Annotated in this window: 57 protein-coding genes (1 of these 57 cut by a window edge); 52 read left to right on the top strand and 5 right to left on the bottom strand. The window is 60.6% G+C overall.

The genetic code is table 11. From position 1 onward, the window contains the following. Positions 1–234, bottom strand: partial view of a DMT family transporter gene (locus JFT66_RS02655; RefSeq protein ID WP_034117109.1) — the beginning only. It extends 648 nt beyond the left edge of the window; 234 of the gene's 882 nt are visible here — the first part of the coding sequence; its start codon is at positions 232–234; its stop codon lies off the left edge, out of view. A gap of 99 nt (positions 235–333) precedes the next feature. After that, positions 334–1,083, bottom strand: a complete 750-nt coding sequence (locus JFT66_RS02650) for a helix-turn-helix transcriptional regulator (protein ID WP_034117108.1) — start codon at positions 1,081–1,083, stop codon at positions 334–336. 137 nt (positions 1,084–1,220) lie between these two features. Here JFT66_RS02650 and JFT66_RS02645 point away from each other — a divergent pair, with 137 nt between their 5' ends. Further along, positions 1,221–2,030 (top strand): UDP-2,3-diacylglucosamine diphosphatase, encoded by an 810-nt coding sequence (locus JFT66_RS02645; protein ID WP_034117107.1) that lies wholly within the window; start codon positions 1,221–1,223, stop codon positions 2,028–2,030. A 129-nt stretch (positions 2,031–2,159) separates the two neighbouring features. On the opposite strand, the gene JFT66_RS02640 is transcribed toward JFT66_RS02645, so the two are convergent. The 3 genes from JFT66_RS02640 to phhA form a co-directional block, all read right to left on the bottom strand. Then, positions 2,160–3,356: an amino acid aminotransferase gene (locus tag JFT66_RS02640; RefSeq protein ID WP_034117106.1), complete on the bottom strand. Its 1,197-nt coding sequence runs from the start codon at positions 3,354–3,356 to the stop codon at positions 2,160–2,162. Then, positions 3,356–3,712 carry a 4a-hydroxytetrahydrobiopterin dehydratase gene (locus JFT66_RS02635; RefSeq protein WP_003192995.1) on the bottom strand — a complete coding sequence of 119 codons (357 nt, stop codon included), beginning with the start codon at positions 3,710–3,712 and terminating at the stop codon, positions 3,356–3,358. Before JFT66_RS02635 ends, JFT66_RS02640 begins: the two co-directional genes overlap by 1 nt. 98 nt (positions 3,713–3,810) lie before the next feature. Continuing rightward, positions 3,811–4,602 carry a phenylalanine 4-monooxygenase gene (gene phhA, locus JFT66_RS02630; RefSeq protein ID WP_034117105.1) on the bottom strand — a complete coding sequence of 264 codons (792 nt, stop codon included), beginning with the start codon at positions 4,600–4,602 and terminating at the stop codon, positions 3,811–3,813. 256 nt (positions 4,603–4,858) lie between these two features. Between phhA and JFT66_RS02625 the strand changes: the two genes are divergently transcribed. The 51 genes from JFT66_RS02625 to JFT66_RS02375 all read left to right on the top strand — a co-directional run bounded on the left by JFT66_RS02625 (position 4,859) and on the right by JFT66_RS02375 (position 56,302). Then, on the top strand, positions 4,859–6,421 hold the full coding sequence (locus tag JFT66_RS02625; RefSeq protein WP_034117104.1) for a sigma-54-dependent phenylalanine hydroxylase transcriptional regulator PhhR: 1,563 nt from the start codon (positions 4,859–4,861) through the stop codon (positions 6,419–6,421). A 264-nt stretch (positions 6,422–6,685) separates the two neighbouring features. Further along, positions 6,686–7,426 (top strand): flagellar basal body rod protein FlgF, encoded by a 741-nt coding sequence (locus JFT66_RS02620; RefSeq protein WP_034117103.1) that lies wholly within the window; start codon positions 6,686–6,688, stop codon positions 7,424–7,426. 62 nt (positions 7,427–7,488) lie between these two features. Further along, positions 7,489–8,274, top strand: coding sequence for a flagellar basal-body rod protein FlgG (flgG, locus tag JFT66_RS02615; RefSeq protein WP_153838114.1), 786 nt, complete (start codon positions 7,489–7,491; stop codon positions 8,272–8,274). 51 nt (positions 8,275–8,325) lie between these two features. Continuing rightward, positions 8,326–9,021, top strand: a complete 696-nt coding sequence (gene flgH, locus JFT66_RS02610) for a flagellar basal body L-ring protein FlgH (protein ID WP_005790104.1) — start codon at positions 8,326–8,328, stop codon at positions 9,019–9,021. A gap of 27 nt (positions 9,022–9,048) precedes the next feature. Next, on the top strand, positions 9,049–10,137 hold the full coding sequence (locus JFT66_RS02605; RefSeq protein ID WP_161793246.1) for a flagellar basal body P-ring protein FlgI: 1,089 nt from the start codon (positions 9,049–9,051) through the stop codon (positions 10,135–10,137). A gap of 10 nt (positions 10,138–10,147) precedes the next feature. After that, positions 10,148–11,407, top strand: a complete 1,260-nt coding sequence (gene flgJ, locus JFT66_RS02600; RefSeq protein WP_420875495.1) for a flagellar assembly peptidoglycan hydrolase FlgJ — start codon at positions 10,148–10,150, stop codon at positions 11,405–11,407. A gap of 10 nt (positions 11,408–11,417) precedes the next feature. After that, a complete protein-coding gene (gene flgK, locus JFT66_RS02595; protein WP_198858699.1) occupies positions 11,418–13,463 on the top strand; it encodes a flagellar hook-associated protein FlgK in 2,046 nt (681 codons plus the stop codon). Between the two features lie 14 nt (positions 13,464–13,477). After that, positions 13,478–15,088: a flagellar hook-associated protein 3 gene (locus tag JFT66_RS02590; RefSeq protein ID WP_198858698.1), complete on the top strand. Its 1,611-nt coding sequence runs from the start codon at positions 13,478–13,480 to the stop codon at positions 15,086–15,088. 276 nt (positions 15,089–15,364) lie between these two features. Beyond that, entirely contained in the window at positions 15,365–16,294 is a 930-nt protein-coding gene (locus tag JFT66_RS02585; protein WP_198858697.1) for a ketoacyl-ACP synthase III, read from the top strand. A gap of 265 nt (positions 16,295–16,559) precedes the next feature. Continuing rightward, the gene (locus JFT66_RS02580) at positions 16,560–18,284 is read left to right on the top strand and encodes a flagellin N-terminal helical domain-containing protein (protein WP_198858696.1); all 1,725 of its coding nucleotides are present in this window, start codon (positions 16,560–16,562) and stop codon (positions 18,282–18,284) included. A 77-nt stretch (positions 18,285–18,361) separates the two neighbouring features. Next, on the top strand, positions 18,362–18,709 hold the full coding sequence (locus JFT66_RS02575) for a flagellar protein FlaG (RefSeq protein ID WP_198858695.1): 348 nt from the start codon (positions 18,362–18,364) through the stop codon (positions 18,707–18,709). A gap of 83 nt (positions 18,710–18,792) precedes the next feature. Beyond that, entirely contained in the window at positions 18,793–20,160 is a 1,368-nt protein-coding gene (gene fliD / locus JFT66_RS02570; protein WP_153838108.1) for a flagellar filament capping protein FliD, read from the top strand. A 128-nt stretch (positions 20,161–20,288) separates the two neighbouring features. Further along, entirely contained in the window at positions 20,289–20,678 is a 390-nt protein-coding gene (gene fliS / locus JFT66_RS02565; protein ID WP_153871078.1) for a flagellar export chaperone FliS, read from the top strand. A gap of 25 nt (positions 20,679–20,703) precedes the next feature. After that, on the top strand, positions 20,704–21,000 hold the full coding sequence (locus tag JFT66_RS02560; protein WP_153838106.1) for a flagellar protein FliT: 297 nt from the start codon (positions 20,704–20,706) through the stop codon (positions 20,998–21,000). Positions 21,001–21,169: 169 nt separating this feature from the next. After that, positions 21,170–22,642, top strand: a complete 1,473-nt coding sequence (locus JFT66_RS02555) for a sigma-54 dependent transcriptional regulator (protein WP_034117089.1) — start codon at positions 21,170–21,172, stop codon at positions 22,640–22,642. A gap of 110 nt (positions 22,643–22,752) precedes the next feature. Continuing rightward, entirely contained in the window at positions 22,753–23,964 is a 1,212-nt protein-coding gene (locus JFT66_RS02550; protein WP_233097000.1) for a sensor histidine kinase, read from the top strand. 7 nt (positions 23,965–23,971) lie between these two features. Then, the gene (locus JFT66_RS02545; protein WP_034117088.1) at positions 23,972–25,348 is read left to right on the top strand and encodes a sigma-54-dependent transcriptional regulator; all 1,377 of its coding nucleotides are present in this window, start codon (positions 23,972–23,974) and stop codon (positions 25,346–25,348) included. A gap of 131 nt (positions 25,349–25,479) precedes the next feature. Further along, entirely contained in the window at positions 25,480–25,809 is a 330-nt protein-coding gene (gene fliE, locus JFT66_RS02540) for a flagellar hook-basal body complex protein FliE (RefSeq protein ID WP_034117087.1), read from the top strand. Between the two features lie 16 nt (positions 25,810–25,825). Then, positions 25,826–27,601, top strand: coding sequence for a flagellar basal-body MS-ring/collar protein FliF (gene fliF / locus JFT66_RS02535; protein WP_198858694.1), 1,776 nt, complete (start codon positions 25,826–25,828; stop codon positions 27,599–27,601). Next, the gene (gene fliG / locus JFT66_RS02530) at positions 27,594–28,610 is read left to right on the top strand and encodes a flagellar motor switch protein FliG (protein WP_003192957.1); all 1,017 of its coding nucleotides are present in this window, start codon (positions 27,594–27,596) and stop codon (positions 28,608–28,610) included. The genes fliF and fliG overlap by 8 nt, the downstream gene beginning before the upstream one ends. A gap of 10 nt (positions 28,611–28,620) precedes the next feature. Continuing rightward, on the top strand, positions 28,621–29,385 hold the full coding sequence (gene fliH, locus JFT66_RS02525) for a flagellar assembly protein FliH (RefSeq protein WP_034117085.1): 765 nt from the start codon (positions 28,621–28,623) through the stop codon (positions 29,383–29,385). Then, positions 29,375–30,733, top strand: coding sequence for a flagellar protein export ATPase FliI (gene fliI, locus JFT66_RS02520; protein WP_034117084.1), 1,359 nt, complete (start codon positions 29,375–29,377; stop codon positions 30,731–30,733). The genes fliH and fliI overlap by 11 nt, the downstream gene beginning before the upstream one ends. A gap of 3 nt (positions 30,734–30,736) precedes the next feature. Next, entirely contained in the window at positions 30,737–31,186 is a 450-nt protein-coding gene (gene fliJ, locus JFT66_RS02515) for a flagellar export protein FliJ (protein WP_034117083.1), read from the top strand. Between the two features lie 185 nt (positions 31,187–31,371). Beyond that, positions 31,372–31,677 carry an STAS domain-containing protein gene (locus tag JFT66_RS02510; protein WP_153871075.1) on the top strand — a complete coding sequence of 102 codons (306 nt, stop codon included), beginning with the start codon at positions 31,372–31,374 and terminating at the stop codon, positions 31,675–31,677. Continuing rightward, positions 31,674–33,392, top strand: a complete 1,719-nt coding sequence (locus JFT66_RS02505; RefSeq protein ID WP_198858693.1) for an ATP-binding SpoIIE family protein phosphatase — start codon at positions 31,674–31,676, stop codon at positions 33,390–33,392. Before JFT66_RS02510 ends, JFT66_RS02505 begins: the two co-directional genes overlap by 4 nt. Positions 33,393–33,422: 30 nt before the next feature. Next, a complete protein-coding gene (locus JFT66_RS02500; protein ID WP_034117080.1) occupies positions 33,423–33,767 on the top strand; it encodes an Hpt domain-containing protein in 345 nt (114 codons plus the stop codon). Positions 33,768–33,850: 83 nt separating this feature from the next. Then, positions 33,851–35,164 carry a flagellar hook-length control protein FliK gene (locus JFT66_RS02495; protein WP_198858692.1) on the top strand — a complete coding sequence of 438 codons (1,314 nt, stop codon included), beginning with the start codon at positions 33,851–33,853 and terminating at the stop codon, positions 35,162–35,164. Between the two features lie 211 nt (positions 35,165–35,375). After that, positions 35,376–35,876 (top strand): flagellar basal body-associated protein FliL, encoded by a 501-nt coding sequence (gene fliL, locus JFT66_RS02490; protein WP_034117078.1) that lies wholly within the window; start codon positions 35,376–35,378, stop codon positions 35,874–35,876. A gap of 9 nt (positions 35,877–35,885) precedes the next feature. Then, on the top strand, positions 35,886–36,854 hold the full coding sequence (gene fliM, locus JFT66_RS02485) for a flagellar motor switch protein FliM (RefSeq protein WP_153838100.1): 969 nt from the start codon (positions 35,886–35,888) through the stop codon (positions 36,852–36,854). A gap of 38 nt (positions 36,855–36,892) precedes the next feature. After that, entirely contained in the window at positions 36,893–37,360 is a 468-nt protein-coding gene (fliN, locus tag JFT66_RS02480) for a flagellar motor switch protein FliN (RefSeq protein ID WP_010208756.1), read from the top strand. A gap of 1 nt (position 37,361) precedes the next feature. Further along, entirely contained in the window at positions 37,362–37,802 is a 441-nt protein-coding gene (fliO, locus tag JFT66_RS02475) for a flagellar biosynthetic protein FliO (RefSeq protein ID WP_034117076.1), read from the top strand. Further along, positions 37,802–38,545, top strand: coding sequence for a flagellar type III secretion system pore protein FliP (fliP, locus tag JFT66_RS02470; protein WP_034117075.1), 744 nt, complete (start codon positions 37,802–37,804; stop codon positions 38,543–38,545). The genes fliO and fliP overlap by 1 nt, the downstream gene beginning before the upstream one ends. A 4-nt stretch (positions 38,546–38,549) precedes the next feature. After that, positions 38,550–38,819, top strand: coding sequence for a flagellar biosynthesis protein FliQ (gene fliQ, locus JFT66_RS02465; protein ID WP_003175300.1), 270 nt, complete (start codon positions 38,550–38,552; stop codon positions 38,817–38,819). 4 nt (positions 38,820–38,823) lie between these two features. After that, the gene (gene fliR, locus JFT66_RS02460; RefSeq protein WP_034117074.1) at positions 38,824–39,609 is read left to right on the top strand and encodes a flagellar biosynthetic protein FliR; all 786 of its coding nucleotides are present in this window, start codon (positions 38,824–38,826) and stop codon (positions 39,607–39,609) included. A 3-nt stretch (positions 39,610–39,612) separates the two neighbouring features. After that, the gene (flhB, locus tag JFT66_RS02455; RefSeq protein WP_198858691.1) at positions 39,613–40,749 is read left to right on the top strand and encodes a flagellar biosynthesis protein FlhB; all 1,137 of its coding nucleotides are present in this window, start codon (positions 39,613–39,615) and stop codon (positions 40,747–40,749) included. A gap of 644 nt (positions 40,750–41,393) precedes the next feature. Then, positions 41,394–41,597, top strand: coding sequence for a cold-shock protein (locus JFT66_RS02450; protein WP_034117071.1), 204 nt, complete (start codon positions 41,394–41,396; stop codon positions 41,595–41,597). A 299-nt stretch (positions 41,598–41,896) separates the two neighbouring features. Continuing rightward, entirely contained in the window at positions 41,897–42,097 is a 201-nt protein-coding gene (locus JFT66_RS02445) for a cold-shock protein (RefSeq protein WP_034117070.1), read from the top strand. Positions 42,098–42,235: 138 nt separating this feature from the next. Beyond that, entirely contained in the window at positions 42,236–44,350 is a 2,115-nt protein-coding gene (flhA, locus tag JFT66_RS02440) for a flagellar biosynthesis protein FlhA (RefSeq protein WP_034117069.1), read from the top strand. An 11-nt stretch (positions 44,351–44,361) separates the two neighbouring features. Continuing rightward, positions 44,362–45,678 carry a flagellar biosynthesis protein FlhF gene (gene flhF, locus JFT66_RS02435; RefSeq protein ID WP_034117068.1) on the top strand — a complete coding sequence of 439 codons (1,317 nt, stop codon included), beginning with the start codon at positions 44,362–44,364 and terminating at the stop codon, positions 45,676–45,678. Positions 45,679–45,783: 105 nt separating this feature from the next. After that, complete coding sequence (fleN, locus tag JFT66_RS02430; RefSeq protein ID WP_003192912.1) at positions 45,784–46,617, top strand: flagellar synthesis regulator FleN; 834 nt, start codon at positions 45,784–45,786, stop codon at positions 46,615–46,617. Continuing rightward, a complete protein-coding gene (gene fliA / locus JFT66_RS02425) occupies positions 46,614–47,354 on the top strand; it encodes an RNA polymerase sigma factor FliA (RefSeq protein WP_034117067.1) in 741 nt (246 codons plus the stop codon). Before fleN ends, fliA begins: the two co-directional genes overlap by 4 nt. Positions 47,355–47,521: 167 nt before the next feature. Continuing rightward, the gene (locus JFT66_RS02420; RefSeq protein WP_005790040.1) at positions 47,522–47,896 is read left to right on the top strand and encodes a chemotaxis response regulator CheY; all 375 of its coding nucleotides are present in this window, start codon (positions 47,522–47,524) and stop codon (positions 47,894–47,896) included. Positions 47,897–47,914: 18 nt separating this feature from the next. Continuing rightward, positions 47,915–48,703 (top strand): protein phosphatase CheZ, encoded by a 789-nt coding sequence (locus tag JFT66_RS02415; RefSeq protein WP_034117066.1) that lies wholly within the window; start codon positions 47,915–47,917, stop codon positions 48,701–48,703. 11 nt (positions 48,704–48,714) lie between these two features. Next, the gene (locus tag JFT66_RS02410) at positions 48,715–50,895 is read left to right on the top strand and encodes a chemotaxis protein CheA (RefSeq protein WP_198858690.1); all 2,181 of its coding nucleotides are present in this window, start codon (positions 48,715–48,717) and stop codon (positions 50,893–50,895) included. 48 nt (positions 50,896–50,943) lie between these two features. Then, positions 50,944–52,074: a protein-glutamate methylesterase/protein-glutamine glutaminase gene (locus tag JFT66_RS02405; protein WP_153838096.1), complete on the top strand. Its 1,131-nt coding sequence runs from the start codon at positions 50,944–50,946 to the stop codon at positions 52,072–52,074. Then, entirely contained in the window at positions 52,074–52,814 is a 741-nt protein-coding gene (locus tag JFT66_RS02400) for a flagellar motor protein (protein ID WP_005790033.1), read from the top strand. The genes JFT66_RS02405 and JFT66_RS02400 overlap by 1 nt, the downstream gene beginning before the upstream one ends. Before the next feature lie 16 nt (positions 52,815–52,830). After that, entirely contained in the window at positions 52,831–53,718 is an 888-nt protein-coding gene (motD, locus tag JFT66_RS02395) for a flagellar motor protein MotD (RefSeq protein ID WP_034117062.1), read from the top strand. Positions 53,719–53,769: 51 nt separating this feature from the next. After that, positions 53,770–54,558 carry a ParA family protein gene (locus JFT66_RS02390; RefSeq protein WP_034117060.1) on the top strand — a complete coding sequence of 263 codons (789 nt, stop codon included), beginning with the start codon at positions 53,770–53,772 and terminating at the stop codon, positions 54,556–54,558. Beyond that, positions 54,558–55,346 carry a CheW domain-containing protein gene (locus tag JFT66_RS02385; RefSeq protein WP_198858689.1) on the top strand — a complete coding sequence of 263 codons (789 nt, stop codon included), beginning with the start codon at positions 54,558–54,560 and terminating at the stop codon, positions 55,344–55,346. Before JFT66_RS02390 ends, JFT66_RS02385 begins: the two co-directional genes overlap by 1 nt. 80 nt (positions 55,347–55,426) lie before the next feature. Continuing rightward, the gene (locus JFT66_RS02380; RefSeq protein WP_010564003.1) at positions 55,427–55,909 is read left to right on the top strand and encodes a chemotaxis protein CheW; all 483 of its coding nucleotides are present in this window, start codon (positions 55,427–55,429) and stop codon (positions 55,907–55,909) included. Continuing rightward, on the top strand, positions 55,910–56,302 hold the full coding sequence (locus JFT66_RS02375; protein WP_034117056.1) for a DUF2802 domain-containing protein: 393 nt from the start codon (positions 55,910–55,912) through the stop codon (positions 56,300–56,302). The last annotated feature ends 588 nt before the right edge of the window (positions 56,303–56,890 follow it).

The raw sequence follows: 56,890 nt of genomic DNA, 5'->3' as shown, positions 1-56,890 counted from the left end.
CGCTGCCAGTAACACGCCGCTGACCAGCAGGCGGCGCCAGTCGCGCAGCTCCAGCTTTTTCCACGGCGCATTGCTGGCAAAGCGGGCAAATACCGCCAGGGCAAGCACGGCAAACGCGGCGCGCCCAAACACGATGATGGCAGGGGAGGCGGCTGCCAGCTTGCCGAATACGCCGGTGAGGCCAAACATCAATGCGCCGATATGCAGGGCGCCAAGGGCTGAGCGGGGAGTCATTGTGATCCTTGAACCAACGGGAGTGACAGCCTCGCAGTCTAGAGGGTTGGTTCACGGGCGTCTGTCGCCGGCCTCGCGTTTTTTAGCGCGGGGCTCTTGTCAGTTCGCCCGACGCAGGGCATTGGGCGAGGCGCCAAACTCGCGCAGCATGGCGGCACTGAATGCGCTTTGCGAGGCGTAGCCGACACGTTCGGCAATCTCCCCAATGGCCAGCGGTGTTCCGCGCAAAAGCCCCAGCGCCATGTGCAAGCGACGACTGCGTAGATAATCCATCGGTGTTTGCCCGCATTCCGCCATGAAGCGTGCATGCAGGCGCGCCACGGAAAGCCCGGCAATCCGCGCAAGGTCAGCCACCTGCAACGGGTGCGCAGCATGGCGCTCGATATGCGCGTTGAATGCCGCATAAGGCAGGCGTCGGCCTGGCAGCAGTTGGGCCTGGGGATGATTGAGGCTGGCCAGCAACAGCACCGCCCCTTGCTGGACGATCAGCGGGTCGTCCACTGGGCTGTGCGCCAGCCACTGCACCAGTTGGCTTTGTCGCGGATCCAGCACCAGGCGTGCCGGTTGGTCGAGCAAGCGGCGGCTGGCATCGGCATGCTCGCCCAAGGATTGCAGCACCCAATGCTCGGTCGGCACATCCAGCACCAGGCAGCGGCTGCCATCGCGGCTGCCGCAGGCGTGGTGGGTTGAGAAGGGCAGTACCATTACGCTGCTCTCGCGCACCTGGCTGCCACGGCCATCGACTTCCAGGTCCAGGTGCCCGGACAGGCCGAACACCAACTGCGCATGGTCATGGCTGTGGGCGATGGGCGCTTCGAGGTAGTGGCGTAGCGTGAGGGTCGGGCTCATCGCGGTCTCCAGGGCTGCAGGCCGCCAGTCTACAACGCTTCGCGGGCAACGGGCGCTGTCATCAGACTGACGCACAGCTGTCATGGGCTATTAATCGCCAAGGCGCAAGCTCGCGAAAACAGCGTCGAGGGATGCCCATGACCCGTGCCGAGTTCACCAAGCCCAGCCGCAAGCAAAGAGTGCGTACCCTGTGGATTTCCGATGTGCACCTGGGCACCCGGGATTGCCAGGCCGAGCACTTGTCACAGTTTCTCAAGGGCTACCATGCCGATAAGGTCTACCTGGTGGGCGACATTATCGACGGCTGGAAAATGCGCGGCGGCATGTATTGGCCACAGGCCCACACCAACGTGATCCGTCGCCTGCTGACCATGGCCAAGCGCGGCACCGAAGTCATTTATGTCACCGGCAACCATGATGAGTTTTTAAGGCGCTATTCCAAGCTGATCCTGGGCAATATCCAATTGGTCGACGAGGCGGTGCATGTGACCGCCGATGGTCGGCATTTGTTGGTGATCCATGGCGACCAGTTCGATGTGATTACCCGCTATCACCGTTGGCTGGCATTCCTCGGCGACTCGGCCTACGAATTCACCCTCACGCTTAACCGCTGGCTCAATCATTGGCGTGCGCGCTATGGCTACGGCTACTGGTCACTGTCGGCGTACCTGAAGCACAAGGTGAAAACCGCCGTGAGCTTTATCAGCGATTTCGAAGAAGCGATCGCCCACGAAGTCACCAAGCGTGAACTGCATGGGGTGGTCTGCGGGCATATTCACCATGCCGAGATTCGCAAGGTGGGCGAGGTGGATTACCTCAATTGCGGGGATTGGGTGGAATCGTGCACGGCGCTGATCGAGCACTGGGATGGGAAGATTGAGCTGTATCGGTTGGCGGATGCGCAGGCCAGGGAGGCGCAGCTCAAGGCCGAGATGGTCGCGGGCTAGCAGTCTGGCTGGATCCAAATGTGGGAGCGGGCTTGCTCGCGAATGCTGAGTGTCAGCCACCTAATACATTGACTGATACACCGCATTCGCGAGCAAGCCCGCTCCCACATTTAGTGCCGGCTTCGTCAGTTAGTCGTGGGATACATCGGCAATAGCCTCGGCAAGTAATGCGAGCCGCGTCGCATCAACCCCGGCCACGTTAGCCCGCCCCGAACTGACCATGTACACACTGTGCTTCTCGCGCAGTTGCTTGACCTGGTCGGCACTCAGACCGGTATAGGAAAACATCCCGCGCTGCGCGCCGATATGTGCAAACTTCTCGGCCAAGCCATGGGGTGCCAAGGCTTCCACCAACCCGGAACGCAAGTGTGCGATCCGTGAACGCATGGCCTCGACTTCGCCGCTCCACAGCGCTTTCAGTTCGGTATCACCGAGAATGGTCGCCACCACGGCGGCCCCATGATCCGGCGGCGTCGACCAAAGGTTGCGAGCGATATTCGCCAATTGGCTGCGCACATCGGTGAGCTTTTCGGCATCCGCGGTACACACGATCAACGCGCCAACCCGGTCGCGATACAAACCGAAGTTCTTCGAGCAGGAACTGGTGACCAGCACCTCCGGCAACTCGGCTGCAAACAATCGCACCGCCCAGGCGTCCTGCTCCAGGCCATCGCCAAAGCCTTGGTAGGCAAAGTCGATCAACGGCAGCAACTGGCGTTCACGCACGATCTGCAATACCTGGCGCCAGTCATCCTGGGACAGGTCGAAGCCGGTCGGGTTATGGCAGCAGGCATGCAGCAGCACCACGTCACCCTTGGGGACGGTGGACAGGGTTGCCAGCATCGCCGCTACATCCAGGCGATTGTCGCTGCCCACGTAAGGGTAGTGACTGACCTTCAGCCCTGCCTTGGCGAAGATGGTTTCGTGGATAGGCCAGGTTGGATTGCTCAGCCACACGCCACGGCCGGGCAGGCTCTGGGCGATAAAGTCGGCGCTCAGGCGCAGGGCGCCGGTGCCGCCTGGGGTTTGCGTGGCGCCGGCACGGCGGTCGCGAAGCAAGGCCGAGTCGGCACCAAGCACCAGTTGGCTGATCAACGTGCCGAAGGCTGCGTCGCCATGGCCGCCGATGTAAGTCTTGGTCACCTGGGTATCGACCAGGCGCTGTTCCGCCAGCTTCACCGAGTGGGGGATCGGCGTCAGGCCCTGGTCATCTTTATAGACGCCTACGCCCAGGTCGAACTTGTTCGGGTTGGTATCCTGGGCATACAGGTCCATCAGCCCGAGGATCGGGTCACCGGGCACGCGGCCAATGGCATCGAAATGCATTACTTGCGGCCCTCGGCGGTCTTGGCCACTTCGTCGGTGCGTGCGGCCATGATGAAGTCATTACGGTGCAGGCCCTTGATGGAGTGGCTCCACCAGGTCACGGTGACTTTGCCCCACTCGGTGAGCAGGCCAGGGTGATGGCCTTCGGCTTCGGAGATTTCACCCATGGCGTTGGTGAAGGCCAAGGCGAACTTGAAGTTCTTGAACAGGAAAACCTTTTCCAATTGCATTACGCCGTCGCGCACTTCGATGTTCCAGTCAGGGATCTGCTTGATCAGCACCGGCAGTTCTTCATCGCTGACTTGCGGGGCATCGGCGCGGCAGGCTTCGCAGTGGGCTTGGTTCAAGGTGGTCATGGAAGGTGTCCTGAATTCGAATGTTTGAAGGTCAGTGGCGTTACCCTAAAGCAACGCGGGGCCAGGGAACAGACTCACCTGGCCTTAAAACGTAAGGTTCATGCAGCCTTGGGCTTCGGAGGGAAGAGCGGTGCGTGCAGTCCCAGTTCCATACCGCGCTCGACCATGCCCATGATGTCTTCCTGCGCCACGTCGAACAGGCGCTTGAGCTCGGGCAATACGAAGTACAGCGGTTGCAGGATGTCGATGCGATACGGGGTGCGCATCGCTTCCAGCGGGTCGAAGGCTTGGTGTTTTGGCTCATCCGACAGGCAATACACGCTTTCTTTGGGCGACGACAGAATGCCGCCACCGTAGATGCGCCGCCCTTCGGGCGTGTCTACCAGGCCGAACTCGATGGTCATCCAGTACAGGCGCGCCAGGTACACCCGTTGCTCCTTGGTGGCCGCGAGGCCAAGCTTGCCATAGGTGTGGGTGAATTCTGCGAACCACGGGTTGGTCAGCAGTGGGCAGTGACCAAAAATCTCATGGAAAATATCCGGTTCTTGCAGGTAATCCAGTTCTTCACGGGTACGAATAAACGTCGCCACCGGAAACTGCTTGCTGGCGAGCAATTCAAAAAAAGTCTGGAAGGGGATCAGGGCCGGTACGCGGGCCACTTGCCAGCCGGTGGTTTCGGCCAGCACCTTGTTGATTTCGCCCAACTGGGGGATGCGATCCAGGGGCAGGCCGAGCTTGTCGATGCCGTCCAGGTATTCCTGGCAGGCGCGGCCCTCGATCACTTTGAGTTGACGAGTGATCAGGGTATTCCACACCGCGTGTTCTTCCGGCGGGTAGTGGATAAAACCTTGCGCATCGGGCTCGCGGGCCACGTAGTGCGTCTGCTTCATACGGCTCTCCTGCTAGGCATTCGTTCTTGTTATGTCCTGCGATGCCACTATTCATAACCCGATGTGCGCAGGATTCCATCCACCTGCAACTCAGGTATGTAGGAAAAATTACCGATAATCGTAAAGTATTCGTTACGGATGCATGACTAATCCCGACTGTGGGCTGGGAAAAGCCTACAACCTGTCACATAATCTTGACGACTATCTGCGCCCAACGGCAAAAAAGACGCGGCGCCTCTACTTTTCGAGCCTCTTCATGCGTATCAAAGTGCACTGCCAGAACCGCATCGGCATCCTGCGGGACATCCTCAACCTGTTGGTGGAGTACGGCGTCAACGTCGCCAAGGGTGAGGTCGGCGGCGAGCATGGCAATGCCATCTACCTGTTTTGCCCGAACCTGGTGAACATGCAGTTCCAGGCGCTGCGCCCGCAGTTCGAGGCGATTGCCGGAGTGTTCGGCGTCAAGCGGGTTGGGCTGATGCCCAGCGAGCGGCGGCATATGGAGCTCAATGCGCTGCTCGGCGCCCTGGAGTTTCCGGTGCTGTCCATCGACATGGGTGGTTCTATCGTGGCCGCCAATCGCGCGGCGGCGCAGTTGCTCGGCGTGCGGGTGGATGAGGTGCCGGGAATCCCGCTGTCGCGCTACGCCGAGGATTTCGACTTGCCGGAACTGGTACGCGCCAGCAAGTCGCGGATCAATGGCCTGAGGGTCAAGGTCAAGGGTGACGTATTTCTGGCGGACATCGCGCCGTTGCAATCCTCTGAACACGATGACAGTGAAGCCATGGCTGGCGCCGTGCTCACCCTGCACCGTGCCGACCGCGTCGGCGAGCGTATCTATAACGTGCGCAAGCAAGAGCTGCGCGGTTTCGACAGTATTTTCCAAAGCTCCAAAGTCATGGCCGCCGTGGTCCGTGAAGCGCGGCGCATGGCACCGCTGGATGCGCCTCTATTAATAGAAGGCGAAACCGGCACCGGCAAAGAGTTGCTGGCCCGTGCCTGCCACTTGGCCAGCCCCCGTGGGCAGTCACCGCTGATGGCGCTCAACTGCGCAGGGTTGCCCGAGTCGATGGCCGAGACTGAGCTGTTCGGCTACGGCCCTGGGGCTTTTGAAGGCGCACGTGCAGAAGGCAAGCTCGGCCTGTTGGAGCTGACCGCAGGCGGTACGTTGTTTCTCGATGGCGTGGGGGAAATGAGCGCACGCTTGCAGGTCAAACTGCTGCGCTTTCTGCAGGACGGTTGTTTTCGCCGGGTCGGCAGTGATGAAGAGGTGTACCTGGATGTGCGGGTGATTTGTGCGACACAGGTGGACTTGTCTGAGTTGTGCGCCCGCGGCGAATTCCGCCAGGACCTCTATCACCGCCTGAATGTGCTGTCGTTGCATATCCCGCCGTTGCGCGAATGCCTGGATGGGTTGGCGCCGTTAGTTGAACATTTCCTAGATCAAGCCAGCCGGCAGATAGGTTGCCCGCTGCCAAAGCTGGCACCGGCCGCGATGGATCGCCTCAGCCACTACCACTGGCCGGGCAACGTGCGGCAGTTGGAAAACGTGTTGTTCCAGGCGGTGTCGTTGTGCGAAGGCGGGACGGTCAAGGTTGAACATATTCGTCTGCCGGATTACGGCGTGCGCCAGCCCCTCGGTGATTTTTCGCTGGAGGGCGGGTTAGAGGAGATTGTTGGACGGTTCGAGAAGGCCGTGCTGGAAGCCTTGTATGCCGAGCACCCGAGCAGTCGTCAGTTGGGCAAGCGCCTGCGGGTTTCGCACACGACCATCGCCAACAAGTTGCGCGACCACGAAATCCTCAAGACCGATAAATAATTCGCTGACACTACGCGGTCAAAAAATGTGGGAGGGGCCTTGCTCCCACATTTGATCTTCGTCGTTTTCCAGATCGGTGATTGCCGCCGGCGGCAGTAGTCCGCCGTTTTTTCGACTCGCTCTCACGCCTGAAATCTTCGCACCTCGCCGCAACCCCCCGTAGCGCCTGGGCTTTACCCTCTTTTCAAAAGTTGGTTCGCAAATTGCTTAAGCCTCATCAGTACAGCGGTGGGCGGCAAGCGTCCGTCAGAAAGAGGAAAGAGCGTGGACAAGTACCTTTATGTGGCAATGACCGGCGCCAGCCAGAATGCACTGGCGCAGAAGGCCCATGCCAACAACCTGGCGAACATTTCCACCAACGGTTTCCAACGTGACCTGGAGCAGGCGCGTTCGATGCCGGTGTTCGGTGACAGCTTTCCGGCGCGGGCGTTTGCCATGACCGAACGGCCGGCTACTGACTTTTCCCCCGGTGCCATGATCGAAACCGGCCGTGACCTGGATGTGGCGGTCAGCGGCGACGGCTGGATGGCCGTGCAGACCCCCGATGGCGGCGAAGCCTACGTGCGCAGCGCCAGCATGAATGTAGACGCGCTGGGTGTGCTGCGCGCCGGCAACGGCATGCCGATCATGGGCAACGGTGGGCCGATTGCCGTGCCGCCGCAGCAGAAAATCGAAGTGGGTTCGGACGGCACCATCAGCATCCGCGCCATGGGCGAAGGCCCGCGTGTGATGGCGGAAGTCGACCGTATCAAAATGGTCCAGCCCGACCTCAAGAACATGACCAAGGGCCTGGACGGCACCATCCACACCAAGGATGGCCAGCCGGCCCAGGCCGACGCAAACGTCACCCTGACCTCGGGTTTCCTGCAGGCGAGCAACGTCAATGCCGTGGAAGAAATGACTGCGGTACTGGCGCTGGCCAAGCAGTTCGAGCTGCACATCAAGATGATGAACAGCGCTAAAGAAGACGACCAGGCCATGACTCGCGTCATGCAGATGAGCTGATCCAAGCCCATTAACTAATTTGCAACGTAGCGCCCATCAAGCGGCGCACGAAGGAGAACAGCATGCTTCCGGCTCTATGGGTTGCCAAGACAGGCCTGTCCGCCCAGGACACCAACCTGACCACCATTTCCAACAACCTGGCGAACGTCTCGACCACGGGCTTCAAACGTGATCGCGCCGAGTTCCAGGACTTGCTCTACCAGATCAAGAAGCAGCCAGGCGCCCAGTCGACCCAAGACAGCGAATTGCCATCGGGCCTGCAACTGGGTACCGGTGTGCAGATCGTTGGCACGCAGAAGAACTTCAGTGCCGGTAACCTGCAGCAGACCGGCCAGCCGCTGGACATGGCCATCAACGGCCGCGGTTTCTTCCAGATCCTGCAACCGGACGGCACCACGTCCTATACCCGTGACGGTACTTTCCACCTGGACTCCAATGGCCAGATCGTGACCGCCAATGGTTTCGCCCTGGAGCCCGCGGTGGTTGTTCCGCCTGATGCCAAGACCTTCACCGTCGGCAACGACGGCACCGTGTCCATCACCGTGGCCGGCAACCCGGCGTCGCAAGTGATCGGTAACCTGCAAACCGCCGACTTCATCAATCCGGCCGGCCTGCAGGCCATGGGCAACAACCTGTTCCTGGAAACCGCTTCCAGCGGCGCGCCGCAAATCGGCACCCCGGGCCTGAACGGTTTCGGCACCACCCTGCAAAGCACCCTGGAAACCTCCAACGTCAGCACGGTTGAGGAGATGGTCAACATGATCACCACCCAGCGCGCCTACGAGATGAACTCCAAGGTGATTTCCACCGCCGACCAGATGCTTTCGTTCGTAACGCAGAATCTGTAATCAAGTCTGAGGCGCTCTTGAAGGCGCCTGCAACACCATGAGGTAAGGGTCATGAATCGCTATGTTTCTGTTTTGGCACTGAGTGGGATCGCCGTGCTCGCGGGCTGTGTCGCCCCGACGCCGAAGCCCAATGACCCGTACTACGCGCCGGTATTGCCACGCACGCCGTTGCCGGCGGCGGCCAACAATGGCTCGATCTACCAGGCCGGTTTCGAACAGAACCTGTACAGCGACCGCAAGGCGTTCCGGGTCGGTGACATCATCACCATCACCCTCAACGAGAAGACCCAGGCCAGCAAGAACGCCAACTCGCAGATCGGCAAGAACAGCAAGACCAGCATCGGCCTGACCTCGTTGTTCGGCGGTGGCCTCAATACCAACAACCCTCTGGGTGGCGGGGATCTGAGCCTGGACGCCGGCTACAGCGGCGACCGTGCCACCAACGGCAAGAGTGCGGCGGGGCAGGGCAACAGCCTGACCGGTTCGATCACCGTGACCGTGGCCGACGTGTTGCCCAACGGCATCATCGCCATTCGCGGTGAAAAGTGGATGACCCTCAACACCGGCGACGAGCTGGTGCGCATTGCCGGCATGGTCCGTGCCGATGATATTTCCACCGACAACACCGTGCCTTCGACACGCATTGCCGACGCACGCATCACCTATTCAGGTACGGGTTCGTTTGCCGATGCCAGTCAGCCGGGCTGGTTCGACCGTTTCTTCCTTAGCCCGCTGTTCCCTTTCTAGGTGGCCACTTTGAACTTCAAACAGCTGATGGCGACGGCACTCTTGCTGGCCTTAAGCGCTGTGGCCCAGGCCGAACGCCTGAAGGACATCGCCAGTATTTCCGGCGTGCGCTCCAACCAGTTGATCGGCTATGGCCTGGTGGTGGGGCTCAATGGCACGGGCGACCAGACCACCCAGACGCCGTTCACCCTGCAGACCTTCAATAACATGCTCTCGCAGTTCGGCATCAAGGTGCCGCCAGGCTCGGGCAACGTGCAGTTGAAGAACGTCGCCGCCGTGTCGATCAGCGCCGATTTGCCGCCGTTCGCCAAGCCGGGCCAGGTGGTGGACATCACCGTTTCATCCATGGGTAACTCCAAAAGCCTGCGCGGTGGCACCTTGCTGATGACGCCGCTCAAAGGTATCGACGGCAACGTCTATGCCATCGCCCAGGGCAACCTGGTGGTGGGCGGTTTTGACGCTGAAGGCCGCGACGGTTCGAAGATCACCGTCAACGTGCCATCGGCCGGGCGCATCCCTGGTGGTGCCTCGGTTGAACGCACCGTGCCGAGCGGCTTCAACCAGGGCAACAGCCTGACCCTGAACCTCAACCGCTCCGACTTCACCACCGCCAAGCGCGTGGTCGACAAGATCAACGACATGCTTGGCCCAGGCGTGGCCCAGGCCATCGACGGCGGCTCGATCCGCGTCACCGCACCGTTGGACCCAAGCCAGCGCGTGGACTACCTGTCGATCCTGGAAAACCTTGAGGTCGACCCGGGCCAGGCGGTGGCAAAAGTCATCATCAACTCGCGTACCGGCACCATCGTGATCGGCCAGAACGTCAAGGTCTCGCCGGCAGCGGTGACCCACGGCAGCCTGACGGTGACCATCACCGAAGACCCGATTGTCAGCCAGCCAGGCCCGCTATCCAACGGCCAGACCGCCGTGGTCCCGCGCTCGCGGGTCAATGCCCAGCAAGAAGCCAAGCCGATGTTCAAGTTCGGCCCCGGCACCACCCTGGACGAGATTGTCCGCGCGGTGAACCAGGTGGGCGCAGCGCCCGGCGACTTGATGGCGATCCTCGAAGCTTTGAAACAGGCCGGCGCTTTGCAAGCCGACCTGATCGTGATCTGAGGCCATGGCCATGGATATGCGCAAGAGCGGCATCAGCAGCACGGCGGACTCGGGGTCTTACTCCGACTTGAACCGGCTTAACCAGCTCAAGGTCGGCGCCGACAAAAACAGCGACGCCAATATGCGCAAGGTGGCGCAGGAGTTCGAGTCGCTGTTCTTGAACGAGATGCTCAAGTCCATGCGCTCGGCCACCGACGCCCTGGGCAAGGACAACCCGCTGAACACCCCGGCGGCCAAGCAATACCAGGAAATGTACGACCAGCAACTGGCGGTCTCGATGTCCCGCGAAGGCGGCGGTATCGGCCTTGCCGACGTGCTGATGCGCCAGATGCAGAAGAACAAGCCGGTGGAGGCCCAGGCCGCCACCTTGCAAGGCCCGGCGACGGACGTGCCGTTGAAGAAGGTCGATGTGCCGACCGAAATTGCTGCGGGTACCCAGGCCGAAGGTCCGTTGGGCCGCTCCAACGGCCAGCGCCCATTGTGGGCTTACCGCGTGGCGGTCCCTGAAGGCGCCAGCGCGCACACCAACGACATGGAACTGATGAACCAGCGCCGTATCGCCTTGCCGAGCAAGCTGACTGACCGCTTGCTCGCCGGCATCGTGCCGAGTAACCAGGTGGTCGCTGAAGCCAAAAGCGCCCCCCTGCGCAACAGCGCCGCTGACGATAACGTGATCAACAGCACCGCCCGCAGCTTTGCCGTGCCGAGCGGGCGTATGCAGGTCTATGGCCGCGCCATTGCCCAACCACCGCTGGCACCGGCGAAGAAAGCCTTCAGCTCCCAGGATGAATTTGTCGCCACCATGCTGCCGATGGCCAAGGCGGCCGCCGCGCGTATCGGTATCGACCCCAAGTACCTGGTGGCCCAGGCCGCGCTGGAAACCGGCTGGGGCAAATCGGTGATGCGCGCCGAGGATGGCAGCAGCAGTCACAACCTGTTCGGCATCAAGGCCGGCCAGAGTTGGCAGGGCGGCCAGGCCCGGGCGATCACCAGCGAGTTTCGCGACGGCGCGATGGTCAAGGAAACGGCGCAGTTCCGTTCCTACAGCTCCTACCAGGACAGCTTCCACGACCTCGTGACATTGCTGCAAAGCCATGATCGCTATAAAGAAGTTGTGAAATCAGCCGACAACCCGGAACAGTTTGTACGCGAGTTGCAAAAAGCCGGTTATGCAACCGACCCGGATTACGCCAGCAAGATTTCGCAGATTGCAAAAAACATGAACAGTTACCAGAACTACGCTGCCGCTGGCGCAACCACACATTTATAAGGTCTGAACCATGAGTTTGCTCAGTATCGGGATGTCAGGGCTCAACGCCGCTCAAGGATCGCTGTCGGTCTTGAGTAATAACATCGCCAACGTTAATACCCCAGGGTACTCACGTCAGCAGACCACGCAAAATGCCAGCGCGTCGAATCCCTTCGGCGGTGTGTTCATCGGCACCGGCACCACCCTGGCCGATGTACGCCGGGTGTACAACGAATACCTCGACACTGCCTACCAGAACAGCACGGCATTGAATAACGATGCCAAGGCGTACCTGGACCAGGTGAGCGCGGTCGACAAGGTGCTGTCAGACAAGACCACCGGTTTGTCCTCGGTACTCAGTTCGTTCTTCGCCACCCTGCAGACGGCGGCGTCCAACCCCAGTGACCTGTCGGCCCGCCAACTGCTGGTGACCAACGCCCAGACCCTGAGCAGCCGTTTCAACTCGATTTCGACGCAGTTGACCCAGCAGAAAGAAACCATCAACAACCAACTGAGCAGCATGAGTGAGCAGGTCAATCAATTGACCGCCTCGATTGCCTCGCTCAACAAGCAGATCTCCCAGGTGCAGGGCGCGTCGGGTAATGCGCCGGCCAACCTGCTGGACTCGCGTAACGAGGCCGTACGCTCGCTCAATGAACTGATCGGGGTGACAGCCACCGAGAAAAACGGCCAGTTCAGCGTGACCACCGGCAGCGGCCAGTCCCTGGTAGAGGGCGGGATTTCCAACACGATTTCCGCGGTGCCGAGCAAAACCGATAACAGCCAGTACACCATCCAGTTGAACATGAACGGCACCACCATGGACCTGGGCGGCGTGATCAGTGGCGGCAGCATCGGTGGCCTGTTGCGTTATCGCAGTGATGCCTTGATGCCGGCCATCAACGACCTGGGGCGCATCGCCATCGCCACGGCGGACACCATCAATAGTCAACTGGGCCAAGGCCTGGACCTCAATGGTGACTTCGGCGTTTCGTTGTTCAAAGACATCAACAGTGCCGCCGCCATTGCGTCGCGCAGCCAGGGCGCATCGGGCAACAGCGCCGGGGCAGGCAACCTGAATGTGACGATCAAGGACAGCAGCAAGTTGTCCGCGTTCGACTACACCGTGACCTTCAACGACAAGACCGACCCAAACAAGGTCACCGTGTTGCGCTCGGACGGCAAGGCCATGGGCACCTTTGATATGTCCGCCACGCCGCCGCCGACGATGGATGGCTTTACCCTGGCACTGGATGGCAAGGGCACGATGGCCTATGGCGACAGCTTTAAGGTCAGCCCGACCGCCACCGGAGCCAGCGGGATTGGCGTGGCACTCACCGATGCGAACAAGCTGGCCTTTGCCGGCGCGTTGGCGGGTACCAGCAGCAAGACCAACAGCGGCACGGGCACGTTTACCCAACCGTCCTTGACGGTACCGCTGGATATTAACGGTGGTGCTGACACCGCCCAGTTGCGCGCCGGCATTGAAAACTCGATGCCGGTGAAAATGGTCTTTGGCAAACCGGCCGCCGACGGCACGCAGTCCTATACGATCAGCGACGCCAAGGGCAACCCGATCAGCACCGGCTCGATTATTCCGGGGCAGGGCAACAAAATCACGGTGGACGTGCCCATTCGCGACGCCAGCGGTGCAGCGATCCCCGGCAAGAGCTTCAAGTTCGACACCACCGTCAATGGTTCTCCAGCTGACGGCGACAGCACCACCTTTGCCTTCAACAGCCTCGGCAAGTCCGACGGCCGCAACGCCCAGGAACTGCTGAACCTGCAAACCAAGGCGACCGTCGGCATGGGCGACGGTAACGGCGGCACCAGCCTGGTGGGGGCCAACAGCAAACTGGTCTCGCAAGTGGGGGCCAAGGCCAGCCAGGCCGGGGTCGACACCGCCGCCACCGGCGCCTTGCTGAGCGCCAACAAGGAAGCGCGCAACTCGGTATCCGGGGTCAACCTGGATGATGAAGCGGGCGACATGATCAAGTTCCAGCAGTACTACACCGCGTCGTCGCAGATCATCAAGGCTGCGCAGGAAACTTTCACCACACTGATGAATGCTCTTTAAAGGAGGCTGGGACGATGCGTATTTCTACACAGCAGTATTTCGAGACCAGCTCTGCCAAGTACCAGAGCAACTACTCCAGCGTAGTGAAAGCCCAGGACCAGGCAACTAACGGCATACGCGTGCAAACCGCCGCGGATGATCCAGTAGCGGCGGCGCGGTTGTTGATGCTGCAACAGCAGAAAGACATGCTGGGGCAGTTCAATGGCAATATCGACACCCTGAAAAACTCGCTGACCACCCAGGACGGCGTGCTGGCCAATATCAATATCGCGATTCAGCGGGCCAGTGAGCTGGCGCTGAAGGCGGGTAACGTCGGCATCAGTGACGCTGACCGTAAGTCGACTGCCGCGGAGATCGGCGCCATTGAAGACCAGGTCCTGGGCCTGCTCAATACCAAGGACGCCAGCGGTAATTACATGTTCTCCGGGAGCAAGACCGACACGCCTCCCTACTCTCGTAACAACGATGGCACCTACAGCTACCAGGGTGACGACACGCCGTTGAGCCTGAAGGTGGCAGAGAACCTGTCGGTAGCCATGGGCAATACCGCAAAAAGCATGCTTGAAAGCTCGGCAAATACTGGCCGTACGCAAACGGCGCCGATCCTCGTGCCGCCCGCGGTCGATGATGGAAAGGTCACGCTATCTGCCGGTCTGATTGGGGCCAACACCAGCTATAACAGCAGTTTTTCGGACGGCCAGCCGTATAAGCTGACGTTCACCAGCAGCACTCAATATGTTGTAACGGACAATGCTGGCAAAGACATTACTTCGGAGATCCCGGGCAATGGCACTTTCGACGCCACCAAGGAAGGCGCATCGACCGTCAGTCTGCGCGGGGTCAAGTTCGACATTGGCTTGAACCTGGGTAAAGACGCACTGGGCAAAGACATATTGCCTGGCGCGCCATCGGACGCCATTGTCAAAGATCGGGAATTCAGCCTGTCGGTCAAGCCAGACACCTTCAGCGTGTCGCGCACTCCGAGTAACCCGTCCACTGCACAGCTCAGTGGCGGCACGGTGAGCGACCCGGCGGCATACGCCAGCACGTTTCCCAATTCCGGTGTCATCATCAAGTTCGGTGCGGCCGGCGCCTACGACCTGTATGCGCAGCCTTATACGGCAGACAGCAAATCCATCGGCAGCGGCACCCTGGCAGCCGGCGCAACCTCGATCACGGCGGCAGGCGTGACGTTTGATGTCACCACCGCACCGGCGCCGGCAGCCGGCGACCAGTTCTCGATCGGTGCTACCAGCAACAAGAACGAGAACGTCCTCGACACCCTGAGCCATTTGCGCAAAATCCTGGAAGCGCCGTCAGACGGCAACCCGGCGGCGCAGAAGGAGCTCAAGGATGTGGTGGCCAAGTCCATTGGCAATTTGACCAATGCCTACGGCCAGATCGACCAGGCGCGTGGTTCCCTGGGGGCGCGCCTCAATAGTCTCGACATTCAGTCCAAGGAAAACGTCAGCCTGGACCTGGCCAATACCACGACCATGAATGCCTTGGGTAATGTCGACTTCGCCGAAGCCGCCATCAACCTGAGCTTGCAGCAAACCATGCTGCAAGCGTCGCAACTGGCCTTTGTGAAAATCTCGCAGTTGAGCCTGTTCAACAAGATGTAAACCGCGTTTCGTCAAGCGGCCCACTCTGGAAACAGGGCGGGCCGTTGTCGTTTATGGGGCTAAATTGTTGAAAGGTTTTGCACAAAGCGCGCAAAATTGAGTGACCTGTGAGTCATAAAGCGCATCTTCACTGTATCGTGTGAAAAGGATAAGTCGCCCACAGGTCTTTATCAGGCGGCTTTCAGCGAAATTTTTATGGGGTTATCCCCTTTATTGTCAGCACCCCCGGCTTAGCCCGCGGGGTGTTCTCCAGCTATTTAGTATTGGGAAGCCACAATGATTGGCATAAAAAGCATCGCCAGTTACGTGCCGGCAGACGGGATCGATAACTACGCCCAGGGCGCCAAATTCGCCAAGGATGAAGAGTTCATCATCGGCAAGATCGGTTCGGCGTTTCTGCCACGCAAGGAAGCTGCACAGGAGACCTCCGACCTGTGTGTCGAGGCGGTCAACGCTTTATTTGCCAACAACCCGCAATTGAAGCGCGAATCCATTGACGCGCTGATCGTCGTCACCCAGAACGGCGATGAAGAGGGCTTGCCTCACACCGCAGCCATCGTCCAGGACAAACTGGGCCTGCCCACCCACGTTGCAGCCTTTGATATTTCCCTGGGTTGCTCGGGTTATGTCTACGGCATTTACGCGATGAAAGGCTTCATGGAAGCCGCTGGCCTGAAAAACGGCCTGCTGATCACCGCCGACCCCTATTCGAAGATCGTCGACCCGGAAGACCGCAACACCACCATGCTGTTCGGCGATGCCGCCACCGCCACCTGGATGGGCGAAGACGCACCGTGGTTGCTGGGCAAGTCCAAGTTCGGCACCGACGGCTCTGGCGCACCGCACCTGAAGGTCAGCGACGGCGTGTTCTTCATGAACGGCCGCCAGGTCTTCAACTTTGCCTTGCTCAAGGTGCCGGCGCACTTGCACGAGCTGCTCGCTGAGTCGGACCTCAAGGCCGATGACATCGATGCGTTCTGCATTCACCAGGGCAGCGCGGCCATCGTCGATGCCGTGGCGCGCCGTTTCGAAGATGCCCCGGTGAACAAGTTCATCAAGGACATGGTCGAGACCGGCAACACCGTGTCGTCGAGCATTCCGTTGCTGCTGGAAAAGCACGTAATGGACGCTACCTGGAAGCGGGTGGCAATCAGCGGGTTTGGTGTGGGCCTGTCGTGGGGCTCGGCGATTCTTTATCGCCCGTGATGTTTTAGCCGCTGCATAAAAAAACGCCGATGATCGAACGATCATCGGCGTTTTTTTATTGGCGCCAGAAAAGCCAATGAAACCGGGGTTTTGTGCCTGTGTAAGCCTTTGAAATGCAAGGGGTGGCACGGGGCTACTAAAAAAAATCAAAAAAATCCTCAAGCAACCGGCTACCACGACGATAACTATTACGTAGGTTCTCTAGGCCACACCCGGCGGTCGCCAGGGCCGGAAGCCGCAGTATCCAACCAACGAGGATTTCGTCATGGCATTATCAGTAAACACCAACATCACCTCCCTGGGTGTCCAGAAGAACCTGAACAAAGCTTCCGACGCTCTGAGCCAGTCGATGAACCGTCTGTCCTCCGGCCTGAAAATCAACAGCGCCAAAGACGACGCTGCCGGCATGCAGATCGCCAACCGTCTGAACAACCAGGTCAAAGGCCTGAACGTTGCCATCGCCAACGCCAACAACGGTGTGTCGATCGCCCAGACCGCTGAAGGCGCGATGCAAGAATCCACCAACACCTTGCAGCGTCTGCGTGAACTCGCCCTGCAAGCGTCCAACGGTGATAAAAGCGACGCTGACCGTGTGTCCCTACAGCAAGAATTCACCGCTAAAGTGGGCGAGCTGAACCGTATCGCCAGCACCACCACCTTCGGTGGTCGTAACCTGCTGGACGGCTCTTTCAGCAACGTAGCCTTCCAGATCGGCGCCAACGCCAACGAGACTATCTCGTTCGGTATGACCGATATCAGCTCGACTGCGCTGAAGGGTAACTACAAAGAAGCGGCTGTAGATGGCAAAGCGATGGGCGGCCTGGCTGCCACCGCAACCGGTACCAATATTGGCGGGACCAAAGCCAGCGTGACTGGTATTGTTCCTCCAGCAGGTGGTTCTACTGCTGGCGATAAAATCAGCATTAATGGTACTGAGATTACGCTGACGACTGCTGCTGCTGGTACTGCGGCCGGCGCAGCTGCTGCCACAGAGATCAACAAGCAAACTGCAACGACTGGTGTGACTGCAACTGCGGCTGCCGATGGCAAGATTACCTTGTCGTCTAAGTCTGATTTCACCGTTGATAACGTAGGGGCTGGTACAGCTCTTACAACCATTGGTTTGACTGCCGCACCTGCCGGTTCTCCTGTTGCAGCAGCCGCAATCGATAAAGATACTGTTCTGGGTACTGCCGGCTCCATTACCGTTAATGGTAATGCCGTGGCTTGGGACAACACCAAAAAGATCTCCGAAGTTCTGGACTTGGTTAAAGCGCAGGCAGGTACTGGTGCTACTGCAGAGTTCAAGGACGGTCGTGTTGTTTTGACCTCCGGTGACGGTAAAGACATCAAGCTGGCTAACACCACCAGCGGTTCGCTGTCGCAGTTGGGTCTGTCTGCGGGTACTACCCAGGCTAAGCTGACTGCTGACACTTCCATTGATGTGAACGGCGTTGAAGTCAAGTTCAAAAAGGGCGACACCTCTGACGCGATCGTTTCTTCGATCAACAGCGCCAGCACCGGTGTTCAAGCCAGCAAAAACGCTGACGGCACTCTGAACCTGTTCGCTGACAAAGACATCACCATCAAGGACGGTAGCGCCGGTACTGGCCTGAAGGCTCTGGGTCTGGAAGCTGTTGCCACTGCCGGCACCAAAACCGCCGTCACCATGGAAACCAGCGTTTCCGACCTGAACATCCTGAGTGCCGCTGCTGCGCAGCAGGCTACCCAGGCTCTGGACGATGCCATGCAGCAGATCGACAGCCAGCGTTCGCAGCTGGGTGCCGTACAAAACCGCTTCACCAGCACCGTTGCCAACCTGCAGAGCATTTCGCAGAACTCCTCCGCTGCCAAAGGCCGCGTAGAAGATGCTGACTTCGCTTCTGAAGCGGCCGAGCTGACCAAGCAACAAACCCTGCAACAGGCTTCCACTGCGATCCTGTCCCAGGCCAACCAGCTGCCATCCGCTGTACTGAAGCTGCTTCAGTAATATCGGCTAGCGGTTAAATAACGGGAGGGTGCGTTTAACGACGTGCCCTTCCGTTTTTTCAGTTTGGAGGTGATGACATGGACATGAGCATCAAGCTGAACCCGTCTTACCCCTCAGGCACGGCCCAGGCCAGCGTTGGCGCAGTGGTGACCCAGGCCACGCCTGCGGCCAGCAGTGAGCCGGTCAAGTCTGAGGAGCCCCAGCGCGCGGCGCTGGAAAAGGCCGTCACCGATATGCGTGAATTTGTGCAGGCTTCACAGCGCAACCTGGATTTTTCCATCGATGACTCCACCGGCAAAGTGGTCGTCAAGGTGATCGCCACCGACAGTGGTGAAGTGATTCGACAGATACCATCGGAGGCAGCGCTGAAGTTGGCGCAGAATCTGAGCGATGCCAGCAGCCTGTTGTTTGATAGCAAGGCTTGAGTTGGCACGAAACATGTTTCTGATTGCGGACAGTGCGCACAAGCGCCAAAAAAACGGCCGCTGCAGGACAAGGAGAATAGCAAATGGCTAGTTCAACGATTTCCGGCCCAGGTTCGGGCTACGACACGCAAGCTATCGTCAAGGCGTTGGTGGGGGCCGAGCAAGCGCCCAAACAACAGCAGATCACCAACGAGCAAAAAACGGCCACCGTCCAATTGTCGGCAGTTGGTTCGATCAAGACGGCGCTGGAAGCCTACCAGGCGGCGATCACCAAGTTGAATAACCCCTCCGCGTTCAACGGGCTGGCGGCGACTTCCTCGGAAGAGAAAAACGCCAAAGTCACGTTGGGTGATGGTGCATCCAGCGGCAAATACCTGTTGAAGATCGCTAACCTGGCGACCGCTTCGAAAGTCACCACGGCGGTGAATGTTGATGGCGCATCGGGCAAGGCCAACAGCACGGACGAAGACCAGACGCTGACCATCAATCAGTCGGGCAAAAGCTACGACGTGGTGATCCCAGGTGGCGCAACCTTGCAACAGGTGCGCGAGTCGATCAACACCCAGCTTTCCTCACAGGGTATCAGTGCCAACGTATTGAGCGACTCCACTGGCGCGCGTCTGGTATTGACCTCGACGAATATGGGCGAAGGCACCGACATCACCCTCAGCGGCGATTCGCAACTGGCTACCGGGTATGACAAGGGCAAGGCGCCGACCAATGCCAAGTACTCCATCGATGGCATTGAAATGTCCTCCACTAGCAATAAGATCACTTCGGCGATCAGTGGTGTGACTCTGGACCTGTTGGATACCGTTGACATCACCAAGCCGACCACGATTACCGTGGCCAGCAACACTGACACGTTGAAAACCTCGGTACAGTCCTTCGTCAGTGCGTACAACACGCTGATGACCGCCATCAATACCCAGACCAAAGTTACTGCAACCGGTGACGCGTCGACCACCACCGCAGGTGCCTTGACCGGTGATGCATCGATGCGCCAACTGGTGAACAGCCTGCGCTCCGAACTGGTCAACGGCTCAGGCGCGGGTTCCATGACCAGTCTGGCACAGATGGGCATCACCACCGATCAGAAGACCGGTCTGCTGAGCCTGGACGACAAGACGTGGGACAAGGCTGTGGTCAAGGGCGCAGGCGATATTGCCAAGCTGTTCACCGGCGACACTGGCTTGATCACGCGCATGAACAAGGCGACCAAGAGCTACGTGGGTACCACGGGCACCCTCGCGACCCGAGCCACCGACCTCAACAACAAGCTGACCGACTTGACCAAAGAGACGGCCGATCTGACGCGGCGCATGGATGCATTGCAAAAATCCCTGACGGCCAAGTACACGGCGATGGACACCATGATCGCGCAGATCAACTCCAGTAGCTCCAGCATCATGACCACCCTCAACTCGCTGAACAATCCGAAGTCGAACTGATGGAGGGAGCGCTCACAGGCCCTGCTTCAGGGCCTTGGCGCAGGGTTCTGGATTAAAGTTTTTATCGCCACGGTCGAAAAACTGGTTAAGCAAACCTATTCGATTGTCGCCAGTAACGAGGTAGCAACATGAACCCGATGAGAGCCCTTCGCCAGTACCAGAAGGTCAGTTCCCATGCTCAGGTCTCCGAAGCCAGCCCGCACCGCTTGGTGCAGATGCTGATGGAGGGTGGCCTTGATCGCATGGCGCAGGCCAAGGGCGCATTGGCCCGTGGGGATATTGCCCAGAAAGGGCTAATGCTGGGCAAGGCGATTGAAATCATTTCCGGCCTGCGCGACGGCCTGGAGCCGGAAAAGGCCGAGGACCCGGCGGCAGTGCAACGGTTGGACGCCTTGTATGAATACATGAGCAATCGTTTGGTCGAGGCCAACCAGGTGAACGATGTCGAAATGATCGACGAAGTCGCCCGCCTGCTGATCACCGTCAAGACCGGCTGGGATGCCATCGCTCCACAATAAGGCCGATTGCCTCGAGGTACACATCATGAGCCACGCACTGCAACGCATCGACGAAACCCGCGAAGCCCTTCTCGGCGCGCTGGCGGATCGCAATTGGGAAGCTGTCGGCGAGTTGGACCTGGGTTGCCGCGCGGTGATTGATGAGGTGCTCAGCGAAGTGCCGGTGGACGAGGGCGCATTGCGCGAAAAACTGGAGAGCCTGCTGGTGGTGTATCAGCAGTTGCTTGAGGTGACGACCGGCGAACGCCAGGCGATTTTCGAAGAGATGTCGCAGATCAACCAAGCTAAAAATGCGTCAAAGGTTTACCATCTGTTCGGCTGAATGGGCTCAGTTGGTCCGAACGGCGCGTCATATATTTGACTGTGCCAGCATTTTTGACTTAACTAGTGCTGTTTTCAGATTTCAGACGTCTAGTAGGTAAGAAATCTTACAGACGTCTTGATTGCTCTCATTCCGGGGCAGGAAGTTTTACTAGGGAAGTTGCTATTGCATGTGGCGTGAAACCAAAATTCTGCTGATCGATGACGATAGCGTCCGCCGCCGTGATTTGGCGGTGATTTTAAATTTTCTCGGTGAAGAAAATTTGCCCTGCGGCAGCCACGATTGGCAGCAGGCGGTCAGCTCGTTGGCGTCGAGCCGTGAAGTCATTTGTGTGTTGATCGGGACGGTAAACGCTCCTGGTGCAGTTCTGGGCCTGTTAAAGACACTGTCGACCTGGGATGAGTTCCTTCCGGTGTTGCTGATGGGCGATATTTCTTCTGTGGACCTGCCAGAAGACCAGCGCCGCCGCGTGCTTTCCAATCTGGAAATGCCGCCCAGCTACAGCAAATTGCTCGACTCCCTGCACCGCGCCCAGGTCTATCGCGAGATGTACGACCAGGCCCGCGAGCGCGGCCGTCACCGTGAACCCAACCTGTTTCGCAGCCTCGTCGGTACCAGCCGTGCGATCCAGCACGTGCGCCAGATGATGCAGCAAGTGGCCGACACCGATGCCAGCGTGCTGATCCTCGGCGAGTCGGGCACCGGCAAGGAAGTGGTCGCACGTAACCTGCACTATCACTCCAAGCGTCGCGACGGGCCTTTTGTGCCGGTCAACTGCGGGGCGATCCCGGCAGAGCTGCTGGAAAGCGAGCTGTTCGGCCACGAGAAGGGCGCCTTTACCGGGGCGATCACCAGCCGTGCCGGGCGTTTCGAGCTGGCCAATGGCGGCACGCTGTTCCTTGATGAAATCGGCGACATGCCGTTGCCGATGCAGGTCAAGTTGCTGCGCGTATTGCAGGAGCGCACCTTTGAGCGCGTGGGCAGCAACAAGACCCAGAGCGTGGACGTGCGCATCATTGCCGCCACCCACAAGAACCTCGAAAGCATGATCGAGGTCGGCAGCTTCCGCGAAGACCTGTACTACCGCCTCAACGTATTCCCCATCGAGATGGCCCCGCTGCGCGAGCGCGTGGAAGACATTCCGTTGCTGATGAACGAGCTGATCTCGCGCATGGAGCACGAAAAACGCGGCTCCATTCGCTTCAACTCCGCTGCGATCATGTCGCTGTGCCGCCACGGCTGGCCGGGCAACGTCCGCGAGCTGGCCAATCTGGTAGAGCGCATGGCGATCATGCACCCCTATGGGGTGATCGGCGTGGTCGAGTTGCCGAAGAAATTCCGCTACGTCGACGATGAAGACGAGCAACTGGACAGCTTGCGCAGCGACATGGAAGAGCGCGTGGCGATCAACGGCCATACTCCAGACTTCGGCGCCACTGCCATGTTGCCGCCCGAAGGCCTGGACCTGAAAGACTACCTCGGCAACCTGGAACAAGGGCTGATCCAACAAGCCCTGGACGACGCCCATGGCATCGTCGCCCGCGCCGCCGAGCGCCTGCGTATCCGCCGAACCACCCTGGTGGAGAAGATGCGCAAGTACGGTATGAGCCGCAAAGAAGGGGATGAACAGGCGGAGGATTGACGCCTGTTTTTCAAGCCGCTGATTAATCAGCGGTTTTTTTTCGGCACGGGTATTGCTACAGCCCTCGCAACGTTCCGTTTAACTGACGGTCAGCCAAGCGAGAGAGCATGATGCCCCACGCCGCCCATTTAGCTTCGGCCCCTGCCATCCAGGGGCTGGTGTCGCCTGTAGAACCGCCGACCCGCCAGGGCCTGGAACAAGCTTTCTCACAGTTCAACCAGATGTCGAGCCAACTGACCGATTCCTACAGCCTGCTGGAAGCCCGGGTGTCCGAGCTTAAAGGCGAGCTGGCGGTGGTCAGCGCCCAGCGCATGCAAGAGCTGGCCGAGAAAGAGCGCCTGGCCAACCGTCTGCAAAACCTGCTGGATCTGTTGCCCGGTGGCGTGATCGTCATCGACGACCAGGGCCGCGTGCGCGAAGCCAACCCGGCCGCCTGCGACCTGCTCGGCCTGCCATTGGAGGGCGAGTTGTGGCGCGAAGTCATCATCCGCTGCTTTGCGCCGCGTGAAGACGACGGCCACGAAGTCTCCCTCAAGGACGGGCGTCGCCTGTCCATCGCCACCCGTTCCCTGGACGCTGAGCCGGGCCAACTGGTGCTGCTCAACGACCTGACAGAAACCCGTCACCTGCAAGACCAGTTGGCTCGCCATGAGCGCTTGTCATCGCTGGGGCGGATGGTCGCATCCTTGGCGCATCAGATCCGCACGCCATTGTCGGCGGCGTTGATCTACGCCAGTCATTTGACTGATGAGCAATTGCCCGCCGCCACTCACCAACGCTTTGCCGGGCGCCTCAAGGAGCGCCTGCATGAATTGGAGCACCAGGTGCGCGACATGCTGGTGTTTGCCCGTGGCGAATTGCCGCTGACTGACCGCATCACGCCGGCGGGGTTGATGCAGTCCCTGCAAGCGGCGGCGGCCACCCATGTCCAGGACGCCCACCTGCGTTGGCAGTGTGACAGTCACCACGGCGAGTTGCTGTGCAACCGCGACACGCTTGTCGGCGCGCTGCTCAACCTGATCGAAAATGCCACCCAGGCCAGCGGCCCGGGCGCACGCTTGAAGGTGCACCTCTATACCCGTGAGCAAACCTTGCGCTTGTGCATCAGCGACAGCGGCAGCGGCATCGACCCGCAGGTGCTGCAGCGCCTGGGTGAACCGTTTTTTACCACCAAGACCAACGGTACTGGCCTGGGCCTGACCGTGGTCAAGGCAGTGGCACGGGCCCATCAGGGAGAATTGCAGCTGCGTTCCCGCTTGGGGCGTGGCACGTGTGCATTGATGACCTTGCCGCTGTTTTCCAGCGCGGCAAGCGCGGAGTAAAGGGATTATGACTATCAAGGTTTTATTGGTGGAAGACGATCGCGCCCTGCGTGAAGCATTGGCAGACACGCTGCTGTTGGCGGGCCATGACTATCGGGCGGTCGGCTCTGCCGAGGAGGCCTTGGAGGCAGTCGAGCAGGAAGCCTTCAGCCTGGTGGTCAGCGACGTCAACATGCCCGGCATGGACGGCCATCAGTTGCTCGGCCTGCTGCGCGCACGCCAGCCGCAACTGCCGGTGTTGCTGATGACCGCCCATGGCGCGGTGGAACGGGCGGTGGACGCCATGCGCCAAGGCGCGGCGGATTACCTGGTCAAGCCGTTCGAGCCTAAGGCGTTGATCGAACTCGTCGCCCGGCATGCCCTGGGCGTGATTTCGGCGGCCGAGGGCGATGGCCCGATTGCTTTCGAGCCCGCCAGCGCGCAATTGCTGGAGCTGGCGGCGCGGGTGGCTCGCAGTGATTCGACTGTGCTGATTTCCGGCGAGTCCGGCACCGGTAAAGAAGTGCTGGCGCGCTATATCCACCAGCAATCCAGCCGTGCCAAGCAGCCGTTTATCGCGATCAACTGCGCGGCGATCCCCGACAACATGCTCGAAGCCACCTTGTTCGGCCACGAAAAGGGCTCGTTCACCGGCGCCATCGCGGCTCAGGCCGGCAAGTTCGAACAGGCCGACGGTGGCACCATCCTGCTCGACGAAATCTCGGAAATGCCCCTGGGCCTGCAAGCCAAGTTGCTGCGGGTGTTGCAGGAGCGTGAAGTAGAGCGGGTGGGCGCACGCAAGCCGATCCAGCTGGATATCCGCGTGGTTGCCACCACCAACCGCGACCTGGCCGGCGAAGTGGCGGCGGGGCGCTTCCGTGAAGACCTGTTCTACCGGCTCTCGGTGTTCCCCCTGGCCTGGCGCCCGTTGCGCGAGCGCCCGGCAGATATCCTTCCATTGGCCGAGCGCCTGCTGAACAACCACGTCAAAAAAATGAAGCATGCCCAGGCGCGGCTGTCGGCCGAGGCCCAGGCCTGCCTGGTCAGCTATCCATGGCCCGGTAACGTGCGCGAACTGGACAATGCGATCCAGCGCGCGCTGATTTTGCAGCAGGGTGGTTTGATCCAGCCGCAAGACTTCTGCCTGGCCATGGGCAATGGGGTTGCACCGTTGCCGAGCCTGGCGCCGGCCCCGCTGGTCGCCGAGGCTGAGTCAGCCGGTGCCTTGGGGGATGACCTGCGTCGCCGCGAATTCCAGATGATCATCGACACCCTGCGCGCCGAACGCGGCCGCCGCAAAGAAGCGGCCGAGCGCCTGGGCATCAGCCCGCGCACCTTGCGCTACAAGCTGGCGCAGATGCGCGACGCCGGTATGGATGTGGAAGCGTATCTTTTCGCCACCTAACCGGTAACAAGGTCGACAAGCTTTGTCGCCTTTTCTTACGAGTTGCTACAGAGCTGGCACCCTTGTTGCTACCACCCCTAGTAACCGCTGCGTAGTGTCAAAAAAATGCGGGTCGTCGGAGAGAGAAGGTCATGAGCCAGGGTATTGAGTTCAATCGGTTGATGTTGGATATGCGCTCCATGCAAATGGATGCCATGGCTCAACCGAAATCCGTCGCGTCAGCGCCGGAATTGGGCCAAAGCAGTTTTGCCGACATGCTCGGTCAGGCAATCAATAAAGTCAGTGATACCCAGCAGGCTTCCAGCCAGTTGGCCACTGCATTCGAGATCGGTAAAAGCGGCGTGGACCTCACCGATGTGATGGTCGCCTCGCAAAAGGCCAGTGTGTCCTTCCAGGCCTTGACCCAAGTGCGTAACAAGCTGGTTCAGGCTTATCAAGACATCATGCAGATGCCGGTTTAAGGACGAGATTTAAGTCATGGCAGAAGCAGTCTCCGACAACCTCCCCGCCAAGGCCGACGGCAAGCCGCCGTTGTTTGGCCTGTCGTTCCTGGAAAACCTCTCGGAAATGACCATGCTGCGTCAGGTGGGCCTGATGGTCGGCCTGGCTGCCAGCGTGGCGATTGGTTTTGCCGTGGTGTTGTGGTCGCAACAACCCGATTACCGGCCGCTGTACGGCAGCCTGGCGGGCATGGATTCCAAGCAGATCATGGAAACCCTCGCTGCCGCCGACATCGCCTACACCGTGGAGCCCAACTCCGGGGCGCTGCTGGTCAAGGCCGATGACGTGGCCCGTGCGCGGATGAAATTGGCCGCTGCTGGCGTGACGCCGTCCGACAGCAATATCGGCTTTGAAATCCTCGACAAGGACCAGGGCCTGGGTACCAGCCAGTTCATGGAAGCCACCCGCTACCGTCGTGGCCTGGAAGGCGAACTGGCGCGCACCATCTCCAGCCTGAATAACGTCAAGGGTGCCCGTGTGCACCTGGCGATTCCGAAAAGCTCGGTGTTCGTGCGTGACGAACGCAAGCCTAGCGCCTCGGTACTGGTTGAACTGTTTTCCGGCCGTTCCCTGGAGCCTGGCCAGGTGCTGGCGATCGTCAACCTGGTGGCCACCAGCGTTCCCGAATTGAGCAAGTCGCAAATCACCGTGGTCGACCAGAAGGGCAACCTGCTCTCTGACATGGCGGAAAACTCCGCGCTGACCCAGGCCGGCAAGCAGTTCGATTACAGCCGCCGCATGGAAAGCATGCTCACCCAGCGCGTGCACAACATTCTGCAGCCGGTATTGGGCAACGACCGCTACAAGGCCGAAGTGTCCGCCGACGTGGACTTCAGCGCCGTCGAGTCGACCTCCGAGCAATTCAACCCTGACCAGCCGGCCCTGCGCAGCGAGCAGTCCACCAGCGAACAACGCACCGCCAGCAATGGCCCGCAAGGTGTGCCGGGTGCTCTGAGCAACCAGCCACCGTCGCCAGCCTCGGCACCGCAGACCACCGGTGGCGCCGCCGCGACTGCCAGCGCGATCCAGCCTGGCCAGCCGCTGCTTGACGCCAACGGCCAGCAGATCATGGACCCGGCCACCGGCCAGCCAATGCTCGCACCGTACCCAGCGGACAAGCGTAACCAGTCCACCAAGAACTTCGAGCTCGACCGTTCCATCAGCCACACCAAACAGCAGCAGGGCAAGATCAATCGCCTGTCGGTGTCGGTAGTGGTCGATGACCAGGTCAAGGTCAATGCCGCTGACGGCGCCGTGACCCGCGCACCGTGGACCGCTGACGAATTGGCGCGCTTCACCCGCCTGGTGCAGGACGCCGTCGGTTTTGATGCCAGCCGTGGTGACAGCGTCAGCGTGATCAATATGCCGTTCTCCGCCGAACGCGGTGAAGTGATTGCCGACCCGGCGTTCTACACCCAGCCGTGGTTCTGGGACATCGTCAAGCAAGTACTGGGGGTGTTGTTCATCCTGGTGCTGGTATTTGGCGTGCTGCGCCCGGTGCTCAACAACATCACCGGTGGCGGCAAGAAACAGCTGGCCTTGGCCGGTGGCGACGTCGAGCTGGGTGGCATGGGCGGCCTGGATGGCGAACTGGCCAACGACCGCGTCAGCCTCGGCGGCCCGCAAAGCATCCTGTTGCCAAGCCCGAGCGAAGGCTATGACGCTCAGTTGAACGCAATCAAGAGTCTGGTGGCAGAAGACCCGGGCCGTGTGGCCCAGGTCGTGAAAGAGTGGATTAACGCAGATGAATGATCGAGCCGCTGTGGCCAAGCTTTCCCGGGTCGACAAAGCTGCAGTCCTGCTGCTGTCCCTGGGTGAAACCGACGCCGCCCAAGTGCTGCGCCATATGGGCCCTAAAGAGGTTCAGCGTGTGGGCGTGGCCATGGCGCAGATGCGCAATGTGCACCGCGAGCAAGTCGAGCAGGTGATGAGTGAGTTCGTCGAGATCGTCGGCGACCAGACCAGCCTGGGCGTTGGCTCCGACAGCTATATCCGCAAGATGCTCACCTCGGCACTGGGCGAAGACAAGGCCAACGGCCTGATCGACCGCATCCTGCTGGGCGGCAACACCAGTGGCCTGGACAGCCTCAAGTGGATGGAGCCGCGTGCGGTGGCCGACGTGATCCGCTACGAACACCCGCAGATCCAGGCGATTGTCGTGGCTTACCTGGACCCGGACCAGGCTGGCGAAGTACTCGGCCACTTCGACCATAAAGTGCGCCTGGACATCATCCTGCGCGTGTCGTCGCTGAACACCGTGCAGCCGGCGGCGCTGAAAGAGCTGAACACGATTCTCGAGAAGCAGTTTTCCGGCAACTCGAATGCCTCGCGCACCACCCTGGGTGGTATCAAGCGTGCGGCCGACATCATGAACTTCCTCGACAGCTCGGTCGAAGGCCAGTTGATGGACTCGATCCGCGAGATCGACGACACCCTGTCCGGCCAGATCGAAGACCTGATGTTCGTGTTCAACAACCTCGCCGATGTCGACGACCGTGGCATCCAGGCGCTGCTGCGCGAAGTCTCCTCCGACGTGCTGGTGCTGGCCCTCAAGGGTTCGGACGAAAACGTCAAGGAGAAGATCTTCAAGAACATGTCCAAGCGGGCGTCCGAGCTGTTGCGCGACGACCTGGAAGCCAAAGGCCCGGTACGCGTCAGCGACGTGGAAACCGCCCAGAAGGAAATCCTCACCATTGCCCGCCGTATGGCCGAAGCCGGAGAAATCGTTCTCGGCGGGAAGGGCGGCGAAGAAATGATCTAAGGCGCCTCCCATGTCGAACAAAGATGAGACGCCCAGCGATCTGATTCGCGCGCGGGATGTGGGCGGGTTCGACATCTGGTCGTTGCCCAGCTTCGATCCCCATGTGCCCGAACCTGAGCCTGCGCCGATCCAGGAAGCGCCTGCAGAAATGGAGGAAGTGCCGCTGGATGAAGTCCAGCCGCTGACCCTCGACGAGTTGGAAGCCATCCGCCAGGAGGCCTACAACGAAGGCTTTGCGGCAGGCGAAAAAGACGGCTTTCGCAGTACCACCCTCAAGGTTCGCCAGGAAGCCGAAGAGGCGCTCGCCACCAAGCTGACAAGTCTGGAGCGCCTGATGGGCAGCCTGTTCGACCCCATCGCCGAGCAGGACTCGCAGCTGGAAAAATCCATGGTCGGCCTGGTGCAGCACATCGCCCGCCAGGTGATCCAGCGTGAGTTGGTGCTGGACTCCAGCCAGATCGAAAGCGTGATGCGCGAGGCCCTCAAGCTGCTGCCCCTGGGCGTCGGCAATGTGCGGCTGTACATCAACCCGCAGGATTTCGAGCAAGTCAAAGCCCTGCGCGAACGCCATGAAGAAACCTGGCGCATCGTCGAAGACGCCGCGTTACTGCCCGGTGGTTGCCGTGTCGAGACTGAACACAGCCGTATCGATGCCACGGTGGAAACCCGTATCAGCCAGATCATGGCCAAATTGTTTGATCAACTGCATGAGCAAGCCCTGCATCCGGCAGAGCCTGACGTGAGCGTTGACCTGGGCGCCCCCGATGCGCCTTGATCGCACCAGCTTCGCCAAGCGCCTGGGCAGTTACGCCGAGGCGACCGAGTTGCCCGGCCAGCCGATCCTCGAAGGGCGCCTGCTGCGCATGGTCGGCCTGACCCTCGAAGCCGAGGGCCTGCGCGCCGCCATGGGCAGCCGCTGCATGGTGATCAACGACGACAGCTACCACCCGGTGCAGGTCGAAGCCGAAGTGATGGGCTTTTCCGGCAGCAAGATTTTCCTGATGCCGGTGGGTAGCCTAGCCGGCATTGCCCCCGGCGCGCGCGTGGTGCCGCTGGCCGATACCGGCCGCCTGCCCATGGGCATGAGCATGCTGGGTCGGGTGTTGGACGGCGCTGGGCGTGCGCTGGACGGCAAGGGTGGCATGAAAGCCGAAGATTGGGTGCCGATGGACGGGCCCACCATCAACCCACTCAAGCGCAACCCCATCAGCGTACCGCTGGACGTGGGTATTCGCAGCATCAACGGTTTATTGACGGTCGGTCGCGGCCAGCGCCTGGGCCTGTTCGCCGGTACCGGCGTGGGTAAGTCGGTGTTGCTGGGCATGATGACGCGCTTTACCGAGGCCGACATCATTGTGGTGGGGCTGATCGGTGAGCGTGGTCGTGAGGTCAAGGAGTTCATCGAGCACAGCCTTGGTGAAGAAGGGCTCAAGCGCTCGGTGGTGGTGGCTTCGCCTGCGGACGATGCACCACTGATGCGCCTGCGCGCTGCCATGTACTGCACACGCATCGCCGAATATTTTCGCGACAAGGGCAAGAACGTCCTGTTGCTGATGGACTCGCTCACGCGTTTCGCCCAGGCCCAGCGGGAAATTGCCCTGGCCATCGGCGAGCCACCGGCTACCAAAGGTTACCCACCGTCGGTGTTCGCCAAGCTGCCCAAGCTGGTGGAGCGCGCCGGTAACGCCGAGGCCGGCGGCGGCTCGATCACTGCGTTCTACACGGTATTGTCCGAAGGCGATGACCAGCAGGACCCGATTGCCGACTCGGCGCGGGGCGTACTCGACGGGCACATCGTGCTGTCACGGCGTCTGGCGGAGGAGGGGCATTACCCCGCCATCGACATCGAGGCGTCGATCAGCCGGGTCATGCCAGCGGTGGTCACGCCGGAGCACATGGCGCGTGCGCAGCATTTCAAGCAACTGTGGTCGCGCTATCAACAGAGCCGCGACCTGATCAGCGTCGGTGCCTATGTGGCGGGCGGTGATCGCGAGACCGACCTGGCGATTGCCTTGCAACCGCAACTGGTCAGCTACCTGCGCCAGGGTCTCAACGACAAGATCAGCATGGCCGAAAGTGAATCGCACCTGGGCTCGATTTTCGCCCCGGCGCCAGGCGGCTAAGCCATGGCCAACAGCCGCGCCGCCCGCCTGGCCCCGGTGGTGGACATGGCCGAAAAGGCCGAGAAAGCCGCGGTGCAACGCCTGGGTTATTTCCAGGGCCAGGTGCGCCTGGCCCAAAGCAAGCTGGGCGACTTGGAGCGCTTTCGCGGCGAGTACCAGCAGCAGTGGATCGAGCGCGGTAGCAAGGGCGTGTCCGGCCAGTGGCTGATGGGTTATCAGGGCTTTCTCAATCAACTTGAGACGGCTGTCGGTCAGCAACGCCAGAGCCTGGCCTGGCACGAAAGCAATCTCGACAAGGCCCGCGAGGCCTGGCAAGCGGCGTTTGCCCGGGTCGAGGGGCTGCGCAAGCTGGTGCAGCGCTATATCGACGAGGCACGGGCCCTCGAAGACAAGCGCGAGCAAAAGCTGCTCGATGAACTGTCCCAGCGCCTGCCCCGCCAAGAACAATTCTAACTAACGACGCAGGACAAATGTGGGAGGGGGCTTGCTCCCGATGGCGGTGTGTCAGTCAAAAAATCCATTGCTGACACACTGCCATCGGGAGCAAGCCCCCTCCCACATTTGAGCTGCTGTGTTGCCCATATCCCGTTCAACTGCTAAACCTTGTTGCACAGTGCCAATGACAAGGAAGCAGTCACATGTCAGTTGAGTCAGAAGTATCCCTGGATGGGAAGAAGTTGACGATCGCAATCAGGGGCCGGTTCGATTTCGGCAGCCACCAAAGCTTTCGGGATTCCTACGAGCGTTTCTATAAGGTGCCCGAGACCTATATCGTCGATCTCAAGGAGGCCACTTATATGGACAGTTCGGCCCTCGGCATGCTCCTGCTGCTACGTGATCATGCCGGCGGTGATGAGGCCGAGGTCCGCGTGATCAACAGTAACTCCGACGTGCGCAAGATCCTCGCCATCTCCAACTTCGACAAGCTGTTCGACATCTGTTGAGCGCCTTGGCCCCGGTTCTTGAAGCGCTGTGCATCCTGATCGCCGAAGACAGCGCGGCCGACCGGCTGTTGTTGTCCACTATCATCCGTCGCCAGGGCCACCAGGTGTTGACTGCCAGTAATGGTGCCGAGGCGGTTGAAGTCTTCACCCGTGAACGGCCGCAACTGGTGCTGATGGACGCGCTGATGCCGGTGATGGATGGCTTTGAAGCCGCCCGGCAGATCAAGCAACTGGCGGGTGAGGCGTTGGTGCCGATCATCTTCCTCACTTCGTTGCGCGAGAGCGAAGCCCTGGCCCAATGCCTGGATGCCGGCGGCGATGACTTCCTGCCCAAGCCCTACAACCCACTGATCCTGGCAGCCAAGATCAACGCCATGGACCGCCTGCGCCGCCTGCAGGCCACCGTGCTGCAACAGCGTGACCTGATCGCCAGGCACCACGAACACCTGATGCATGAGCAGCGGGTGGCCAAGGCGGTATTCGACAAGGTTGCTCACTCCGGTTGTATCAACGCCGCACCGAATATCCGCTACCTGCAATCGCCCTACGCGCTGTTCAACGGTGACTTGCTGCTGGCCGCCTATACGCCGTCCGGCGACATGCATGTGCTGCTCGGCGATTTCACCGGCCATGGCCTGCCAGCGGCCATCGGCGCCATGCCCTTGGCCGAAGTGTTCTACGGCATGACCGCCAAGGGCTATGGTCTGACGCAGACCCTGCGGGAAATGAACGCCAAGCTCAAACGTATCCTGCCGGTGGACATGTTCTGCTGTGCCACCTTGCTGTGCCTGAGCCCCCAGCGCCGGGCGGTGGAGGTGTGGAACGGCGGCATGCCCGAAGGCTACCTGCATGAAGTCGCCACGGGCAGGCGCACGCCGTTGATGTCGCGGCACTTGCCCTTGGGCGTGCTATCGGCAGAGGCATTTGATGACAGCACTGAGGTCTGGCCGATGGCCTTGGGCGACCGGGTGTTCCTGCTCTCCGATGGCGTGCTGGATACCGCTGACGCCAATGATCAACTGTTCGGCGCCGAGCGTTTGCAGCAGGTGTTCGCCGCCAACCGTGAGCCGGACCGCCTGTTCGAGGATATCGAGCACGCCCTGGCGGCCTTTCGTGGCCAGGCACGCGATGACGTCAGCATGGTCGAGATCACCTTGCTGTCCGGCCTGGCGCTGCGTGTGGCCGAGCCAATGTATGCCGACAGCGGCCAGTCATGCCCGCTGGATTGGTCGGTGAGTTTCGAGTTCCGCGCCCAGACCCTCCAGCGTTACAACCCACTGCCGTACTTGCTGCAACTGCTGTTGGAGGTCCACGGCCTTCGAGAGCAGAGCGGGGCGCTCTACAGTGTGATGGCCGAGTTGTATTCCAATGCCCTGGAACACGGCGTGTTGGGCCTGGATTCACGGCTCAAGCGCGATGCGCAGGGGTTTGCGCAGTACTATCGCCAGCGCAATGAGCGGCTGGCGCAATTGAACAGCGGTTATGTGCGCATACATGTACAGGTGGCGCCGACCGACAGCGGCGGCAAGATGACCCTGCGTATCGAAGACAGCGGGCCGGGTTTCGACGTAGAACAGGAGCTGGCGCGGCCTTTGGACGTCGACCGTCTGTCTGGCCGGGGCTTGAGCCTGGTGCGTCAATTGAGCAGCGCTGTACGCTGGTCTGATGGCGGGCGCAGCGTCTGCGTAGAGTTTTGCTGGAAGGCTCTGGCATAATCCGCCGATTCTTGATCAAGGAGCGAGCAAGTGGCTGAGATTCATTTGGACCCCGAGGTATTGTCGGGTTTGCAGGACGTCATGGAGAGCGAGTACCCCACGTTGCTGGAGACCTTCCTGCATGATTCCCAGGCGCGGGTCGAAGCGCTGCGCAACGCGCGCGACGATGCCAAGGCGTTGGGGCGGATTGCGCACAGTTTCAAGGGCAGCAGTGGCAACCTTGGGGCGGTGCGGTTGGCGCAGTTGTGTCAGCGGTTGGAGGCTGAGTCCGTTGGGCCGGCGTCGAACCTGGGAGCGTTGGTTGATCAGATTGATCATGAGTTTGCATTGGTGAAGCCGCTGTATGAGTCGGAACGCCAGCGCTTCAGTATCTGAATCAGCACCTTAAACCTGGCCCGACTCTTGCTCTATCTCCATTTACTGCATCCCCGACCCCCATGCAGTGGAGAACCTTACCTATGCCAGTCGCCCCTAATTCGCTCCTTCAGGCTGCCCCCGCGGCCAAGCCTCAAGCGCCTGCCGCCACCCCAGCGGTCGCGGTTGCGGCCCCGCGGGACAAGGGCCCTGGCTTTGCTCAAGTGTTTGCCAACCAAGGCAGCAAGCCGACGCTTACGGCCGATGACGGCGCAAACAAAGTCACACGGGACAAGCCTTCTGACGCCAGCGCCAAACCTGCCGCCGGTCACGACAAGCCTGCCGCCAGCAAGCCAGCGGTTGCCGATAGCGGCAATCCTTTGCCTGCCAAGCCACCGGCCAAGGCCGACGACGGCGCTGACAGCGATGGTGACAAAACCACTGACCCGTCCCAGGCGCAGCAACCCGCAGTTGATCCTGTGGTCGACCCGGCGGTGATCGCTGCCGTTACGCCCGTACCCGTAGCTGTGCAAGCCTCGGCACCCGCCGCGGCTGCCGAGGACGCGGCCCTGCCCGTCGCTGTGACCGATGAAGCCAAGCCGACGGCCTTCGACCCGGAGGCCGACCCCCTGGACTCGATGCCGGCCGTGCGCCTGGCGATGGAGCAGGGCGGTCACGTGTCGGCCAGCAGCCAGGCGCCACAGAAAACCGCGTCCGCGCCTCAGGATCAACCGACCGCCGCGCAGAGCTTTGCCGCCGGCCTGGCCACGATGGTCGACCAGCAAGCCACCAAGGACAGCACCGACCAAGGTGGCGACAAGGCCTTTGGTGGGCTGATTGATGACGGCCTCAAGGACCTCAAGAACGCCAGCAGCGACACCCGCGTGGATGACTTCGCCAACCGCCTGGCCGCGCTGACCCAGGCCGCCACGCCGAAAACCGCGAATGCCTTGCCTCCCGTGGCCAATGCACCGCTGGCCATGCATCAGAGCGGCTGGACCGAAGAAGTGGTCAACCGCGTGATGTACCTGTCCAGCGCCAACCTCAAGTCGGCGGAGATCCAATTGCAGCCGGCTGAGCTCGGGCGCCTGGACATCAAGGTCAACATGACGGCGGACCAGCAGGCCCAGGTCAGTTTCATGAGCGGCCATGCGATCGTGCGTGAGGCCCTGGAAAGCCAGTCTGGCCGCTTGCGCGAGATGTTTGCCCAGCAGGGTATGGGGCAGGTGGATGTGAATGTGTCCGACCAGTCTCGTGGCCAGGAGCAGCAGCAACAGCAAGGCCAAGCGCGGGGCGTGAGCGGTGGCGGTCGGCGTGGTGATAGCGCTGACACTGGCAGTCACGTTGACGTGGCTGAAGTGGCAGCGCCAGTGACCTCAACCGTGATCGGCTCCAGCGCCGTCGACTACTACGCCTGACCTGAGTCAAATAGAGATCCAAATGTGGGAGGGGGCTTGCTCCCGATAGCGGTGCATCAGCTAAGGATGTCTTGACTGACACACTGCAATCGGGAGCAAGCCCCCTCCCACATTTGATGTGTGTTGCCAGGCTGCCAGACAACTCTGGCATAACACTTGCTCTTGCCTTCCCGTAGATCTATGAATCCCCGAATAGTGACGGATTATTGGCATGGCGAAGAGCGACGACGCAGCAACTCCCCCCGCAGGCAAAGGCAAGCTCAAGCTGATCCTGTTGATTGTGCTGGGCCTGCTCCTGGCCATCGGTGCCTCGATTGGCGGCACCTGGTACATCATGCACAGCAGTGCAAGCAAGCCGGCACCCGCCGCCGAAACCGCCACTAACGTCAAGCAACCGGCAATCTTCGAGCAGATGCTTCCGGCCTTTGTTGCCAATTACAACGTGAACGGTCGTCAGCGCTACTTGCAGGTGAGCATTACCTTGCTGGCGCGCAACCAGGCGGACCTGGATGCCCTCAAAGTGCATATGCCGGTGATCCGTAACAACCTGGTAATGCTGTTCTCCGGCCAGAGCTTCGACAACCTGGCCACCCCGGTCGGCCAGGAAATGCTGCGTCAGAAGGTCACTGCCAGCGTGCAGGAAGTGGCCCAGAAAGAACTCGGCAAAGTCGTGGTCGAGCAGGCGCTCTTCACTAACTTCGTATTGCAGTAGGATCACGACATGGCCGTGCAAGACCTGCTGTCCCAGGATGAAATCGACGCGCTGTTGCATGGTGTGGACGATGGTCTGGTACAGACCGAAATGGCTGCCGAGCCCGGCAGTGTCAAAAGTTATGACCTGACCAGCCAGGATCGCATCGTCCGTGGACGCATGCCGACCCTGGAAATGATCAACGAACGCTTTGCCCGCTATACCCGTATCAGCATGTTCAACATGCTGCGCCGTTCAGCCGACGTGGCCGTGGGCGGCGTGCAGGTGATGAAGTTCGGTGAATACGTGCACTCGCTGTACGTGCCCACCAGTCTCAACCTGGTCAAGATCAAGCCGTTGCGTGGCACCGCGCTGTTCATCCTCGACGCCAAGCTGGTGTTCAAGCTGGTGGACAACTTCTTTGGTGGCGACGGCCGTCACGCCAAGATCGAAGGGCGTGAGTTCACCCCTACCGAATTGCGTGTAGTGCGCATGGTGCTGGAACAGGCCTTCATCGACCTGAAGGAAGCCTGGCAAGCGATCATGGAAGTCAACTTCGAGTACATCAACTCGGAAGTGAACCCGGCCATGGCCAACATCGTCGGCCCCAGCGAGGCCATCGTGGTGTCGACCTTCCACATCGAACTCGATGGCGGTGGCGGCGACCTGCACGTGACCATGCCGTACTCGATGATCGAACCGGTGCGCGAAATGCTCGACGCCGGCTTCCAGTCGGATCTCGACGACCAGGACGAGCGCTGGGTCAAGGCTCTGCGCGAAGACCTGCTGGACGTCGACGTGCCGCTGAGCGCCACCGTCGCCCGTCGGCAATTGCGCCTGCGGGATATTTTGCACATGGCGCCTGGGGACATCATCCCGGTGGAGCTGCCGGAAGAGCTGATCATGCGCGCCAACGGCGTGCCGTCGTTCAAGGTCAAGCTCGGTTCCCACAAGGGCAACCTGGCTTTGCAAGTGGTTGAGCCGATCAACCGTCGCTGATCCCTATTTATGATTGTTTGCTTCGCCGAGGACATGTAATGGCTACCGAACACGAAAACACTTCCGCCGAAGACCAGGCCCTGGCTGACGAGTGGGCTGCGGCCCTGGAAGAGACCGGCGATGTTGGGCAGGACGATATCGACGCGCTGCTGGCCGCCGATGCTGCCACCGCACCGGCCGGCAACCGCCTGCCGATGGAAGAATTCGGCAGCGTGCCGAAGAACAACGAGCCGGTGACCCTCGATGGCCCGAACCTGGATGTGATCCTCGATATCCCGGTGTCGATCTCCATGGAAGTGGGCAGCACCGAAATCAACATCCGCAACCTGCTGCAACTCAACCAGGGTTCGGTGATCGAGCTGGACCGCCTGGCCGGTGAGCCATTGGACGTGCTGGTCAACGGCACCCTGATCGCCCATGGCGAGGTGGTGGTAGTCAACGAGAAGTTCGGCATCCGCCTGACGGACGTGATCAGCCCGAGCGAACGCATCAAGAAGTTGCGCTGAGATGAAGTACTCGATGGCGGGACTGTTGCTGGCGCTGCCATTGAGCGCCCTGGCGGCTGAGCCGGTGGCGCAAGCGGCGGCTGCGGCGCCCGTAGTCAGCAGCGGTGTTGGCGGGCAATTGACCCAGCTTGTGCTGGGATTGTTGCTGGTGGTCGGCTTGATCTTCGTGCTCGCCTGGCTGATGCGCCGCGTGCAGAGCATCGGCCCAGGCAATGCGCAGGTTATCGAACTGGTCGGCTCGCGTGCCCTCGGCCCGCGCGATCGTCTGGTACTGGTGCAAGTCGGCGAGGAGCAGATCCTGCTCGGCATTACCCCCGGCCGCATCACCCCGCTGCACGTACTCAAGACACCGGTGGACGCGGCCAAGACTGAGGCCGCTACGCCAGAATTCGCCCAGCGCCTGATGGAGTTGCTGGGCAAGGATCAGAAGGATAAGAAGTAATGCGCGTTTTATTGACGCTCATGCTGTTGCTGGCCGCGCCGTTGGCGATGGCTGCAGACCCGTTGTCGATCCCGGCGATCACCTTGGGCACCAACGCGGCCGGTGCCCAGGAGTACTCGGTCAGCCTGCAGATCCTGCTGATCATGACGGCGCTGAGCTTTATCCCGGCGTTTGTCATGCTGATGACCAGTTTCACGCGGATCATCATCGTCTTCTCGATCCTGCGCCAGGCCCTGGGCCTGCAGCAGACGCCGTCGAACCAGATCCTCACCGGCATGGCCCTGTTCCTGACGCTGTTCATCATGGCGCCAGTGTTCGACAAGGTGAACCAGCAAGCCCTGCAACCGTATCTGGCAGAAAAACTCAACGCCCAGGACGCCATCGACAAGGCCCAGGGCCCGATCAAGGACTTCATGCTGTCGCAAACCCGCTCCAGCGACCTTGAACTGTTCATGCGCCTGTCCAAGCGTACCGACATCGCCACCCCCGACCAGGCGCCGCTGACTATCCTGGTGCCGGCGTTCGTCACCTCTGAATTGAAGACCGCGTTCCAGATCGGTTTCATGATCTTTATCCCGTTCCTGATCATCGACCTGGTGGTGGCGAGCGTGCTGATGGCCATGGGCATGATGATGCTGTCGCCGCTGATTATTTCGTTGCCGTTCAAGATCATGCTGTTTGTGCTGGTGGACGGCTGGGCGCTGATTATCGGCACCCTGGCCGGCAGTTTCGGAGGGGTATAGCGCTATGACCCCAGAAGTCGCCGTCGACCTGTTCCGTGAAGCGCTGTGGCTGACCACCATGATGGTTGCCGTGCTGGTGGTGCCGAGCCTGTTGGTGGGCCTGTTGGTGGCGATGTTCCAGGCCGCGACCCAGATCAACGAACAAACTCTGAGCTTCCTGCCACGCCTGCTGGTGATGCTGGTCACCCTGATTGTCGCCGGCCCGTGGCTGGTGCAAACCTTCATGGAATACATCCTGCAGCTGTACGGCAGTATTCCGCAGTTGATCGGCTGAGCCCATGCAGTCCGTGCTGGCCTTGACCGACACCCAGATCAGCACCTGGGTGGCCGCTTTCATCTTGCCGCTGTTTCGCGTCACGGCGGTGCTGATGACCATGCCGGTGTTCGGTACCACCTTGGTGCCACGGCGCATCCGCCTGTATTTCGCCGTCGCCATTACCGTGGTGATCGTGCCCGGTTTGCCACCGATGCCGCCGGTGAATGCGCTGGACTTGAGTGCGCTGTTGCTGATTGCCGAACAGATACTCATCGGTGCGGTGTTGGGCTTCTCCCTCACGCTGTTCTTCCAGGCGTTTGTGATTGCCGGGCAAATCGTCTCGATCCAGATGGGCATGGGCTTTGCCTCGATGGTCGACCCTACCAACGGCGTGTCGGTGGCGGTGATCGGTCAATTCCTGACCATGCTGGTGACCTTGCTGTTCCTGGCCATGAACGGCCACCTGGTAGCGTTCGAGGTGCTTACCGAAAGCTTCACCACCTTGCCGGTGGGTTCGGGCCTGGTGGTCAATCATTTCTGGGAGCTGGTGGGGCGTCTCAGCTGGGTGCTGGGCGCGGCGTTGCTGCTGGTGTTGCCGGCGATCACCGCGCTGCTGGTGGTCAACATTGCGTTTGGCGTGATGACTCGGGCGGCGCCGCAACTGAACATTTTCTCGATTGGTTTCCCCTTGACCCTGGTGTTGGGCATGGGGATTTTCTGGATCGGCATGGCCGACATTCTCAATCAGTATCAACCGCTGGCCACCGACGCCTTGCAGTTCTTACGTGACCTGGCACGGGCGCGCTGAGCCATGGCCGAAAGCGAGAGTGGTCAGGACAAAACAGAAGACCCCACGGAGAAACGCAAAAAGGACTCCAGGGAAAAGGGCGAGATTGCGCGCTCCAAAGAGCTGAATACCTTCGCCACCATGATGGCCGGTGCCGGTGCCCTGCTGATCTACGGCGGTGGCCTGGCGCTGGACCTGATGGAGCTGATGAAGCTCAATTTCAGCCTGCCCCGTGAAGTGCTGCTCAGCCCCGGCGCCATGGGCCAGTACCTGCTGCACTCGGGCAAGATCGCGATTCTGGCGGTACAGCCGGTGTTGATCACCTTGTTGCTGGCCGCGCTGATCGGCCCGGTCGCCCTCGGCGGCTGGTTGTTCGCGGCGGGCAGCATGGCGCCAAAGTTCAGCCGCATGAACCCAGGGGCCGGGCTCAAGCGCATGTTTTCCGCCAAGGCGCTGGTGGAATTGCTCAAGGCCCTGGCGAAATTCATCCTGATTCTGTTCGTGGCCCTGGTTGTGCTGTCGTCCGACATCGATGATTTGCAACGTATCGCCCATGAACCGCTGGAGTCAGCGATCATCCACAGCGTGCAAGTGGTGGGGTGGAGTGCACTGTGGATGGCCCTCGGGTTGATCCTCATCGCAGCGGTGGACGCACCGATCCAGCTGTGGGAAAGCCACAAGAAACTGCTGATGACCAAGCAGGAAGTACGCGACGAACACAAGGATCAGGAAGGCCGCCCCGAGGTCAAGCAGCGCATTCGCCAGCTGCAGCGGGAAATGTCCCAACGCAAGATGATGGCTGCCGTGCCCGATGCCGACGTGGTCATCACCAACCCGACCCACTACGCCGTTGCCCTCAAGTACGACCCCGAGAAAGGTGGCGCACCGATGCTGCTGGCCAAGGGCAGCGACTTTACCGCCCTGAAAATCCGTGAAATCGCCGTCGCCAACGACATCCTGCTGCTGGAATCGCCGGCGCTGGCGCGGTCGATCTTCTATTCCACGGACCTTGACCAGGAAATCCCTGCCGGCCTGTACCTGGCGGTGGCGCAGGTGTTGGCGTACGTCTATCAGATCCGCCAATACCGCGCCGGCAAGGGCAAACGGCCTGACCCGCTCAAAGACCTGCCGATTCCACCTGATTTGCGTCGCGACACTTAAAACCGCTCTCTGACCTGTCAACTTTGACAGTAGCCATTACGCCGCCTTCACTGTTTGATACAGCGATGAGGCGCGCAGCCATGCGCGGCTCGGGAGGCGGTGATGGATAGGGGTTCGGTCAGGTGGTTCGATGCGGTCAAGGGCATTGGCTTTATTGCCCGGGATCTTGATGGCAATGAGGTTGCTGTTGAACCCAAAGGCGCTAAGTGCGGTGAAGCCCCGCCAGCCGTTCCCAGGCTTCGAAAAACCCGCAAGCGAAAAAAAACACCGGACGCATGATTCGCTGGCCTTAGCACCTATCGACCACTTGCGTCTACCTGTCAACTTTGACAGTAGCCACAGTGCGCTTTCCGTTGTTTATTACCCTTCGCGCATGTAGTAAACGAGCTGCGGGGAGAGCGGTATTGAAGGTGGCTACAGGTACTGTCAAATCCTATGAGTTGACCCGCGGCGAGTGGTTGATTGCGTTGGACGACGGGGAAGAAAACGTCTTCATCGATTGGAGCGATTGGCATTGGGCTGCACTGTCGATTGGTGAGCAGATAATGTTTCAGATGATCCATAAACCCCAGGGCGTTTACGCACTTCCCATTAGTGCGTGTAACGACACAGAGGCGGGTCCAAAGGTGTAAGGGAGAGCGGAAATGGCAACCGGTACTGTGAAGTGGTTTAACGCGGAGAAGGGGTTTGGTTTTATTACCCCGGATGATGGGAGTACGGATGTTTTTGCCCATTACTCGGCAATTCAGTCGCATGGGTTCAAAAGCCTGGAAGAAAACCAAAAAGTAGAATATGACCTAGCCCAAGGACCAAAAGGCCCTCAGGCCGATAATATACGGCCTATTTAAAGGCTCAAATGTGGGAGGGGGCTTGCCCCCGATAGCACTGGCTCAGTCAATGAATCTACTGCCTGACACAGAGCCATCGGGAGCAAGCCCCCTCCCACATTTGACCTGGTTTGTACTTCTATCAGATCAGTCAATTGCCAGGCCGTCACGGGGACGCGCCGGACTGCCATTTGTCAGAAGGCACGGCCCACCTGTCAATGTTGACAGTAGTTCGCCCACTACTTGCGCGCGTAGGCTTGGACAGGGACTTGTGGCCACGCCAGGGGGGCGGTCACGTAGGAGTGTCAAGGAGAGTCTTCATGGAAAAAGGTACCGTTCGTGTGTTCAACAAAGAGAATCAATTTGCGGAAATCCAGCCGGATGAAGGCGAGGGTAGGGTGACTGCGTATGAGGAGGCACTTAGCACCGCGAAGCTGACTGATCTACAAGAGGGGGACAGGGTGATTTACGAGGTACGCAGCGATGGCCACGTTAGCCACATCAGGCTCGTTAGGTCTTAACCCTCAATAGAAATACCCACCGGTATTCACTTCAAGTAAAAGTTGGAAGGCTTCTTGCAACCCCGCCTCCACGACGCTTCCCAGCGTCAAAACTTTGCTTCAAGGACACGAGGAATACCGGTGGTAGATCGCTCTCAAATGCTCAACACGGCCCGTGGCACCCTGACTGACCTGTCGCGGGGCAATCTGGGTGTGCCGTTGTTGTTGCTGGTGATGCTGGCAATGATGATGTTGCCGATGCCACCGTTTCTGCTCGACGTGTTCTTCACCTTCAACATTGCCCTGTCCGTCGTGGTACTGCTGGTGTGCGTGTACGCCCTGCGGCCGCTGGATTTCGCGGTGTTCCCCACCATCCTGTTGATTGCGACCCTGCTGCGCCTGGCGCTGAACGTGGCGTCGACGCGGGTGGTGATGCTCCACGGCCAGGACGGCCACGCCGCTGCCGGTAAAGTGATCCAGGCCTTCGGTGAGGTGGTGATCGGCGGTAACTATGTGGTCGGTATCGTGGTGTTCGCGATCCTGATGATCATCAACTTCGTGGTGGTGACCAAGGGCGCCGGGCGGATTTCCGAGGTGAGCGCGCGCTTTACCCTCGATGCGATGCCCGGCAAGCAGATGGCCATCGACGCCGACCTCAACGCCGGCCTGATCGACCAGAACCAAGCCAAGTCCCGCCGCCTGGAAGTGGCCCAGGAAGCCGAGTTCTATGGCTCGATGGACGGTGCCAGTAAGTTCGTGCGCGGTGACGCCATCGCCGGCCTGTTGATTCTGTTCATCAACCTGATTGGCGGCATGGCGGTCGGCATCTTCCAGCACGGCATGACCTTCGGCGATGCGGGCCGGGTGTACGCCTTGCTGACCATCGGTGACGGTTTAGTGGCGCAATTGCCATCACTGTTGTTATCCACAGCGGCGGCCATCATGGTCACCCGTGCTTCGGGCTCCGAAGACATGGGCAAGCAGATCAGCCGCCAGATGTTTGCCTCGCCCAAGGCCTTGGCCGTGGCGGCGGGCATCATGGCGATCATGGGCATCGTCCCGGGCATGCCCCACGTTTCGTTCTTGACCATGGCAGCCCTGGCCGGCGGCGGCGCCTACCTGTTCTGGAAAAAGCAGAACGCCGTCAAGGTTCAAGCCTTGCAAGAGGTTGCGCGCCAGCAGGACCTGCTGCCATCCCCGGCCCGCGCCCAGGAAACCAAGGAGTTGGGCTGGGATGACGTGACTCCGATCGACATGATCGGCCTGGAAGTCGGCTACCGCCTGATCCCGCTGGTGGACCGCAACCAGGGTGGGCAACTGCTGGCACGGATCAAGGGCGTGCGCAAGAAGCTGTCCCAGGACCTGGGCTTCCTGATGCCCACCGTGCATATCCGCGACAACCTCGACCTGGCCCCCAGCGCCTATCGCCTGACCCTGATGGGCGTGATCCTGGCCGAAGCCGAGATCTACCCGGACCGCGAACTGGCGATCAACCCTGGCCAGGTGTTCGGCACGCTCAACGGCATTACCGCCAAAGATCCGGCTTTTGGCCTGGAAGCGGTGTGGATCGAAGTGAGCCAGCGCAGCCAGGCACAGTCCCTCGGGTATACCGTGGTCGACGCCAGCACCGTGGTCGCCACGCACCTCAACCAGATTCTCTACAAGCACTCTCATGAGCTGATCGGCCACGAGGAAGTCCAGCAATTGATGGGGTTGCTGGCCAAGTCGTCGCCGAAACTGGCCGAAGAGTTGGTGCCGGGCGTGCTGACGCTGTCGCAGTTGCTCAAGGTGTTGCAAGCGCTGCTGGCCGAACAGGTGCCGGTACGCGATATTCGCAGCATTGCCGAGGCCATCGCCAACAATGCCGCCAAGAGTCAAGATACTGCCGCGCTGGTGGCAGCGGTGCGCGTCGGATTGTCCCGTGCAATCGTGCAAAGCATTGTAGGTATTGAGTCCGAGCTGCCTGTGATCACCTTGGAACCAAGGTTGGAACAAATATTGCTCAATAGTATTCAGAAGGCCGGTCAGGGCCAGGAAGAGGGTGTCCTGCTGGAGCCAAGCATGGCTGAGAAGCTGCAGCGTTCGTTGATCGACGCCGCACAGCGCCAGGAAATGCAGGGCAACCCGGTGATTCTGCTGGTGGCCGGTCCGGTTCGTGCGATGTTGTCGCGGTTTGGACGCCTGGCCGTACCGAATTTGCACGTGTTGGCTTACCAGGAAATTCCTGACAATAAGCAAGTGACTATCGTCGCGACAGTTGGGCCCAATGGCTGAGGTAGTGGGTTATGCAAGTTAAGCGTTTTTTCGCCGCCGATATGCGTCAGGCCATGAAACTGGTCCGTGATGAGCTGGGCGCCGACGCCGCGATTATCGGTAACCGTCGGATTGCCGGCGGTGTCGAGCTGACGGCTGCGCTGGATTACACGCCCCAGGCCTTGGCCCCGCGTGTGCCGAACATGGAACTCGAAGACGAGCTGCGCAAGACCGCCTCGCGTATTGTGTCGGCCCAGGCTGAACTGAGCATGCGTGGCGACAGCGATGCCAGCACCAATCGCCAATTGTTCGCCGGCTTGCCATTGACCGCCGCCGAGCCGCTGGTAGAGCCAACCTTCATCGAACCCCCGCGCCCAGCCGCGCCTGCCCCGGCCGCTGCCGTCGACCAGCGTGTGTTCGACTCGATGCGCTTTGAACTCAACGGCCTGCGTGAGTTGCTCGAAGTGCAACTGGGCTCCCTGGCATGGACGCAATTGCAAGGCAGCAAGCCGCAACAAGCCAACCTGTGGCGCCGCTTGCAACGCATCGGCCTGTCTGGCCCGCTGTCCCGCGACTTGCTGGCCTTGACCGCGGAAGTCGAAGAACCGCGCCAGGCCTGGCGCATGTTGCTGGCGCACTTGGCCCGCATGATCGCCACCCCGGAAATCGAACCGCTTGAAGAGGGCGGCGTGATCGCCATGGTCGGCCCCGCCGGCATGGGCAAGACCACCACCCTGGCCAAGCTGGCCGCCCGTTATGTGCTCAAGTACGGCGCGCAGAATATCGCCCTGGTGAGCATGGACAGCTACCGCATCGGCGCCCAGGAGCAGCTCAAGACCCTGGGCCGTATTCTCAATGTGCCGGTGACTCACGTCGACCCGGGCCAGTCCCTGGCCAACGCCCTGGACCCGCTGCTGCGCAAGCGCGTGGTGCTGATCGATACCGCTGGCCTGCAAGCCAGTGACCCGGCCCTGCGCATGCAGCTCGAAAGCCTGGCCGGGCGTGGCATCAAGTCGAAGAATTACCTGGTGCTTGCAACCACCAGTCAGAAACAGGTGCTTACCGCTGCTTATCACAGTTACAAGCGTTGCGGCCTGGCCGGCTGCATCCTCACCAAGCTCGATGAAACCGCGAGCCTGGGTGAAGTGTTGAGTTTGGCCATCAGCCATGAATTACCGGTCGCCTACCTGACCGACGGGCCGCGGATCCCAGATGATCTGCATCTACCGCGCCGTCATCAGTTGGTCAGCCGTGCCGTGAGTGTGCAAATGCAAGAAGAGCCTAGCGAGGAAGCGATGGCCGATATGTTCGCCGACCTTTACCACCACCCGGCTAAACGGGTCGGTTGAGGCAGGATGAACACCGTGAAATGTACCTACATCGATGGTCTGCAAGCGATTCACGCGGCCAAGCCATGTAGCCTGCGTCTAAGCAAGACAAGGTAAAGAAATAAAATGGGCAGCATGCATCCCGTACAGGTGATCGCGGTGACCGGCGGCAAAGGTGGCGTCGGAAAAACTAACGTGTCAGTGAATTTGTCCCTGGCCCTGGCAGAGCTTGGCCGTCGCGTCATGCTGCTGGATGCTGACCTGGGCTTGGCGAACGTGGACGTTCTGCTGGGGCTGACACCCAAACATACCCTTGCCGATGTGATCGAGGGCCGCTGTGAGCTGCGCGATGTGCTGCTCCAGGGCCCCGGTGGCATCCGTATCGTGCCGGCGGCCTCGGGCACCCAGAGCATGGTGCACCTGAGCCCTGCGCAACATGCCGGGCTGATCCAGGCGTTCAGTGATATCGGCGACAACCTCGACGTGCTGGTGATCGACACCGCTGCCGGGATCGGCGAGTCAGTGGTCAGCTTCGTGCGCGCCGCCCAGGAAGTGCTGCTGGTGGTGTGCGATGAACCCACCTCGATCACTGACGCCTACGCGCTGATCAAACTGCTTAACCGTGATTACGGCATGAACCGCTTCCGCGTGCTGGCCAACATGGCCCAAAGCCCGCAAGAAGGGCGAAACCTGTTCGCCAAGTTGACCAAGGTCACGGATCGCTTCCTCGATGTGGCTTTACAATACGTCGGCGCAGTTCCCTATGACGAGTGTGTACGCAAGGCCGTGCAAAAGCAGCGTGCGGTCTACGAAGCGTTCCCTCGTTCGAAGTGCGCACTGGCGTTCAAGGCCATTGCCCAGAAGGTCGATACCTGGCCGTTGCCCGCCAACCCTCGGGGGCATCTGGAGTTTTTCGTCGAGCGTTTGGTGCATCAGACGAGCGCAGGACCGGTGCTATGACAGCCAGCGGCTACAACCTTTACAAGAGATCGGCACGTGACAGCCAAGGTGAATTGATCGAGCGCTACGCGCCCTTGGTCAAGCGCATTGCCTATCACCTGTTGGCGCGCCTGCCGGCGAGTGTGCAGGTCGAAGACTTGATCCAGGCCGGCATGATCGGCCTGCTCGAAGTGTCGACCAAATACGACGCGAGCAAGGGTGCGAGTTTCGAGACGTATGCGGGTATCCGCATCCGTGGCGCGATGCTCGATGAAGTGCGTAAAGGGGATTGGGCGCCGCGTTCGGTACACCGCAATACGCGCATGGTCAGTGATGCAATTCGTGCAATTGAAGCAAAAACCGGTCGTGACGCTAAAGATCATGAAGTTGCGGCCGAACTCCAATTGAGTCTCGACGATTACTACGGGATTTTGAACGATACCTTGGGCAGCCGCCTGTTCAGTTTCGACGACCTGTTGCAGGACGGCGAACACGAAGGGCTGCACGAGGACGGCGCAAGTGCACATCTGGAGCCGTCCCGCGACCTGGAAGACGAACGTTTCCAGAGCGCGTTGGCGGACGCGATTGCCAATTTGCCGGAGCGTGAGCGCCTGGTGCTGGCGCTGTACTACGACGAAGAGCTGAACCTTAAGGAAATCGGTGAGGTCCTGGGGGTCAGCGAATCGCGTGTCAGCCAGTTGCATAGCCAGTGCGCAGCTCGCTTGCGGGGGCGATTGGGAGAGTGGCGCGCGCGCTGACAGGCAGTGTGGGGACACTGCAGACGCTACCGCGACGCCGCAAGGCTTCGCGGGTGCGCACCGTGGTGCCCTGGGCAGTCCTTTTTGTGTAACGCCTGTTGATTGAAATGGCGCGTCCAGGTGCTGGGCGCGTTTAAGACTGCTTGGAGGTCGAATTGGACAAGAACATGAAAATCCTCATCGTTGATGACTTCTCAACGATGCGGCGGATCATTAAGAACCTGTTGCGTGACCTTGGGTTCACTAACACGGTCGAGGCGGATGACGGCATTACGGCGATTCCGATCCTCAACAGCGGGAGCATCGACTTTCTGGTAACCGACTGGAACATGCCGGGTATGACCGGTATCGATCTGCTGCGCCACGTGCGCGCCGATGAAAAACTGCGCAGCCTGCCTGTGCTGATGGTGACCGCCGAAGCCAAGCGTGAACAGATCATCGAAGCCGCCCAAGCCGGGGTCAACGGTTACGTGGTCAAGCCATTCACGGCGCTGGCCTTGAAAGAGAAGATCGAAAAAATCTTCGAACGCATCGGTCATTGATGCAGCCACGGGGGAGCTATGGAGCATAACGAAACGTCACAGGGCGACTTTGAGTCGACCTTGAAAAAACATGCTCACCAGTTGGTCGACAGCCTGGAAAAAGGCCAGTTCGGCGATGCGGTGCAGTTGATCCATGAGCTTAACCAGACCCGTGACCGCGGCCTGTACCAGGAAGTGGGCAAGCTCACACGCGAGCTGCACAGTGCGATCGTCAATTTCCAGATTGACCCGCGCATGCCCCAGGCCGAAGAAATATCGCAAATCACCGACGCCACTGAACGCCTGTCCTATGTGGTCAGGCTGACCGAGGCGGCGGCCAACCGAACCATGGACCTGGTGGAAAACGCCACGCCCCTGGTCAACGGCATGGCCACCGAAGCCCAGGCCCTGAGCGTTGACTGGGGCCGCTTCATGCGCCGCGAAGTAGGCGCTGAAGAGTTTCGTGAGTTGGCGCGCCGGGTCGAAGGTTTCCTGTCGCGCAGCGAACAGGAAAACCGCACGGTTGCCAGCAACCTCAACGACATTCTGCTGGCCCAGGATTACCAGGACCTCACCGGTCAGGTGATCAAGCGCGTGACCCAGTTGGTCACCGAAGTGGAAAGCAACTTGCTCAAACTGGTGCTGATGGCCGGCCAGGTCGACCGTTTTGCCGGCATCGAACATGACCGCGAAGCGATCCTCTCGGAAAAAGATCCACAAAAACATCTCGCCAAGGGTGAAGGTCCGCAGATTCATGCCGATAAACGTGAAGACGTTATGTCAGGTCAGGATGACGTAGATGACCTGTTATCCAGTTTAGGCTTCTAAGGAGCACACCCATGAGCTTCGGCGCCGATGAAGAAATCCTCCAGGATTTCCTTGTAGAGGCCGGCGAAATTCTAGAGCAACTGTCCGAGCAACTGGTCGAGCTGGAAAGCCGACCGGATGATGCGAACCTGCTCAATGCAATTTTTCGCGGTTTTCACACTGTAAAAGGGGGCGCCGGCTTCCTCCAGCTCCATGAGCTGGTGGAGTGCTGTCACATCGCCGAGAACGTGTTCGACATCCTGCGCAAGGGTGAGCGGCACGTCGACTCGGAACTGATGGACGTGATTCTCGAAGCACTGGATGCGGTCAACGGCATGTTCAGCGAAGTGCGCGAGCGTGCACCGATCACTGCTGCCACCCCGGAACTGCTGGCCGCCCTGGCGCGCCTGGCCGAACCGGCTGCTGCTGCGCCGGTGGTGCAAGCCGCGCCTGAACCGGTGGTGGAAGCCGAGCAGGACGTGACCGACAGCGAGTTCGAGCAGTTGCTCGATTCGCTCAATGCGGTCAAGGCCGAAGCTGAAGCACCGGCTGCGCCTGCTGCCGCGCCGACCAGCGAAGACATTACCGACGCAGAATTCGAATCCCTGCTGGACCAGTTGCATGGCAAAGGCCAGTTCGCGGCTGACGCCGTGGCACCTGCGGCAACGCCAGAAACTCCGGCTGCCAACGCCAGCACTGACATTACCGACGACGAATTCGAGGCGCTGCTCGACCAACTGCATGGCAAGGGCACGTTTGTGGCCGAAGCCCTGCCGGAGGTCGCTGCCACTGCCACCGCTGCTCCAGCGGCCAGTGCAGCACCTGCTGGCGACGGGTTGATCTCCGATCACGAGTTCGAAGCCTTGTTGGACGAGTTGCACGGCAAAGGCAAGTTCACCGAAGTGGCCCCGGCGGCTGCGGTCGCCACCGCCGCGCCGGTTGCCGCCAAAGCTGCTGCGCCGGCCGCCAAGCCAGCCCCTGCTGTGGCCCCGGCCCCTGCGCGTGCAGCGGCACCCGCGGCTGCAGAAAAGCCGGCCAGCGAAGCCGAAACCACCGTGCGCGTTGATACCGCACGCCTGGACGACATCATGAACATGGTCGGCGAACTGGTGCTGGTGCGTAACCGCCTGGTGCGCCTGGGCCTGAACAGCGGCGACGAAGCCATGCAAAAGGCCGTGTCGAACCTCGACGTGGTCACCGCTGACTTGCAGACCGCCGTGATGAAAACGCGGATGCAGCCGATCAAGAAAGTCTTCGGCCGCTTCCCGCGTCTGGTTCGCGACCTGGCACGCCAGCTCAAGAAAGAAATCAACCTGGAACTGGTGGGCGAAGAAACCGACCTCGACAAGAACCTGGTCGAGGCCCTGGCCGACCCGCTGGTCCACTTGGTGCGCAACGCCGTCGACCACGGCGTGGAAACCCCGGAAGAACGCGAGGCCGCAGGCAAGTCCCGCAACGGCAAGGTGATCCTGGCGGCGGAGCAGGAAGGCGACCATATCCTGCTGTCGATCACCGATGACGGCAAAGGCATGGACCCGAATATCCTGCGAGGCATCGCAGTCAAGCGTGGCGTGATGGACAAGGACGCCGCCGACCGCCTGACCGACACCGAGTGCTACAACCTGATCTTCGCTCCGGGCTTCTCGACCAAGACCGAGATCTCCGACGTATCCGGCCGTGGCGTGGGCATGGACGTGGTGAAGACTAAGATCAGCCAGCTCAACGGCTCGATCAATATCTACTCGACCAAGGGCCAGGGCTCCAAGATCGTCATCAAGGTGCCGTTGACCCTGGCGATCATGCCGACCCTGATGGTGATGCTGGGCAACCAGGCGTTCGCTTTCCCGCTGGTCAACGTCAACGAAATCTTCCACCTCGACCTGTCGCGCACCAACGTGGTGGACGGCCAGGAAGTGGTGATCGTGCGCGACAAAGCGTTGCCGCTGTTTTACCTCAAGCGCTGGCTGGTGGCTTCGGCCAAGCATGAAGAGCAGCGCGAAGGCCATGTGGTGATTCTGTCCGTGGGCACCCAGCGCATCGGCTTTGTGGTCGACCAACTGGTGGGCCAGGAAGAAGTGGTGATCAAGCCTTTGGGCAAGATGCTGCAGGGCACCCCGGGCATGTCGGGCGCGACCATTACCGGTGACGGTCGCATCGCGCTGATTCTCGATGTTCCAAGCATGCTCAAGCGTTACGCCGCACGGCGTATTTGATTCTGGTGGGGCAGGGCGGTAGTGCCTGCCCCGCCTAACGGAGTGTTTATGGCAGTCAAGGTCCTGGTGGTGGACGATTCGGGTTTCTTCCGCCGCCGCGTCTCGGAAATTCTTTCCGCCGATCCAACGATCCAGGTGGTCGGCACGGCCACGAACGGCAAAGAGGCGATCGATCAAGCTATTGCCTTGAAACCGGACGTAATCACCATGGACTACGAGATGCCGATGATGGATGGCATCACCGCCGTGCGTCATATCATGCAACGCTGCCCTACACCGGTATTGATGTTTTCCTCGCTGACTCATGAAGGCGCTCGGGTGACCCTCGACGCACTGGATGCCGGCGCGGTGGATTTCCTGCCGAAGAATTTCGAAGACATCTCGCGCAACCCCGAGAAGGTCAAGCAGATGCTGTGCGAGAAGGTGCACAGCATTTCCCGCAGTAACCGCCGCAGCTTGTTCAGCGCACCTGCGCCGACACCCGTATCGACGCCCGCAGCGCCTGCGCCGACCTCATCGTTTGCGCGCCCGGCGCCTGCTGCGCCCGTGGCTCGGCCTGCAGTGGCGCCGGTACGCGCCGCCGCCCCGAGTGCTCATTCGCCAGCGCCCAAGCGCAAGGCTTACAAGCTGGTCGCCATCGGCACCTCCACTGGCGGCCCGGTGGCCTTGCAGCGGGTGTTGACCCAACTGCCGGCCAACTTCCCGGCGCCGATTGTGTTGATCCAACACATGCCGGCGGCATTCACCAAGGCGTTCGCCGAGCGCCTGGACAAGCTGTGCCGCATCACCGTCAAGGAAGCCGAGGATGGTGACATCCTGCGCCCTGGCCTGGCACTGCTGGCCCCGGGTGGCAAGCAGATGATGGTGGACGGCCGTGGCGCGATCAAAATCCTGCCGGGCGATGAACGCCTGAACTACAAGCCGTGCGTGGATATCACCTTCGGTTCGGCGGCCAAGTCCTACGGCGACAAAGTTCTGGCGGTGGTGCTCACCGGCATGGGCGCCGATGGTCGTGAAGGCGCACGCCTGCTCAAGCAGGGTGGCAGCGCCATCTGGGCCCAGGACGAGGCCAGCTGTGTGATCTATGGCATGCCCATGGCCATCGTCAAGGCTGACCTGGCCGACGCGGTCTACAGCCTGGACGACATCGGCAAGCATCTGGTGGAGGCTTGCCTCTGATGGATGTCTTGAGCCTGATCGGCATCACCATGGCGTTTGTCGCGATCATTGGCGGCAACTACCTTGAAGGCGGCCACCTCGGCGCCTTGGCCAACGGTCCGGCGGCGCTGATTGTGATCGGTGGCACCGTGGGCGCTGCGCTGTTGCAGTCGCCGCTGAGCTCGTTCAAGCGTGCCATGCAGATTCTGGTGTGGATCATTTTCCCGCCACGGGTCGACCTGCCAGGCGGCATCGACCGCGTGGTCAACTGGAGCCTCACCGCGCGCAAGGAGGGCCTGCTGGGCCTGGAAGGCGTGGCCGATGCCGAGCCCGACAGCTACGCACGCAAGGGCCTGCAATTGCTGGTGGACGGCGCCGAGCCGGAAGCGATCCGCAGCATCCTCGAAGTGGATTTCTACACCCAGGAAAGCCGCGACATCAACGCCGCCAAAGTCTTTGAAAGCATGGGCGGCTACGCGCCGACCATCGGCATCATCGGCGCGGTGATGGGCCTGATCCATGTGATGGGCAACCTGGCCGACCCTTCGCAGCTGGGCAGCGGCATTGCCGTGGCGTTCGTCGCGACTATCTACGGCGTGGCCAGTGCCAACCTGGTGTTGCTGCCGGTGGCCAGCAAGCTCAAGTCGATCGCCATGCGCCAGTCGCGTTATCGCGAGATGTTGCTCGAAGGCATCCTGTCGATTGCCGAGGGCGAGAACCCGCGCTCCATCGAATTGAAGCTTCAGGGCTTCATGGACTGATGGGAAGGAGCTGCCTGTGAGCCGTCGCCGTCGCGAGCCCGAGGAGCACGTCAACCACGAACGCTGGCTGGTGTCCTACGCGGACTTCATCACCTTGTTGTTTGCGTTTTTCGTGGTGATGTATTCCATCTCGTCGATCAACGAAGGCAAGTACAAGATCATCTCCCAGGCGCTGGTGGGCGTGTTCAACGATACCGAGCGTGCCCTCAAGCCGATTCCCATCGGTGAGGAACGACCCAAGACCGTGACCCCGGCCAAGCCGCTGGTCAACGACAGTGATGAAATCGCCGCCGGTGTTGGTGGCACCAGCGATCCGCTGAAAAGCATCGCCGACGACATCAGCGCCGCATTTGGCGACCTGATCAGTTCCAACCAGATGACCGTGCGCGGCAATGAGCTGTGGGTGGAGATCGAGCTGAACTCGAGCCTGTTGTTCGCCAGCGCCGATGCGTTACCGAGCGACCAGGCGTTCACCATCATCGACAAGGTGGCTTTGATCCTCAAACCGTTCGAAAACCCGATCCACGTTGAGGGCTTTACCGACAATTTCCCCATCAGCACCGCGCAGTACCCGACCAATTGGGAGCTGTCGTCCGCTCGTGCCTCGAGCATCGTGCGCATGTTGGCGATGCAGGGCGTGAACCCCCAGCGCCTGGCGTCGGTAGGCTATGGTGAATTCCAGCCGGTGGCCAATAACGCCACGGTGGAAGGTCGTGCACGCAACCGCCGGGTGGTGCTGGTGGTGTCGCGCAACCTGGATGTGCGCCGCAGCCTGACCGGTACCGGCACCGCCAATGCCACTCCCGATGCGGCGTTGAAGCGCGCTGGCACACAAACTGCACCGCCCGTTGTCAAGCCGCCGGCCAGATCGAGTAACGTCAATTCTCCGTCACCGGCTCAATAACTTTATGCAATGTCTCGGTCGCGCCTGTGCCCACCGGGAGGAACCAACCGAATGAGAGTCTGGGCAGTTGCCAATCAAAAGGGTGGAGTCGGCAAGACCACCACTTCCATCGCCTTAGCCGGCTTGCTGGCCGAGGCGGGCAAGCGTGTGGTCGTGGTCGACCTGGACCCCCACGGTTCCATGACCAGCTATTTCGGCTATGACCCGGATGCGCTGGAACACAGTTGCTATGACCTGTTCCTGCACAAGGGCAGCGTGCCAGCGGATTTGCCCGGGCAACTGCTGTTGCCCACCAGCAACGACAGTATTTCCTTGCTGCCTTCGAGTACCGCCCTGGCTACCCTTGAGCGCCAGTCGCCGGGGCAGAGCGGCCTGGGCCTGGTAATCGCCAAGACCCTGGCGCAGCTGTGGCAGGAATTCGACTACGCGATCATCGACAGCCCGCCGTTGCTGGGTGTGCTGATGGTCAACGCCTTGGCCGCCAGCCAGCAGTTGGTGATCCCGGTGCAGACCGAGCACCTGGCGGTCAAGGGCCTGGAGCGCATGGTCAGCACCCTGGCGATGATCAACCGCTCGCGCAAGCAGGCGCTGCCGTTCAGCATCGTGCCGACCTTGTTCGACCGCCGTACCCAGGCGTCCCTCAGCACTCTGCGCGTACTGCGCGATGCCTACCCGGAGACTATCTGGAACGGCTACATCCCGGTGGACACGCGCCTGCGTGACGCCAGCCGTGCGGGGCTCACGCCGTCACAGTTCGACGGCAAGAGCCGGGGCGTGCTGGCGTACCGTGCGTTGCTCAAGCACCTGCTGTCGCAGCAGCTTGTGGCGCAGGTGGCGTGATGAATCGTCCTGTTGAGCTCAAGACCCGGCCGCAACTGGCGCTGCAATCCTACCTGGATGCCTTGCTCCAGGATGCGACTGCCGAGGAGCTGCCGGAACCGATTCTGGTACTTGAACCTGCTATAGAAGAAAGCACGCTGGATGAGTTTCAGCAGGCCGTGATGGAAGAACAGGCGCGTGATGCGCAGGTTGTTGCGTCTCCAATCGTGGTGCCTATCGCCCCTGTGGAGCTGACGCCGGCGGTGGTCGAGCCGGTCGTTGAAGTGCACCTTGCGCCGAGCATTACACCACCGCCGATCACCGGCGATGGTCGCCCGTCGTGGGCTGCCGAGCCGTTCGAATGCCTGCTGTTCGACGTCGCCGGGTTGACCCTGGCGGTGCCGCTGGTGTGCCTGGGCTCGATCTATTCGCTGGAAGGCCAGGAACTGACACCGCTGTTCGGTCAACCGGAGTGGTTCCTCGGCATCCTGCCCAGCCAGGCCGGCAACCTCAAGGTGCTCGATACGGCGCGCTGGGTGATGCCCGACCGTTACCGCGACGACTTCCGCCAGGGCCTGCAGTATGTGATCTCGGTGCAGGGCTACGAGTGGGGGTTGGCCGTGCATCAAGTCAGCCGCTCGTTGCGCCTGGACCCGAATGAAATCAAATGGCGCAGCCACCGGGGCCAGCGCCCCTGGTTGGCGGGCACTGTGATCGAACACATGTGTGCATTGCTGGATGTCGCTGAGCTGGCCGAGTTGATCGCCAGCGGCGCGGTCAAGGAAATGCCACAGAACCAACGCAGTTGATTGAACAATAAGGGCCGTGCGCGAGTGCGGTCAGCGAAGTACATACGCCGTGAGCAACGGCACTTGAAGGGGTCAGAGCAATGAACAAGTCAGCGTCCGCACAGGGTTTGGATGATCCGATCCTGCAATGGGTAACCTTCAAACTGGACAATGAGTCCTATGGCATCAACGTGATGCGCGTGCAGGAAGTGCTGCGCTACACCGAGATCGCCCCGGTACCGGGTGCGCCTAGCTACGTGCTGGGCATCATCAACCTGCGCGGCAACGTGGTGACGGTCATAGACACCCGCCAGCGCTTCGGCCTGGTGCCGACCGAAGTCAACGACAACACCCGTATCGTCATCATCGAGGCCGACAAGCAAGTGGTCGGGATCATGGTCGATAGCGTGGCCGAAGTGGTTTACCTGCGCCAATCGGAAGTGGAAACCGCGCCGAACGTGGGTAACGAAGAGTCGGCCAAGTTCATCCAGGGCGTGTGCAACAAGAACGGCGAACTGCTGATTCTGGTTGAGCTGGACAAGATGATGAGCGAAGAAGAATGGTCGGAACTGGAGAGCATCTGATTGTTCCTTGATGCGGCGGTGATTGTCCTGGCCCTGTTGTGGGCCGGGACCTTGGCGTTTGTGCTGCGCTATGTGCGCCAGCAGCGGGAGTTGGCTTTGCAACAGGCCGAACGCGATGCAGTGCGTGACCGGCGCATCCTCGAACTGGTCAAGCGGGTCGACCACTTCCAGCAAAGTGCGGTACGGGTTGGGGACGAAGTGCATGAACTGCGCGCGATTCTTGCGCCGTTGCCGGATAAGTTGGTGCAGTTGGAACAGCGTGATCCTTCGAACCTGTCGTTTGCCCAGGCGGCCAAGTTGGTGGGGATGGGCGCGACCGTGGATGAGCTGACGCAGTCGTGTGGGTTGACCCAGGCTGAGGCGCAGTTGATGAGTAAGTTGCACAAAAGCTGATTTGGGCTGGGGGTAATGTGGGCGGGGGCTTGAGAGTCGATAAGGTCCTCGCCCCACCACTCGGTGCCTCGCCTAGGCTCGGTGTGCCCGAACGAAGGCTTGAATCCGTGGGTAACCCGGCGTCCTGCCGGGTTACCCACGGATTCAAGCCTGCGTTCGGCCAGCGTGGTTTAACGGGGCGCCTGAGATCAAGATCAAGAGCGACTCGCTTCGCATTGTAGATACGCTGGCGGTGCTTCTGCTTTTCTGTGGGAGCCGGTCAGTTAAGCGAACGAAATGCTCAAGGCAGCGAAGATCAAATGTGGGAGCGGGCTTGCTCGCGAAGGCGTCGGCCCAGCAAACATTGATGTTGACTGACCCACCGCTTTCGCGAGCAAGCCCGCTCCCACAGGGGGTACGCGCACGCAGCATCGATCAGGTCGGCTATAAGGCCGCCTCGCTGTGCTTTTGATTTTGATCTCAGGCGCCCCGTTAAACCACGCTGGCCGGAATTCGATATTGATTTGGGGGGTAAACCGGCAGGGATGCCGGTTTAGCCGCCCCGCGCCATGGATGGCGCGTGGCGGCGGCCCCCCAAATCAATGTCGG

The sequence above is a fragment of the Pseudomonas sp. MF6755 genome (assembly GCF_016405635.1).
GTDB lineage: Bacteria > Pseudomonadota > Gammaproteobacteria > Pseudomonadales > Pseudomonadaceae > Aquipseudomonas > Aquipseudomonas haemolytica.
The sequence above is the reverse complement of the archived record's forward strand: the minus strand, read 5'-3'. Positions and strand labels throughout refer to the sequence as shown.

What these genes read in the sequence shown, in the direction of transcription:
- fliL (WP_034117078.1), top strand. Translation starts at nt 35,376, where the DNA reads ATGGCGAAGAGCGACGACGCAGCAACTCCCCCCGCAGGCAAAGGCAAG.
- JFT66_RS02405 (WP_153838096.1), top strand. Translation starts at nt 50,944, where the DNA reads ATGGCAGTCAAGGTCCTGGTGGTGGACGATTCGGGTTTCTTCCGCCGC.
- flgH (WP_005790104.1), top strand. Translation starts at nt 8,326, where the DNA reads ATGAATCGCTATGTTTCTGTTTTGGCACTGAGTGGGATCGCCGTGCTC.
- fliE (WP_034117087.1), top strand. Translation starts at nt 25,480, where the DNA reads ATGAGCCAGGGTATTGAGTTCAATCGGTTGATGTTGGATATGCGCTCC.
- JFT66_RS02650 (WP_034117108.1), bottom strand. Translation starts at nt 1,083, where the DNA reads ATGAGCCCGACCCTCACGCTACGCCACTACCTCGAAGCGCCCATCGCC.
- JFT66_RS02555 (WP_034117089.1), top strand. Translation starts at nt 21,170, where the DNA reads ATGTGGCGTGAAACCAAAATTCTGCTGATCGATGACGATAGCGTCCGC.
- JFT66_RS02635 (WP_003192995.1), bottom strand. Translation starts at nt 3,712, where the DNA reads ATGACCACCTTGAACCAAGCCCACTGCGAAGCCTGCCGCGCCGATGCC.
- fliD (WP_153838108.1), top strand. Translation starts at nt 18,793, where the DNA reads ATGGCTAGTTCAACGATTTCCGGCCCAGGTTCGGGCTACGACACGCAA.
- fliF (WP_198858694.1), top strand. Translation starts at nt 25,826, where the DNA reads ATGGCAGAAGCAGTCTCCGACAACCTCCCCGCCAAGGCCGACGGCAAG.
- JFT66_RS02510 (WP_153871075.1), top strand. Translation starts at nt 31,372, where the DNA reads ATGTCAGTTGAGTCAGAAGTATCCCTGGATGGGAAGAAGTTGACGATC.
- JFT66_RS02400 (WP_005790033.1), top strand. Translation starts at nt 52,074, where the DNA reads ATGGATGTCTTGAGCCTGATCGGCATCACCATGGCGTTTGTCGCGATC.
- fliQ (WP_003175300.1), top strand. Translation starts at nt 38,550, where the DNA reads ATGACCCCAGAAGTCGCCGTCGACCTGTTCCGTGAAGCGCTGTGGCTG.
- JFT66_RS02420 (WP_005790040.1), top strand. Translation starts at nt 47,522, where the DNA reads ATGAAAATCCTCATCGTTGATGACTTCTCAACGATGCGGCGGATCATT.
- phhA (WP_034117105.1), bottom strand. Translation starts at nt 4,602, where the DNA reads ATGAAGCAGACGCACTACGTGGCCCGCGAGCCCGATGCGCAAGGTTTT.
- JFT66_RS02560 (WP_153838106.1), top strand. Translation starts at nt 20,704, where the DNA reads ATGAGCCACGCACTGCAACGCATCGACGAAACCCGCGAAGCCCTTCTC.
- flgJ (WP_420875495.1), top strand. Translation starts at nt 10,148, where the DNA reads ATGGATATGCGCAAGAGCGGCATCAGCAGCACGGCGGACTCGGGGTCT.
- JFT66_RS02590 (WP_198858698.1), top strand. Translation starts at nt 13,478, where the DNA reads ATGCGTATTTCTACACAGCAGTATTTCGAGACCAGCTCTGCCAAGTAC.
- JFT66_RS02585 (WP_198858697.1), top strand. Translation starts at nt 15,365, where the DNA reads ATGATTGGCATAAAAAGCATCGCCAGTTACGTGCCGGCAGACGGGATC.
- fliA (WP_034117067.1), top strand. Translation starts at nt 46,614, where the DNA reads ATGACAGCCAGCGGCTACAACCTTTACAAGAGATCGGCACGTGACAGC.
- flhF (WP_034117068.1), top strand. Translation starts at nt 44,362, where the DNA reads ATGCAAGTTAAGCGTTTTTTCGCCGCCGATATGCGTCAGGCCATGAAA.
- JFT66_RS02385 (WP_198858689.1), top strand. Translation starts at nt 54,558, where the DNA reads ATGAATCGTCCTGTTGAGCTCAAGACCCGGCCGCAACTGGCGCTGCAA.
- JFT66_RS02605 (WP_161793246.1), top strand. Translation starts at nt 9,049, where the DNA reads ATGGCGACGGCACTCTTGCTGGCCTTAAGCGCTGTGGCCCAGGCCGAA.
- JFT66_RS02390 (WP_034117060.1), top strand. Translation starts at nt 53,770, where the DNA reads ATGAGAGTCTGGGCAGTTGCCAATCAAAAGGGTGGAGTCGGCAAGACC.
- flhB (WP_198858691.1), top strand. Translation starts at nt 39,613, where the DNA reads ATGGCCGAAAGCGAGAGTGGTCAGGACAAAACAGAAGACCCCACGGAG.
- fliM (WP_153838100.1), top strand. Translation starts at nt 35,886, where the DNA reads ATGGCCGTGCAAGACCTGCTGTCCCAGGATGAAATCGACGCGCTGTTG.
- fliO (WP_034117076.1), top strand. Translation starts at nt 37,362, where the DNA reads ATGAAGTACTCGATGGCGGGACTGTTGCTGGCGCTGCCATTGAGCGCC.
- flhA (WP_034117069.1), top strand. Translation starts at nt 42,236, where the DNA reads ATGCTCAACACGGCCCGTGGCACCCTGACTGACCTGTCGCGGGGCAAT.
- flgK (WP_198858699.1), top strand. Translation starts at nt 11,418, where the DNA reads ATGAGTTTGCTCAGTATCGGGATGTCAGGGCTCAACGCCGCTCAAGGA.
- fliG (WP_003192957.1), top strand. Translation starts at nt 27,594, where the DNA reads ATGAATGATCGAGCCGCTGTGGCCAAGCTTTCCCGGGTCGACAAAGCT.
- JFT66_RS02645 (WP_034117107.1), top strand. Translation starts at nt 1,221, where the DNA reads ATGACCCGTGCCGAGTTCACCAAGCCCAGCCGCAAGCAAAGAGTGCGT.
- fliN (WP_010208756.1), top strand. Translation starts at nt 36,893, where the DNA reads ATGGCTACCGAACACGAAAACACTTCCGCCGAAGACCAGGCCCTGGCT.
- JFT66_RS02495 (WP_198858692.1), top strand. Translation starts at nt 33,851, where the DNA reads ATGCCAGTCGCCCCTAATTCGCTCCTTCAGGCTGCCCCCGCGGCCAAG.
- JFT66_RS02625 (WP_034117104.1), top strand. Translation starts at nt 4,859, where the DNA reads ATGCGTATCAAAGTGCACTGCCAGAACCGCATCGGCATCCTGCGGGAC.
- flgG (WP_153838114.1), top strand. Translation starts at nt 7,489, where the DNA reads ATGCTTCCGGCTCTATGGGTTGCCAAGACAGGCCTGTCCGCCCAGGAC.
- JFT66_RS02545 (WP_034117088.1), top strand. Translation starts at nt 23,972, where the DNA reads ATGACTATCAAGGTTTTATTGGTGGAAGACGATCGCGCCCTGCGTGAA.
- fliP (WP_034117075.1), top strand. Translation starts at nt 37,802, where the DNA reads ATGCGCGTTTTATTGACGCTCATGCTGTTGCTGGCCGCGCCGTTGGCG.
- JFT66_RS02640 (WP_034117106.1), bottom strand. Translation starts at nt 3,356, where the DNA reads ATGCATTTCGATGCCATTGGCCGCGTGCCCGGTGACCCGATCCTCGGG.
- JFT66_RS02575 (WP_198858695.1), top strand. Translation starts at nt 18,362, where the DNA reads ATGGACATGAGCATCAAGCTGAACCCGTCTTACCCCTCAGGCACGGCC.
- fliS (WP_153871078.1), top strand. Translation starts at nt 20,289, where the DNA reads ATGAACCCGATGAGAGCCCTTCGCCAGTACCAGAAGGTCAGTTCCCAT.
- fliJ (WP_034117083.1), top strand. Translation starts at nt 30,737, where the DNA reads ATGGCCAACAGCCGCGCCGCCCGCCTGGCCCCGGTGGTGGACATGGCC.
- JFT66_RS02445 (WP_034117070.1), top strand. Translation starts at nt 41,897, where the DNA reads ATGGAAAAAGGTACCGTTCGTGTGTTCAACAAAGAGAATCAATTTGCG.
- fliI (WP_034117084.1), top strand. Translation starts at nt 29,375, where the DNA reads ATGCGCCTTGATCGCACCAGCTTCGCCAAGCGCCTGGGCAGTTACGCC.
- JFT66_RS02410 (WP_198858690.1), top strand. Translation starts at nt 48,715, where the DNA reads ATGAGCTTCGGCGCCGATGAAGAAATCCTCCAGGATTTCCTTGTAGAG.
- JFT66_RS02415 (WP_034117066.1), top strand. Translation starts at nt 47,915, where the DNA reads ATGGAGCATAACGAAACGTCACAGGGCGACTTTGAGTCGACCTTGAAA.
- JFT66_RS02450 (WP_034117071.1), top strand. Translation starts at nt 41,394, where the DNA reads ATGGCAACCGGTACTGTGAAGTGGTTTAACGCGGAGAAGGGGTTTGGT.
- fliR (WP_034117074.1), top strand. Translation starts at nt 38,824, where the DNA reads ATGCAGTCCGTGCTGGCCTTGACCGACACCCAGATCAGCACCTGGGTG.
- fliH (WP_034117085.1), top strand. Translation starts at nt 28,621, where the DNA reads ATGTCGAACAAAGATGAGACGCCCAGCGATCTGATTCGCGCGCGGGAT.
- fleN (WP_003192912.1), top strand. Translation starts at nt 45,784, where the DNA reads ATGGGCAGCATGCATCCCGTACAGGTGATCGCGGTGACCGGCGGCAAA.
- JFT66_RS02580 (WP_198858696.1), top strand. Translation starts at nt 16,560, where the DNA reads ATGGCATTATCAGTAAACACCAACATCACCTCCCTGGGTGTCCAGAAG.
- JFT66_RS02550 (WP_233097000.1), top strand. Translation starts at nt 22,753, where the DNA reads ATGCCCCACGCCGCCCATTTAGCTTCGGCCCCTGCCATCCAGGGGCTG.
- JFT66_RS02380 (WP_010564003.1), top strand. Translation starts at nt 55,427, where the DNA reads ATGAACAAGTCAGCGTCCGCACAGGGTTTGGATGATCCGATCCTGCAA.